General features: G+C 30.0%; 51 protein-coding genes, 1 tRNA gene and 2 riboswitches (1 of these 54 running past the window's edge). Of the genes, 27 read left to right on the forward strand and 25 right to left on the reverse strand.

What is annotated here, in order from left to right:
* Positions 1–187 precede the first annotated feature (187 nt).
* The 11 genes from xerC to HGB55_RS10285 all read left to right on the forward strand — a co-directional run bounded on the left by xerC (position 188) and on the right by HGB55_RS10285 (position 12,589).
* Positions 188–1,114: a tyrosine recombinase XerC gene (xerC, locus tag HGB55_RS10235; protein WP_168816802.1), complete on the forward strand. Its 927-nt coding sequence runs from the start codon at positions 188–190 to the stop codon at positions 1,112–1,114.
* 291 nt (positions 1,115–1,405) lie between these two features.
* Complete coding sequence (locus HGB55_RS10240) at positions 1,406–2,317, forward strand: Abi family protein (protein ID WP_168816803.1); 912 nt, start codon at positions 1,406–1,408, stop codon at positions 2,315–2,317.
* 10 nt (positions 2,318–2,327) lie between these two features.
* Positions 2,328–5,180 carry a type I restriction endonuclease subunit R gene (locus tag HGB55_RS10245; protein ID WP_168816804.1) on the forward strand — a complete coding sequence of 951 codons (2,853 nt, stop codon included), beginning with the start codon at positions 2,328–2,330 and terminating at the stop codon, positions 5,178–5,180.
* 60 nt (positions 5,181–5,240) lie between these two features.
* Entirely contained in the window at positions 5,241–6,143 is a 903-nt protein-coding gene (locus HGB55_RS10250; protein WP_168816805.1) for a DUF5655 domain-containing protein, read from the forward strand.
* Between the two features lie 129 nt (positions 6,144–6,272).
* Complete coding sequence (locus tag HGB55_RS10255; RefSeq protein WP_168816806.1) at positions 6,273–7,874, forward strand: hypothetical protein; 1,602 nt, start codon at positions 6,273–6,275, stop codon at positions 7,872–7,874.
* Between the two features lie 54 nt (positions 7,875–7,928).
* Positions 7,929–8,504 carry a hypothetical protein gene (locus tag HGB55_RS10260; protein WP_168816807.1) on the forward strand — a complete coding sequence of 192 codons (576 nt, stop codon included), beginning with the start codon at positions 7,929–7,931 and terminating at the stop codon, positions 8,502–8,504.
* Between the two features lie 150 nt (positions 8,505–8,654).
* Positions 8,655–9,203, forward strand: coding sequence for a hypothetical protein (locus tag HGB55_RS10265; protein WP_168816808.1), 549 nt, complete (start codon positions 8,655–8,657; stop codon positions 9,201–9,203).
* Positions 9,204–9,219: 16 nt separating this feature from the next.
* Positions 9,220–9,780: a helix-turn-helix transcriptional regulator gene (locus HGB55_RS10270; RefSeq protein ID WP_168816809.1), complete on the forward strand. Its 561-nt coding sequence runs from the start codon at positions 9,220–9,222 to the stop codon at positions 9,778–9,780.
* Positions 9,780–10,229 carry a hypothetical protein gene (locus tag HGB55_RS10275; protein WP_168816810.1) on the forward strand — a complete coding sequence of 150 codons (450 nt, stop codon included), beginning with the start codon at positions 9,780–9,782 and terminating at the stop codon, positions 10,227–10,229. Before HGB55_RS10270 ends, HGB55_RS10275 begins: the two co-directional genes overlap by 1 nt.
* A gap of 1,025 nt (positions 10,230–11,254) precedes the next feature.
* Positions 11,255–11,548 carry a helix-turn-helix domain-containing protein gene (locus tag HGB55_RS10280; RefSeq protein ID WP_168816811.1) on the forward strand — a complete coding sequence of 98 codons (294 nt, stop codon included), beginning with the start codon at positions 11,255–11,257 and terminating at the stop codon, positions 11,546–11,548.
* A gap of 405 nt (positions 11,549–11,953) precedes the next feature.
* Positions 11,954–12,589, forward strand: a complete 636-nt coding sequence (locus tag HGB55_RS10285) for a DUF6266 family protein (RefSeq protein WP_168816812.1) — start codon at positions 11,954–11,956, stop codon at positions 12,587–12,589.
* Between the two features lie 52 nt (positions 12,590–12,641).
* On the opposite strand, the gene HGB55_RS10290 is transcribed toward HGB55_RS10285, so the two are convergent.
* The 9 genes from HGB55_RS10290 to HGB55_RS10330 all read right to left on the reverse strand — a co-directional run bounded on the left by HGB55_RS10290 (position 12,642) and on the right by HGB55_RS10330 (position 20,753).
* Positions 12,642–12,857 (reverse strand): hypothetical protein, encoded by a 216-nt coding sequence (locus HGB55_RS10290; protein WP_168816813.1) that lies wholly within the window; start codon positions 12,855–12,857, stop codon positions 12,642–12,644.
* A 27-nt stretch (positions 12,858–12,884) separates the two neighbouring features.
* Positions 12,885–13,253, reverse strand: coding sequence for a hypothetical protein (locus HGB55_RS10295; protein ID WP_168816814.1), 369 nt, complete (start codon positions 13,251–13,253; stop codon positions 12,885–12,887).
* 145 nt (positions 13,254–13,398) lie between these two features.
* Positions 13,399–13,472: transfer RNA gene (locus HGB55_RS10300), tRNA-Asp, on the reverse strand.
* Positions 13,473–13,537: 65 nt separating this feature from the next.
* Positions 13,538–14,461, reverse strand: a complete 924-nt coding sequence (locus HGB55_RS10305) for a DUF58 domain-containing protein (RefSeq protein ID WP_168816815.1) — start codon at positions 14,459–14,461, stop codon at positions 13,538–13,540.
* Between the two features lie 90 nt (positions 14,462–14,551).
* A complete protein-coding gene (gene trxA / locus HGB55_RS10310; protein WP_168816816.1) occupies positions 14,552–14,869 on the reverse strand; it encodes a thioredoxin in 318 nt (105 codons plus the stop codon).
* 119 nt (positions 14,870–14,988) lie between these two features.
* Positions 14,989–15,942, reverse strand: coding sequence for a methylenetetrahydrofolate reductase [NAD(P)H] (gene metF, locus HGB55_RS10315; protein ID WP_168816817.1), 954 nt, complete (start codon positions 15,940–15,942; stop codon positions 14,989–14,991).
* Positions 15,943–16,213: 271 nt separating this feature from the next.
* The gene (locus tag HGB55_RS10320; protein WP_168816818.1) at positions 16,214–19,315 is read right to left on the reverse strand and encodes a vitamin B12 dependent-methionine synthase activation domain-containing protein; all 3,102 of its coding nucleotides are present in this window, start codon (positions 19,313–19,315) and stop codon (positions 16,214–16,216) included.
* Entirely contained in the window at positions 19,312–19,668 is a 357-nt protein-coding gene (locus HGB55_RS10325) for a four helix bundle protein (protein ID WP_168816819.1), read from the reverse strand. The genes HGB55_RS10320 and HGB55_RS10325 overlap by 4 nt, the downstream gene beginning before the upstream one ends.
* Before the next feature lie 71 nt (positions 19,669–19,739).
* Positions 19,740–20,753, reverse strand: coding sequence for a homocysteine S-methyltransferase family protein (locus tag HGB55_RS10330; protein WP_168816820.1), 1,014 nt, complete (start codon positions 20,751–20,753; stop codon positions 19,740–19,742).
* A gap of 66 nt (positions 20,754–20,819) precedes the next feature.
* A riboswitch (SAM riboswitch) is annotated at positions 20,820–20,923 on the reverse strand.
* 201 nt (positions 20,924–21,124) lie between these two features.
* On the opposite strand from HGB55_RS10330, the gene HGB55_RS10335 reads away from it, so the two are divergent.
* Positions 21,125–21,568, forward strand: coding sequence for an Hsp20/alpha crystallin family protein (locus HGB55_RS10335; RefSeq protein ID WP_168816821.1), 444 nt, complete (start codon positions 21,125–21,127; stop codon positions 21,566–21,568).
* Positions 21,569–21,616: 48 nt separating this feature from the next.
* On the opposite strand, the gene HGB55_RS10340 is transcribed toward HGB55_RS10335, so the two are convergent.
* The 5 genes from HGB55_RS10340 to HGB55_RS10360 all read right to left on the reverse strand — a co-directional run bounded on the left by HGB55_RS10340 (position 21,617) and on the right by HGB55_RS10360 (position 28,911).
* On the reverse strand, positions 21,617–22,234 hold the full coding sequence (locus HGB55_RS10340) for a phosphoadenosine phosphosulfate reductase family protein (protein WP_168816822.1): 618 nt from the start codon (positions 22,232–22,234) through the stop codon (positions 21,617–21,619).
* On the reverse strand, positions 22,231–22,449 hold the full coding sequence (locus tag HGB55_RS10345) for a DUF2061 domain-containing protein (protein ID WP_247649204.1): 219 nt from the start codon (positions 22,447–22,449) through the stop codon (positions 22,231–22,233). The genes HGB55_RS10340 and HGB55_RS10345 overlap by 4 nt, the downstream gene beginning before the upstream one ends.
* 166 nt (positions 22,450–22,615) lie before the next feature.
* Positions 22,616–23,785, reverse strand: a complete 1,170-nt coding sequence (locus tag HGB55_RS10350) for a PLP-dependent aspartate aminotransferase family protein (RefSeq protein ID WP_168816824.1) — start codon at positions 23,783–23,785, stop codon at positions 22,616–22,618.
* A 149-nt stretch (positions 23,786–23,934) separates the two neighbouring features.
* Positions 23,935–27,324, reverse strand: a complete 3,390-nt coding sequence (thrA, locus tag HGB55_RS10355; protein WP_168816825.1) for a bifunctional aspartate kinase/homoserine dehydrogenase I — start codon at positions 27,322–27,324, stop codon at positions 23,935–23,937.
* 121 nt (positions 27,325–27,445) lie between these two features.
* Positions 27,446–27,548: riboswitch (SAM riboswitch) on the reverse strand.
* 73 nt (positions 27,549–27,621) lie between these two features.
* Positions 27,622–28,911: an O-acetylhomoserine aminocarboxypropyltransferase/cysteine synthase family protein gene (locus HGB55_RS10360; RefSeq protein ID WP_168816826.1), complete on the reverse strand. Its 1,290-nt coding sequence runs from the start codon at positions 28,909–28,911 to the stop codon at positions 27,622–27,624.
* A gap of 585 nt (positions 28,912–29,496) precedes the next feature.
* Between HGB55_RS10360 and metK the strand changes: the two genes are divergently transcribed.
* Complete coding sequence (metK, locus tag HGB55_RS10365; RefSeq protein WP_168816827.1) at positions 29,497–30,753, forward strand: methionine adenosyltransferase; 1,257 nt, start codon at positions 29,497–29,499, stop codon at positions 30,751–30,753.
* Positions 30,754–30,990: 237 nt separating this feature from the next.
* Positions 30,991–31,287 carry an isoamylase early set domain-containing protein gene (locus HGB55_RS10370; protein WP_168816828.1) on the forward strand — a complete coding sequence of 99 codons (297 nt, stop codon included), beginning with the start codon at positions 30,991–30,993 and terminating at the stop codon, positions 31,285–31,287.
* 135 nt (positions 31,288–31,422) lie between these two features.
* On the opposite strand, the gene HGB55_RS10375 is transcribed toward HGB55_RS10370, so the two are convergent.
* The 3 genes from HGB55_RS10375 to HGB55_RS10385 form a co-directional block, all read right to left on the reverse strand.
* On the reverse strand, positions 31,423–34,092 hold the full coding sequence (locus HGB55_RS10375; RefSeq protein WP_168816829.1) for a carboxypeptidase regulatory-like domain-containing protein: 2,670 nt from the start codon (positions 34,090–34,092) through the stop codon (positions 31,423–31,425).
* A gap of 42 nt (positions 34,093–34,134) precedes the next feature.
* The gene (locus tag HGB55_RS10380) at positions 34,135–34,995 is read right to left on the reverse strand and encodes a GLPGLI family protein (protein WP_168816830.1); all 861 of its coding nucleotides are present in this window, start codon (positions 34,993–34,995) and stop codon (positions 34,135–34,137) included.
* A gap of 117 nt (positions 34,996–35,112) precedes the next feature.
* On the reverse strand, positions 35,113–35,925 hold the full coding sequence (locus HGB55_RS10385; RefSeq protein WP_168816831.1) for a GLPGLI family protein: 813 nt from the start codon (positions 35,923–35,925) through the stop codon (positions 35,113–35,115).
* Between the two features lie 121 nt (positions 35,926–36,046).
* Here HGB55_RS10385 and HGB55_RS15665 point away from each other — a divergent pair, with 121 nt between their 5' ends.
* The 3 genes from HGB55_RS15665 to HGB55_RS10400 all read left to right on the forward strand — a co-directional run bounded on the left by HGB55_RS15665 (position 36,047) and on the right by HGB55_RS10400 (position 39,028).
* A complete protein-coding gene (locus HGB55_RS15665; RefSeq protein ID WP_371807815.1) occupies positions 36,047–37,666 on the forward strand; it encodes a sensor histidine kinase in 1,620 nt (539 codons plus the stop codon).
* Positions 37,659–38,339: a response regulator transcription factor gene (locus tag HGB55_RS10395; protein ID WP_168816832.1), complete on the forward strand. Its 681-nt coding sequence runs from the start codon at positions 37,659–37,661 to the stop codon at positions 38,337–38,339. Before HGB55_RS15665 ends, HGB55_RS10395 begins: the two co-directional genes overlap by 8 nt.
* Positions 38,340–38,413: 74 nt before the next feature.
* A complete protein-coding gene (locus HGB55_RS10400; protein WP_168816833.1) occupies positions 38,414–39,028 on the forward strand; it encodes a deoxynucleoside kinase in 615 nt (204 codons plus the stop codon).
* Between the two features lie 56 nt (positions 39,029–39,084).
* Here the strand turns inward: HGB55_RS10400 and HGB55_RS10405 are convergent, their stop codons facing one another.
* The 4 genes from HGB55_RS10405 to HGB55_RS10420 all read right to left on the reverse strand — a co-directional run bounded on the left by HGB55_RS10405 (position 39,085) and on the right by HGB55_RS10420 (position 45,779).
* Positions 39,085–41,490 (reverse strand): sodium-translocating pyrophosphatase, encoded by a 2,406-nt coding sequence (locus HGB55_RS10405; RefSeq protein WP_168816834.1) that lies wholly within the window; start codon positions 41,488–41,490, stop codon positions 39,085–39,087.
* Between the two features lie 125 nt (positions 41,491–41,615).
* Positions 41,616–42,143 carry an inorganic diphosphatase gene (locus tag HGB55_RS10410; protein ID WP_168816835.1) on the reverse strand — a complete coding sequence of 176 codons (528 nt, stop codon included), beginning with the start codon at positions 42,141–42,143 and terminating at the stop codon, positions 41,616–41,618.
* Between the two features lie 71 nt (positions 42,144–42,214).
* Positions 42,215–44,716: a DUF5686 and carboxypeptidase-like regulatory domain-containing protein gene (locus HGB55_RS10415; protein WP_168816836.1), complete on the reverse strand. Its 2,502-nt coding sequence runs from the start codon at positions 44,714–44,716 to the stop codon at positions 42,215–42,217.
* A 58-nt stretch (positions 44,717–44,774) separates the two neighbouring features.
* Positions 44,775–45,779, reverse strand: coding sequence for a pyruvate dehydrogenase complex E1 component subunit beta (locus HGB55_RS10420; RefSeq protein WP_256368430.1), 1,005 nt, complete (start codon positions 45,777–45,779; stop codon positions 44,775–44,777).
* A gap of 143 nt (positions 45,780–45,922) precedes the next feature.
* On the opposite strand from HGB55_RS10420, the gene HGB55_RS10425 reads away from it, so the two are divergent.
* The 8 genes from HGB55_RS10425 (at position 45,923) to HGB55_RS10460 (ending at position 51,920) form a co-directional block, all read left to right on the forward strand.
* Positions 45,923–46,669: an electron transfer flavoprotein subunit beta/FixA family protein gene (locus tag HGB55_RS10425; RefSeq protein ID WP_168816838.1), complete on the forward strand. Its 747-nt coding sequence runs from the start codon at positions 45,923–45,925 to the stop codon at positions 46,667–46,669.
* Positions 46,670–46,747: 78 nt separating this feature from the next.
* The gene (locus tag HGB55_RS10430; RefSeq protein ID WP_168816839.1) at positions 46,748–47,710 is read left to right on the forward strand and encodes an electron transfer flavoprotein subunit alpha/FixB family protein; all 963 of its coding nucleotides are present in this window, start codon (positions 46,748–46,750) and stop codon (positions 47,708–47,710) included.
* 91 nt (positions 47,711–47,801) lie between these two features.
* On the forward strand, positions 47,802–48,410 hold the full coding sequence (locus tag HGB55_RS10435) for a bifunctional nuclease family protein (protein WP_168816840.1): 609 nt from the start codon (positions 47,802–47,804) through the stop codon (positions 48,408–48,410).
* A gap of 9 nt (positions 48,411–48,419) precedes the next feature.
* A complete protein-coding gene (locus tag HGB55_RS10440; RefSeq protein WP_168816841.1) occupies positions 48,420–49,814 on the forward strand; it encodes a NupC/NupG family nucleoside CNT transporter in 1,395 nt (464 codons plus the stop codon).
* Positions 49,815–49,892: 78 nt separating this feature from the next.
* A complete protein-coding gene (locus tag HGB55_RS10445) occupies positions 49,893–50,717 on the forward strand; it encodes a thymidylate synthase (RefSeq protein ID WP_168816842.1) in 825 nt (274 codons plus the stop codon).
* A gap of 74 nt (positions 50,718–50,791) precedes the next feature.
* A complete protein-coding gene (locus tag HGB55_RS10450) occupies positions 50,792–51,025 on the forward strand; it encodes a hypothetical protein (protein ID WP_168816843.1) in 234 nt (77 codons plus the stop codon).
* 2 nt (positions 51,026–51,027) lie between these two features.
* On the forward strand, positions 51,028–51,441 hold the full coding sequence (locus HGB55_RS10455) for a 2TM domain-containing protein (RefSeq protein ID WP_168816844.1): 414 nt from the start codon (positions 51,028–51,030) through the stop codon (positions 51,439–51,441).
* On the forward strand, positions 51,438–51,920 hold the full coding sequence (locus HGB55_RS10460; RefSeq protein ID WP_168816845.1) for a dihydrofolate reductase: 483 nt from the start codon (positions 51,438–51,440) through the stop codon (positions 51,918–51,920). The genes HGB55_RS10455 and HGB55_RS10460 overlap by 4 nt, the downstream gene beginning before the upstream one ends.
* 51 nt (positions 51,921–51,971) lie before the next feature.
* On the opposite strand, the gene HGB55_RS10465 is transcribed toward HGB55_RS10460, so the two are convergent.
* Positions 51,972–52,562: a hypothetical protein gene (locus HGB55_RS10465; RefSeq protein ID WP_168816846.1), complete on the reverse strand. Its 591-nt coding sequence runs from the start codon at positions 52,560–52,562 to the stop codon at positions 51,972–51,974.
* Positions 52,563–52,769: 207 nt separating this feature from the next.
* Between HGB55_RS10465 and HGB55_RS10470 the strand changes: the two genes are divergently transcribed.
* Entirely contained in the window at positions 52,770–53,648 is an 879-nt protein-coding gene (locus tag HGB55_RS10470) for an AraC family transcriptional regulator (RefSeq protein ID WP_168816847.1), read from the forward strand.
* Positions 53,649–53,650: 2 nt separating this feature from the next.
* Here the strand turns inward: HGB55_RS10470 and sppA are convergent, their stop codons facing one another.
* Positions 53,651–55,405 (reverse strand): signal peptide peptidase SppA, encoded by a 1,755-nt coding sequence (sppA, locus tag HGB55_RS10475; RefSeq protein WP_168816848.1) that lies wholly within the window; start codon positions 55,403–55,405, stop codon positions 53,651–53,653.
* A gap of 82 nt (positions 55,406–55,487) precedes the next feature.
* On the opposite strand from sppA, the gene folK reads away from it, so the two are divergent.
* Positions 55,488–56,612 (forward strand): 2-amino-4-hydroxy-6-hydroxymethyldihydropteridine diphosphokinase, encoded by a 1,125-nt coding sequence (folK, locus tag HGB55_RS10480; RefSeq protein WP_168816849.1) that lies wholly within the window; start codon positions 55,488–55,490, stop codon positions 56,610–56,612.
* Positions 56,613–56,648: 36 nt separating this feature from the next.
* Here the strand turns inward: folK and gldC are convergent, their stop codons facing one another.
* Positions 56,649–56,984, reverse strand: a complete 336-nt coding sequence (gldC, locus tag HGB55_RS10485; protein WP_168816850.1) for a gliding motility protein GldC — start codon at positions 56,982–56,984, stop codon at positions 56,649–56,651.
* A protein-coding gene (gene gldB / locus HGB55_RS10490; RefSeq protein WP_168816851.1) for a gliding motility lipoprotein GldB crosses the window boundary here: on the reverse strand, positions 56,984–57,671 show its 3' portion. The gene runs 269 nt beyond the window's last position; only the last 688 of its 957 coding nucleotides appear in the window; its start codon lies off the right edge, out of view — the gene reads right to left on this strand; the stop codon is at positions 56,984–56,986. The genes gldC and gldB overlap by 1 nt, the downstream gene beginning before the upstream one ends.

Below are 57,671 nucleotides of genomic sequence, written 5' to 3' on the forward strand. Positions count from 1 at the left end.
TAATTATTGGTGTTCCTTTTCCGAAAAACTCTTTTTCTTTATTTAGACCGTTCTTAAAATCAAAATAGTTTCCAATTTCACCTTCCATCCACTCCCCACTAAACTCAGGAAATCTCAAATTTGGAATGCAAGCTATTTAATTTCCCTTTGTTTATCTTTTGAGATTATAAATCTTAAAACCAAAAAAATGAGCAGCCAAAAAACAATTTCAGAAATCACCATTTTATGGAAAACAGACAAAAAACAGTATGTAAAAAAATCGAGTTATGCAGCATATGCACTTTTAATCGAAAACCATTTATTACCAGCTTTTGGTAACAAATACAGTATTGAAGAAGCAGAAGTACAAGCCTTTGTATTTCAAAAATTAGCACAAGGGCTAAGCCAAAAAACCATTAAAGACATAGTAATTGTGCTAAAAATGATTCTAAAATTTGGTGCTAAAAACAATTGGGCAACAAACACACCGTTAGATATTCAATACCCTACACAACGAGAAAAACAACAATTAGAAGTGTTAAGTCGTAACCATCAAAAACAAATTATGACCTATATAGAAACCCATTTCACCTTTCGTAGTTTAGGAATTTACTTATGTTTAAGTACAGGAATGCGTATTGGTGAAGTTTGTGCACTTACTTGGGAAGATCTAAATACCGACACTGGAATTATAAAAGTAAACAAAACCATACAGCGTATTTACACTATTGAAGACAAAATTCGCAAAACAGAACTCATTATAGATACTCCGAAAACTAAAAATTCAATTCGTGAAATCCCTATGAGTCGATATTTATTGAAAATGCTAAAACCCATCAAAAAAATTGTAAACAGTTCTTTTTTTGCACTCACAAATGATGCAAAACCAACAGAACCCAGAACCTACCGCAGTTATTACAAAAACTTTATGAAAGATTTAGGAATGCCTCACCTCAAATTTCACGGACTCCGACACAGTTTTGCAACTCGATGTATTGAAAGTAAATGCGATTATAAAACCGTAAGTGTATTATTGGGGCATTCTAACATAAGCACCACTTTAAATTTATATGTACACCCAAATTTTGAACAAAAGAAAAAAGCAATTTACCAAATGTTTAGGTCATTGAATTAATATTGGTTACTTATCGTATTGCAAAGCAATTTAAGGCAAATCTACAAATAAGCAATTGAAAAATGGTTGAAAAAAACCTTTTTAGAAAAGCAATTCTGTAATTAAATATAGAAATATTGTACTTATAAGTACAAAAATACGTACATTTGCAGTAACAGTACACACCACGCTACCCATTTGAACAGCGTCCCAGGGTGTGTCTTTTGCTTTTACACCTTTATTTTTTTCTTAACAAATTTACTTCCACACTCAGTAATTTTAAGTAAATTAGTTGCTGTTTTAAAATTACCTATGTTTAAGAAAATTGCAACCACAATCCCCCAACAAATAGAGCTTCTAAAAGAAAGAGGTTTACTAATTTCCTCGAACGATAAAGCTGAAAAATACCTATCACATATTAGCTATTACAGGTTAGGTGAATATTGGTATGTAATGCAACAAGATAAAGAAAATCATATTTTTAAACCCAATAGCAAGTTTACCGATGTAATTTCATTATACAACTTTGATGCTCAATTACGTATTTTATTATTTGATATAATCGAAAAAATTGAAATTAGCCTTAGAACTAAATTAATTTACCATTTATCACACGAAATAGACCCTTGGTGGTTTCAAAATTTTACTCATTTTTATGACAGTCTTGCATTAGTAAAAACATTAGCCAATTTAGAAGACGAACTCTCACGAACTAAAGACATTACTATCAAAAATCACAAGAAGAAACATAAAGATGATTTACGCTACCCACCAGCTTGGAAGTCATTAGAACAAACAAGTTTTGGAGCTTTATCAAAATTATATGGTAATCTAAAACACACTGTTAATTCTAAAGACACCATTGCAAAAGAGTTTGGTGCAGTAAACCATACGTATTTACCAAGTTGGCTACAATCCATAGCACAAATACGAAACTATTGTGCACACCATTCTAGGCTATGGAATAGAAATCTTCCTGGAACCGTAAAATTACTTTCAAATCCGCCTAACCCTTGGATACGTGACAAAGAAAATGTACCTAAACAACACGAATTTCAAAAATTATATGTGCATTTATGCTTAATGAAGTATTTAATTAACACCATTCAGCCTAATAACAATTTCACAGAAAGACTAAACAACCTATTTGTAACCTATCCAAATGTTGATCCAAATGCCTTAGGTATGAAACCTAATTGGCAACAAGAACCATTATGGAAATAAAAAAATAGTTATGAGTACACAACCAGAGCAAATTTTAGAAAATAAATTGGTTGCTCAATTAGAAAAACTAAGCTATGAAAAAGTCATCATTAAAGATGAAAAATCGCTTATCTCTAATTTAAAAGCACAATTAGAAAAACACAATAACATCACTTTTTCAAACAAAGAATTTGAACGTGTATTAAATATCTTAAGCAAAGGTTCTGTTTTTGAAAAAGCCAAAACACTAAGAGAAAAACAACATATTGTAAAAGATAATGGTGACGACCTTTATTTTGAGTTTTTAAATAGTGAGCATTGGTGTCAAAATCAGTATCAAGTAACACATCAAGTAACAATTGAAGGTAACTATAAAAACCGCTACGATGTTACGCTATTAATAAACGGATTACCCTTAGTTCAAATAGAATTAAAACGGAGAGGCTTAGAAATGAAAGAAGCCTTTAACCAAATAAATCGCTATCAACGGCATTCATTTGGAGCAAATGCCGCACTGTTTCAGTACGTTCAAATATTTATCATTAGCAATGGTGTAAACACCAAATACTACGCAAACAACAGGCATCAATCTTTCAAACAAACATTCTTTTGGACCGACAGAGAAAATAAGCGTTTAACTAATATTTTAAATGGGTTTACAAGTGATTTTTTAGAACCTTGCCATATCTCTAAAATGATATGTAAATACATTGTTTTAAATGAAACTCATAAAATATTAATGGTACTTCGCCCCTATCAATTTTATGCTGTGGAAGCTCTAATTGACAGAGTAAAAAACAGTAATAAAAACGGTTATATTTGGCATACTACAGGCTCAGGAAAAACATTGACATCGTTTAAAGCAAGTCAAATAATTATGAAAATGCCACAAGTTAAAAAAGTGGTATTTGTGGTAGACAGAAAAGATTTAGATTACCAAACAACAAAAGAGTTCAATAGCTTTAGTAAAGGAAGTATTGGTGGAACCGACAATACAAAAGCGTTGGTAAAACAATTTTCTGATGATACCAAATTAATAGTAACCACCATTCAAAAGTTAAATACCGCAATTAGTAAAAAGCAGTATTTAAATAAAATGGAAAAACTTAAAGAGGAACGAATTGTATTTATTTTTGACGAATGCCATAGAAGTCAGTTTGGCGATACACACAATCGTATAAAAGCATTTTTCAACAACATTCAGCTCTTTGGATTTACAGGAACGCCCATTTTTGCAGACAATGCTGTTAAAAATGAATTAGGAAAGCGAACCACTGAAGAACTTTTTGGGAAAAACTTACATAAATATGTAATTACTGATGCTATAAAAGATGAAAATGTACTCAAATTCTCGGTTGAATATGTAGGTAGATACAAACAAAAAGAAAGTGCCACCGAAATTGATATTGAAGTAGAAGATATTGACACGAAAGAGTTAATGGAATCTCCAAAACGTTTAGAGAAAATTGCAGATTATATTATAGCAAATCACAAAAGAAAAACACACAATCAAGAATTTACTGGAATGTTCTGCGTGAGCAGTGTAAATACCTTAATCAAATATTACGATATTCTACAACGTAAAAAAGAGGAAGGGAAACACAACTTTAAAATTGCAACAATTTTTAGCTATGTAGCTAATGAAGATGATGCCGATGCCAATGGTTTTATTCCGGAAGAAGTATCTGTTGTTGAAGAATCTCCTGCTTTATACGGTTTACACAAACACAGTAGAGAAAAATTAGATGAGTACATCGTACAATATAATGAAATGTTTGGAGCTAATTTTTCAACAAAAGACAGCCAATCATTTTATAATTATTACAATGATATTTCCAAGAAAGTTAAAGAACGTAAAATTGATATACTATTAGTTGTAAATATGTTTTTAACAGGTTTCGATAGTCCACCTTTAAACACCTTGTATGTTGATAAAAACCTAAAATATCACGGTTTAATTCAAGCATATTCAAGAACAAATAGAATTTTAAATGAGCAAAAATCACAAGGTAATATTGTAGTATTTAGAAACCTAAAAAAAGTAACAGACCAAGCAATTACACTTTTCAGTAATAAAGATGCTATTCCTGTAATTATTATGGAACCTTACATTGATTATGTAAAACAATTTAATGAAGCATATATTGAATTATTAAAAATAACACCAACCATTAACAGTGTAAATAATTTAGCAAGCGAAGAAGATGAATTGGCATTTATTCAAGCATTTAGAACATTAATGAGGCTTAAAAATACAATGTCAACTTTTGCTGATTTTAAATGGGAAGATTGCGCAATGAATGAGGAGTTATTCAATGATTTTAGAAGTAAATACTTAGACTTGTGGCAAAAAGTAAAATTTGACCATAATAAAGAAAAAGTATCTATTTTAGAAGATGTTGATTTTGAATTAGAATTAATTCATAGAGATGAAATAAACGTAACTTATATATTAAAACTCTTAGCTGGTTTAAAAGATTCCAAAAAAGAGGATCAAGAAAAAAAGAAAAAAGAAGTACTTGATTTATTAGCTGGGGAAGCTCATTTAAGAAGCAAACGTGAATTGATTGAGAAATTTATTTTGGAAAATCTCCCTGAAATAGAAGACCCTGATACTATTCCTCAGGAGTTCGATAAATTTTGGAGTACCGAACAGCAAAAAGCATTTAATGATTTAGTGAAAGAGGAAAAATTATCTTCAACCAAAACTCAAAAATTAATTGAAGATTATCTATTTGCAGAACGGGAACCATTGAGAGATGAAGTTTTAAATTTAATAGAGGGAGATAAACCTTCGGTTTTAAAAAGAAAAAAAATTGGAGATACCATTCTTAAAAAAGTACTGAATTTTGTTGAAACTTTTGTAAATGGGTTTGATAGTTAGAAAACTTTATTATTGAAGTGTTTCAAACTTAATTTTATTAGTCATAAAAATAAAAATAATATGAATTTATATCTATATAGTAAGAATAAGGTAAAAAGTGTTAAAGAAAACCCTTTTAAATTAGAAAAAGAGATACAATCTATTTTTGAAAACAACTTAAATGACATCACTGGTTTACAAATAGTTAAATCCGAATTTACAATAAAAAACAAACGTGTAGATACATTAGCTTATGACAAAGTATCAAATGCTTTCATTATTATCGAATACAAACGAAGTAAAAACATCAGTGTCGTAGATCAAGGGTTCACCTACTTAAGTTTAATGTTAGAAAATAAAGCTGATTTTATTGTAGAATATAATGAAACATTAAAAAGTTCCATAAAACGTACAGATGTTGATTGGAGTCAAACACGTGTAATTTTTGTTTCAACAGGTTTTACTGAAAATCAAAAAACCGCAACTAACTTTAAAGATATTGCTATTGAGTTATGGGAAATAAAGCGTTATGAAAACAATTTAATTAGTATTAATCAAATTAAGAAAAGTAAATCCGCTGAAAGCATTAAACCCATTACTGCGACAAATGCGATGTTAAATGCTGTAACCAGTGAGATAAAAGTTTATACTGAAGAAGACCATACAGCTAATAAATCTGATGAAATCATTGAATTATATGAAACTTACAGAAATGCAATTACAAACTTAACCGATGATATTGAAATAGAACCTAAAAAGCTATACATAGCCTTTAAAAAGAACAAAAACATTGCGGATATTGTAATCCTTAAAAAAGGATTAAAATTATTTATAAACCTCTCAAAAGGAAATTTAAACGATCCAAAAAAATTAATGAGAGATGTCTCTAACACAGGTCATTGGGGGAATGGTGATTATGAGTTAGTAATAAAAAACACAGATGATTTAGAATATATAATGAGTTTGATTAAACAAGCTATTTAAATAACACCCCATAAAAGGAAAAAGGGAATTGCACCACAAGCACCACGCTATACTTCCTTTTCTAAACTCATAAAAGCTAAAAAATTAACTGAAGTATTTTAAAATTAATAATCTAAAAATTGCTTTGCTATGGCATTTGAAGAAAAAGAACATAAAAAAAATCAATACCAAAATGATTGGGCTAAAGATTTAAAAGGTGAACCTATCCACATTAATAATGCAAAAAGTGGTGCTAATGGGTATTATTGTTTAGGTTGTGACAAAGAAATGCAAGCTGTAAAATTTAAAAACCCAAAATATCAATCATATTATAGACATCACGCTCAAAACATTGATAAAGAAAATACAAAATGCGTTGTTGCAAGTAGGAAATACAGAGTGCGTTTAGCTGCTTTTATATTAAATCGTATTAAGTTTATCAATGCTCCTCCAGTTTATAAATATCCACCTATTAACGAAGATGGTTTACCTATGTTCTTGAAAGGTAGAGAAACAATAAATGCACACTCAGTTGTTTCTGAACTCACATTTTATGAAGATGAACAAGGTAATATTCTGCACGGAAAAAACCCAACAATTGAAGACAGGTATTTATTAGTAAGACCAGATGTTACTTTTTTTGATGCAAAAAATGAACCAATATTATTTATTGAGTTTGTAATTACCCATAAACTTACAACTGAAAAAAAAGTAAAATTAAACCGATTAGGTATTAATACTGTTCAAATAATTATTCCAAAAGTACCCGAAGAAGAAATAGAAAAAGCATTAAAATCATCAAGAAAATATAAATGGATATATAATGAACTCGAAGCAAACACCACATACATATCAGTTTCCGAAGGAAATTCAGAAGGAATATCACCAATTGATGAAATCCAAAGAAAACTTTTTGAAGAATCTTTCAAATGCCGAACAGCTCAAATTAACCAACTCGTACGCAATATTAACAAGTGCCTACGTTCAGAATCGTACAGACGAACTGAACGACTCTTTGAATCAGAGCTATCAAGACTTTCGAATAATCGAAAAGCAGCTCAACAAAGATTGGGAGAGTTGGAAAAACAACATAGAGAAAATGCACTTGATAGAAATAGAGAAACTCACTCAAAAATTAAAAACGAATACTCAAATCTGGAAGAAAGATATAACAACAAAAATCAAGAACTTCAACAAGCTACCGAAGAATACTACTCCGACCAGCGAGTTAGAGAATCAATTGAATATCATATTGAACAAGAAGAATCAGCTATCAAGCGAATTGAACAAGAAACAGATGAATTTGGAGCAAGAGCTCAACTTGCTGAAAACAGAATGGGTGAAGAAATTTGGGAACAATTTAGAACAGATACAGAGCAAATTGAAACAAGAATTGAAGATGTCAGAACAGATAGAGCAAAACTTGAAGAAAAAGTACAATCCTCAATTAATGAAGATATTAAATCAGCAGAACGAAAACATCAAGAATCTAAAAGAGATTTTGAAGGAAAAATCAATCTTGAAGAAAACGAAATTACAAGAATTGAAGGAGAACAAAACAGCCTTGAATCAACAACTCTCAATGAACTTAGAAAAGGACTTGATGAAAATTCCCCAGAATTGTCCACAAGAATTAAAACTCTATTGGAAGTACGAAGAGTGGCAAGCGATTTTGAGGTTGCAAAATGCGAAGAAGAATTTTATAAAAGAGTTGAAAAGTTCTTTAACAAAAAAACTTGGTCACGAGGGTAAAACTCTTGAATGGTTTATAGATACTTATAACAATGAAATTAAACAAATAAAACTATGAAAATTAACATTTTAACAATTAAAAAAACGAATCTTACAGAATTTATCCATCATTGGTCAAAACTATATTCATACTCCAACGAAACATCATATTACAATGCTATAACAAAAGAAGTATTTGAATTAAATGATATTCAAAACTTGTACGTTTGGAAAAATGGAATGAAATTAAGTACATTAAAGCAAATATCATTAGATAACAAAATTAAAGCTAAACTCACGATAATTAATAATTTTAAATCAAAAAATGAAATAGATTTAGCAGCTTTTAAAAAGGAGTTTAAAAACCTTTCAGCCGTTTGGAAAATATTTTTATTACATACTATTAAACCAAATAAATATCCAATTTACGACCAACACATTCATAGGGTTTTTTTATTTATTCATAATGAAGATTGGAGTAATATTTCAAATGATACTGTAACAAATAAAGAAAAAGAATTATTTTATTTTGATAGATATTTACCATTCGTTAAATCAATTAATTATTCCAATTTAAAGAATTTAGACGAAGCCTTTTTTGCATTCGGTCAGTTTCTAAATACACGTAATTATGCAAAGTTACTTGAGTAGTGTTAATAAAATTGCCATTTATTAAATCGAATCTAAAAAAAAATACTTGTTAAAAGAACTATATTTGTGTATTGAAAAACCAATATTCCGATTCCAAAACAATCGAAATAGTTAATAAATTGCTAAAAAATAAACCCACAGGTTGATTTAATGAAAATAATTGATACATTTGCAATAGTAGAAGACAGTTTGTATTCAGTTCAATATGAATCTGAAGCAATACACGAATTTGCAAAATGTTTTGAATTATGGAACGATCCAATTTATTTAAGAGAATTTTTTGAACTTCACATAGAAGATTTAAACAACGACTTTTGGAATGGCATAACTATTGAAGATGCCATTCAAAAAACAAGAGAAGATGCTAAACTTTTAGAAAAGGAATTATTGTACATTGCAGAAATAGGAAAAACAAAAAGACTTGAAACATTATCTACCTTATTTGAACCCTTATCAAAGGGCGTTATCGAAGATTATGAGAAAGACAAAGCCAAAGGATTAAAAAAACCCAGTTGGCTTCGTATATACGCAATCAGAATTGAAGCTAACTTTTATGTTATTAGTGGTGGAGCAATAAAACTTACACCCAAAATGAATGAAACAAACCATTTAATATTAGAATTAGAAAAACTTGAATGTACACGTAAATACCTTCTTGATGATGATAATGATGATTTAAATTTTGCAGAATTAAAATAACAAACAAACCGTAAAAATGAGCATTTCGAATATAAAAAATAAACTAAAGAAAAATTCAAAAAAAGATACATCTTGGATTGATAAGGCTAAATGGCGTAAAGAAAATGAAGCTTGGCTTGATATTTCTTTTGATATTGCTGTGAGTGTTATGTCTGCTTTAAAGGCAAACAAATCAAATAATATAACTCCTGGTAATCAAAGAGAATTAGCAATTGAAATGGGTTGCTCAGCTCAGTACGTAAATAAATTATTAAAAGGAACTGAAAATTTACAATTAGAAACTATTACTAAAATTGAAAGAATTTTAAATATTAAACTTATTGAAGTACCTAAAACTTCAGTTGTAAATTCATTTGATTTCCCTAATTTAACATTTGATTCTTTTAGTGAATCCTTTAATGAATTTATAAGTAATTCATTGTCAAATAATGATATTATAATCAGTTCATTATTTGACAATAATAAAGAGCCAATGACTGTCGGTAAAGTACAATTAAATTATAATACGCCTCTTATTGAAGAGCAAAAGGTCACTTATAAATGTACAAGTGTTGAACACCTTAAATTAGTAGCATAATGTCTAAAGAGAAAAATGGTGTAGGATTTTCATTGGCAAAGATAAACACAATGCAATTTGCCATTATTAAGGATTCATTTAAAGAAGGTCTACCTGTTAACTTAGATTTAAATATTAAGTTTGGTTTAAATGTTGAGCATAAAGTTTTATCAGTCTTTTTTACTTTTAAACTTTTACAAGAAAAAAATCCTTTTTTAATAATTGAGGTTGGTAATTATTTTAATATCGATGGTGATTCTTGGTCTAAATTTATTGATGAAAATAATAATACCATCACTTTCCCAAAAGGTTTTGCAAGCCATTTAGTATTACTTACTATTGGCACTACAAGAGGTGTTTTACATAGTAAAACAGAAAACACACCATTTAATAAATTTGTGCTCCCAACGATTAATGTAAATGAATTAATAAAAAGTGATGTTACCCTTAAAACTATTATTGAAGATTAATTAAAATACCATTTACAGCAGTATTTCTCTTTCTAATCGTCATTGCGAACGCAGTGAAGCAATCACATCATTAATAACTATTCAGCTAAAATTAAACTAAAAATACAGCTTCCAATTCCCCACAGTAAGAGCTTGAAAAAAGCACTTACTTTTTGCCTTTGCGCTTTCTGAAATTCGTTTCCATAAGAAACAGTAGTACAAGTCAGAAACATTCGTGCAGGTAATAAGGTGTTCGTCAGTTGCTCCATTTTGTTCCATAAAATACAATTAAAAATGCTCCGTTGTCACATTTGTACTTGACGTTCGTTGCACTACAATTTGTGTTCCAGTAGGTACTCATTGCAGTGCACTCACTTATTTTATTACACACATTTCACGCTTTCCTCACCCACAGCTATCTTTTGTACCCAAACCCTTTAATGTTTTGCTACGCAAGATTTTTTATTGGGTACAACCGCTGCTTCATAATTTTGGCTCGCCTGCTGCTCACTTCGGGCTGATTAGGTTGTCACAGTTTTTGATTGCAGCCATTTTGCATATAAAATAAACCGTTGCAAGTATTTATACTATCCGATGAATATAGATTAATTCAAAACTCAAATAACATTCATTTTCAATTTACACAACGGATTTATTACATATTGCAAACGCTCACAAGAGCAATGTATTCCGTTCATCATTACTCGTTTTTGGTACTTTGCCAATTTGAGTTTAAACACTAATTATCTTCCAAACAAGCCAACAACAAAAAACCAACTACTACCAACCAAAGCAAAGTACACAACACGTTCCATTCTTCACTTCATAAATTGCCCTTGCCTTTACCACCGCATCAAAAACACCGCCAACCTTGCGTGTACCACGTAGTTGTTGCACGTACTTATGCCGATGGCAACGTACTTTTGCCCCAACACCCTACGTTCAACTCGCCAGGCGGCACGCCTTAATGCTATCGCATTATTGCTCTCGAATACCTGCAAACAGAAACATTTTGTATTTTAGTTTTAAACATTAAAATAGATATTATGATTTCAAAAACAATTCAAATTCAAGAAATTACAGTTGATGAATTAGCAAATAAAGTTGCTGAAAAATTACTCTGCAAAATTGAATTATATCTTAAAGAATATGCAACTAAAGACGATGAAATCTTTTTGTCCAGAACAGAAACTGCCAAATTTTTAAAAGTAGATTTATCTACAATTCACAATTGGACAAAAAGAGGAAAATTAATAGCCTATGGTTTTGGAGCCAAAGTTTATTATAAGAAGATTGAATTATTAGATACTTTAGAAAACAACAGGCTTCATCCAAGATAAAAATAAAAAAAGTCAGCAAAATTTGATTGTTCCCTACGCCAGCCACACTACAGCTATCAAGGTCAAGCCCTACGGGTTTTGAAAAAAATCTCCACCTCACAAATATTTGTTTTCAATTATTTATAAAAACATAGGTAGTATTTTTCTCAAAAACCTTGACAGCCTATCCCCCACAACCAATAAGCTTGCTTTCTTTTTTCTTTTTCTTTTAAAATTGAAGTAATTAAAAAAATAAAAGTTGCATTTATACAACGTAATTTTTCAAATACAAGTAAATCACAACAAAAGAGGGCAATACAGACCAATAAGATGTAAAAAGTATAACAAATCCCTAAATTTGATATATTAAAAGCAAAGCCGAGTAAAGTCCGTATCAAGTTCGAATGTAATTTAAATTTTAGTAAAATGGGTAAAATAAATCAAGGAATCCTGGGCGGATTATCAGGTAAAGTAGGAAATGTAATTGGAGGATCGTGGAAAGGTATCGACTACCTTAGAATTAAACCTTCAAGTGTAGCAAATCCAAAAACAGAAGGACAAGTAAATCAAAGAAATAAATTTACTGCAACATTAGAATTTTTACAACCTAATATTGAATTTATTCGAGTAGGCTATAAAGGTTATGCTGTGAAGCAAACAGCATTTAATGCAGCAATGAGCGAAGTACTAAACAATGCTATTGAAGGAACTGCTCCAAATTTCACAGTGAATTACGCTGAAGCATTATTAAGCAAAGGCTCATTAAAAGGAATGCTAAATGGTGTTTTTGATGTATCTACAGGTACTCAAATTGAATTTACGTGGGACAATAATTCAAATGACATAAATGCCAATGCTGAAGACAAAATGATTTTCTCTGTATATAACCCTACAAAAAAAGAATCATTGGTTGAATATGGATCTACAAGAGTTAATGGAGCAGTCATAAAAGTACTTCCAAATAATTTTTCAGGTGATTTGGTACACGTATTTACAGCCTTTGAATCAATAGATGGAAAAGTATCAAACAGCACATATTTAGGTTCTGGTACGGTAGCTTAGTTTTTAGACCTAATATTGTAAAATGCCGCTACATTAAATTGTAGCGGTTTTTTTATCTATACCTACCAATTTCTAATTCTTTTCTTAATTCATAGTCTGACATTGTATGATAATCTTTTCTACCAATATCTCTTTCTTCAATTGCCTTTTGCCTTCTGTAATACAAATATGAATTAAAATAACCAGCTCGTAGGGTAATATAAATTCTCTGAGTATCACCTTCAAATGTATGCTCAACACTATCAACATAAAACATCCCTGTACCCACTTTTGAATGAACAAAAGTAAAATCAATTTAATCTCCAATTCTTGGCAGATAGTTTAACTTCTTACATTTTTTTTGTGCATAATTATCAAAATAACGGACAAAGAAAATAAGCTCAACTTTTCCAAACTCAAATATAAAGTCAAGACTTTCATCATCAAATAATTTATAATACATCTCTTTAATCAACTTACTAAGTTGTGAATACTTAATATTTAAAGTTTCCGAAATTTCTTTAATCGTTGGAAGCTTTAAGTCATTATCATTTAAATAATCCTTTGCAAAAATTAAATCAAGAAATAATTTATATTTCGGTTCATCTTTAAATGCTCTGATTACCTGCTCCTTAATAATCAAAATATCGATTATTGCACGTTTTGTAGAATAAAATGTTAACATTTTTCTATTAAAATTATAAAAAAACGCTTGAAATATAAGTAATTATTACAGAAATATTGTGGGGATAATGTGGGAATATTCTAAAAAGTAAAAACCTTAACTCTCTAATAATAAGATTGTTAAGGTTTTAATTTGCTTTTTTAAGCGGTCTGGACGGGACTCGAACCCGCGACCCCATGCGTGACAGGCATGTATTCTAACCAGCTGAACTACCAAACCGTTGCTCTTAGCGGATGCAAATATAATAGCGTTTTTTGTATTTGCAAAGGTTTTTTATAAAAATATTATAAAAATCTTTTTCTGCTTATCAGATATGAAATTAACACCTGATGAAACCCTTTATGAATATCAACAGGTACATAATCAATTTTATATTGCATACACTTCAATTTCAGACTATTAAAATAATTTTCAACAGTATTCTTATATTGATTTTTAACTGATGAAGCATATAAATTTATCTCTTCGCCTGTTTCTACATCAACAAATTTTTTCGGCGAATTTTCAAAATCAAAGTCTAATTCCAGCTTTCCATCAAATGTATGGAATAGTACAACCTCGTGCTTATTGTACTTTAAATGTCGTAAAGCTTCAAAAAGTTCGTTCTCACTTTTTGTAGTTTGAAACATATCAGTAAACAAAAAAATCAAAGACCGTCTATGTATTTTTTCAGAGATCTCATGTAAAATCTTATAAGTATCAGTTAACGTAGTTGATGTATTATTAATTAAACTCTCTAACTGAGTTAACAACATTCTTCTATGTCTTTCACTACCTTTTGCAGGTGCGTAATAATCATTTTTATCACTATAAATACTTAAGCCAACAGCATCTCTTTGTCTTTTTAATATTTCCATTAGCGATGCAGAAGCCAATGCTGAAAATGATATTTTTGATAAGTTCTCTAAAGAAGGATTTTTAATAATTGGAAAATGCATAGATGCCGAATTGTCAATAATTAAATGGCAACGCAAATTAGTTTCTTCCTCATATTTTTTTATAAATAGCTTTTTAGTTTTAGCATATAATTTCCAATCTATATGTCGGGTGCTTTCTCCATTGTTATACAATCTGTGTTCAGCAAATTCAACAGAAAACCCATGAAACGGACTTTTATGCATTCCTGTTATAAAACCTTCAACCACCTGATTTGCAAGCAATTCAAGATTATTTAATTCTGATATCTGATTTACCGATAAAGCACTCATTTGTTAAATAGCTATTTGTAAATATACTATTTAAAAAAAAAAGCTCAACAAATAATGTTGAGCCTTTTTTAAATTATTACAATTCACATTTTATAAATGTGACTCTATTTTTTGTATATATGTTGCTTTTGGTGCTACACCAACTTGTTTTTCAACAACTTCTCCATTTTTAAATACCAATACAGTTGGAATATTTCTAACACCGTATTTAGCTGCGTACTCTTGATTTTCGTCAACATCTACTTTAGTAATTACCGCTTTTCCTTGGTATTCTGTAGTTAGTTCATCCATAATTGGAGCAACCATTCTACATGGACCACACCAAGCTGCCCAAAAATCAACCACTACAGGTTTGTCAGAGTTTAATACTACTTCGCTAAAAGTAGCGTCTGTTACTTCTAATGCCATATTATATTTTTTTAGTTATTTATTTCTATTTAAATTATTTTACAAAAGTAAACAAATATTTTACCAACACAATTCAACTTATATTACTTTTATTTATAAAACTATTAACAAAACCAATTTTAAAAAATCTCTTTTGCTATTGCTTTAATATTATCAGATTTTCCCATAGAGTAAAAATGAACCACAGGCACACCTCTAGTAATTAACTCTTTAGACTGTTTAATAGCCCATTCAACACCAACAGCTCTAACTTGGCTATTATTTTTACACTTTTCAATTTCAAGTATTAATTCTTCAGGTAAATCTAATTTAAAAACTTGTGGTAATATTTGTAAATGACGTTTTACAGCAATAGGTTTTATACCCGGAATAATAGGAACCGTAATTCCAATAGCTCGTGCTTTTTCAACAAAATCAAAATACTTTTTATTGTCAAAAAACATTTGAGTAACCACATAATCTGAGCCGGCATCCACTTTTTCCTTTAAATAACGTAAATCCGTATCTAAACTAGGCGACTCCATATGTTTTTCCGGATAACCGGCAACGCCAATACAAAAATTCGCATTATAAGGAGTTTCAATAATTTCATGCAAATATTTCCCTTTATTCAAATTTTTAATTTGTTTTACAAGCTCAACAGCATAATTATTTCCATCTTTCGTGGGTGTAAAATATTTTTCATGCTTCATTGCATCACCACGTAGAGCCATCACATTATCCAACCCTAAATAATGACAATCAACCAATACATATTCTGTTTCTTCCTTAGTAAAACCTCCACACAATACATGTGGTATAGCATCAACATTGTATTTATACTTTAACGAAGCACAAATACCCACAGTACCGGGTCTCATCCGTGTAATTTTTCTATCAAAAAGCCCGTCTTTATCAATATACACATACTCCTCTCTCGAAGTTGTAACATCAATAAACGGAGGATTAAACTCCATTAACGGATCAATATTATTATACAATTCCTGAATATTTTGCCCTTTTTGCGGGGGCACAATTTCAAAAGAAAACAATGTGTTGCCTTTTGCCTGTTTTATATGTTCTGTAACTTTCATTGTATTAGTTGTTGATTGTTAGTTATTGGTTTTTTGTAAAATCACCTAATAAAAAACAACACATTTTTTTATTTCTTTTTAATATGGGCGTTCCCTTTCAGGTCGCGCTTTCCGTTATATCTTTTTAAAAAATTAAAAAGGATGCCACTACAATCGCTAACGCAAAACAGAGTACTTTTTAGTAGCAAATGTACGTTTTTAGCTAATTTATTTTATAACTTTTTCACTTCTCACTTCTCACTTATAATCCCCCCTTCGGGGGCTAGGGGGCTCACGCTAAATTTGGGTTTAACCATTTTTTAGCTTTTTCAACACTTATGTCTTTCCGTTTTGCAAAATCCTGCACTTGATCTTCAGTTATTTTACCCAAACCAAAATATTTTGCATTTTCATTTGCAAAATAATAACCTGACACTGCCGATGCTGGCCACATTGCCAAACTTTCCGTTAACGTAACACCAATTATTTTTTCTACACTTAACAACTCCCAAATAGTTTCCTTTTCTAAATGATCCGGACACGCAGGATAACCAGGAGCTGGTCTAATCCCTTTATATCCTTCTTTTATCAAGTCATCATTCGATAAATTTTCATCTGTGGAATATCCCCAATGTTTTGTACGTATTTGCTTGTGTAAATATTCCGCAAAAGCTTCTGCAAATCTATCTCCAATAGCTTGTACTAAAATGGCATTGTAATCATCATCTGCTTCTTTATATTTTTTAGCCAACTCATCTACACCAAAAATTGCCACACAAAAAGCACCTATATAATCTATTTTCCCTGTTTCTTTTGGTGCAATAAAATCTGCTAAAGCAATATTTGGAGCTCCTTCACGTTTTTCTAACTGCTGACGTAACGTTCTAAAAACAGCTATTTCTTTTCCTTTTTTCTGAACAGAAATATCATCATCATTAATAGTATTGGCTTCAAACAATCCAAAAACACCTTTTGGTTTTAGTAATTGTTTTGCAATAATTTTTTCAATCATTGCTTGGGCATCGTTGTATAAATGCGTAGCCTGTTCTCCCACAACTTCATCTGTTAAAATCTCAGGAAATTTACCGTGCAAATCCCACGATAAAAAAAACGGACGCCAATCTACAAATGGTAACAACTCTTTTAAACTTAATTGTTTTAACATTTGTACACCCATTTCTTTAGGTTTTACAACAGGTGTTGTTTCCCAATCAATTTCAAATTTATTAGCACGCGCTTTGTCTAATGAAACATACGATTTTGTTTTCCCTCGTTTTAAAAACTTTTCACGAAATTCATCATAATCCTTTTTTAACTTTGCAACATATTCATTTGCTGTTTTTTTATTTAATAAATCACCTACAACAGTAACCGCTCTTGAGGCATCATTTACATATACCACCGCATTTTTATATTCAGGATTTATTTTCACAGCTGTATGTGCTTTGGATGTTGTTGCACCTCCAATCATTAATGGAATGGTGAAATTTTGACGTTCCATTTCTTTTGCCATATATACCATTTCATCTAAAGAAGGTGTTATAAGTCCTGATAAACCAATAACATCTACATTTTCTTCTTTGGCTCTTTGAATAATTTTTTCAGGAGGTACCATCACTCCTAAATCTACAATTTCGTAGTTATTACAGCCTAAAACTACACTCACAATATTTTTACCAATATCATGAACATCTCCTTTTACTGTTGCCATTAATACTTTTCCAGCCCCTCTCATCCCCGAAGGGGAAGCCTCCAAAGCTTCCTTTATTTTTTTTAATACCAAATCAAGATTTGACAATACTTCATCATTAGCGAATCTAATTACACGATACCCTTCTCCTTCTAACCAAATGGTTCGTTCTTCATCACTCGATTTATTTTCAGGCAATTGATGAATTGACCCATCTATTTCTATTATTAAATTGACTTTTAAACAAATAAAATCAACTATATAATTCCCAATAATATGTTGCCTTCTAAATTTATATCCTTCTAATTTTTTCCCACTTATTACATTCCATAATAACGCCTCTGCCTGAGTTGGCTGATTTCGCATTTTTTTTGCGTATTCTTTAAGCGCACCATAAATAACAGGATTTGCAGTTTCCCAATAATAAGTTCCCTTGGGGGATTTAGGTTTTTTTTTCGCTGCTTCAATAAAAGGTTGTAGATAGGCAACAGCTTTTTTCATTACACGTGCAGACTTTACTACTTGTGGTAAAAACATTTTTCCGGCACCAAATAAATCTCCTACCACATTCATTCCTATCATTAGATTTCCTTCAATAACTTCAATAGGTTGCGTAGCCGCTAATCTGGCTTCTTCTACATCATCAATAATATAAGCGTCAATTCCTTTTACCAACGAATACGTAATACGATCTTGTAAAGAACCTTCTCTCCAAGATAAATCTATTTTATGCTCTTTTGCTTCTCCTTTAACAGTTTCTGCAAACGCTAACAATCTTTCAGTAGCATCATCTCTTCTATTTAAAATAACGTCTTCTACATATTCTAACAAATCTTCCGGAATATCATCATACACCTCTAACATTGAAGGATTTACAATTCCTATATTCATACCGGCTTGTATTGCGTGATATAAAAACACTGAATGCATTGCTTCCCTAACTACATTATTCCCCCTAAAAGAAAACGAAACATTACTTACACCTCCACTAACACTTACATTTGGTAAATTTTTACGTACCCAACGTGTAGCTTCAATAAAATCGATAGCATTTCTCTTATGCTCATCCATTCCTGTTGCAACAGGAAAAATATTTAAGTCAAAAATGATATCTTCTGAAGGAAAGTGAACCGTATTAACTAAAATATCATACGAGCGTTTGGCAATTTCAATTCTTCTTTCATAATTATCGGCTTGCCCAACCTCATCAAAAGCCATAACTATAACTGCTGCTCCGTAACGTTTTATTTTTTTAGCTTCCCAAATAAATTTTTCTTCACCTTCTTTTAATGAAATTGAATTTACCACACATTTTCCCTGCACAACTTGCAATCCTGCTTCTATAATTTCCCATTTAGAACTGTCAATCATCATAGGAACACGACAAATATCTGGCTCTGCAGCAATCAAGTTTAAAAAACGAACCATAGATTCTTTTCCGTCAATCAAACCATCATCCATATTAATATCAATAATTTGTGCGCCACCATCTACTTGTTCTCGTGCTATTTCCAAAGCTTCGTCAAACTTTTCTTCTTTTATCAAACGTAAAAACTTACGAGATCCCGCTACATTTGTACGTTCACCAACATTAATAAAGTTACTTTCAGGTGTAATTATTAAAGGCTCTAATCCTGATAGCTTTAGCATCTTTTTATGGTTATTGGCTATTGGTTGTTGGTTGTTGGTAACTAAATCTATCATAATTTTTTATAATAATTAATAAAACCATTTAACAATTTTTTACAACAAACAATTTGCTCTAATATTAAATTTAACTCTTCCAATGATATATATTTTAAATCGTTAGATAAATACATTTGTGTTTCCAACTCAAATAAAGATCCACGAGAAATATGAAGAAAATGTATTGTGTCTTTTGAAGTATTTCTACCACATCCTTCAGCTATATTTGAAGGAATTGACACAGCACTTCTCCTCATTTGATTCGTAATTCCATAAACTTCTTCCTGCGGAAATTTTTTACTATATAAATATACTAAACTAACTAATTTTCTTGCTTCACTCCAAACCTCTAAATCTGTATATGCTTGCATTTTTAAATTTTGATTAATCCTATACGTATTCTTAAACCTCTAACAACCAAAAACTATCAACTACCAACCTTTTAAACTCCATCTTCGGGAGTAAGGGGACTTTTTCTTGGTTTATAATTCTTCACCAAATCAGCAATTGCTTTGATATGCGCCGGAGTAGTTCCACAACAACCTCCTATTATATTTACCAAATTCTTTTTTAAATATTCTTCAATTTGAGCTGCCATATATTCCGGCGTTTCGTCATATTCTCCAAAAGCATTTGGTAACCCTGCATTTGGATGTGCTGATATTGCAAACTCCGTTTTTGATGCAATTGCTTCCAAATGCGGTTGTAATAAATTTGCGCCTAAAGCACAATTAAAACCTACTGTAAGTAAAGGAATATGCGAAACTGAGATTAAAAATGCCTCTGCTGTTTGACCAGACAACGTACGCCCACTAGCATCCGTAATGGTACCACTAAGCATAATTGGAATATCAATCTTACGTTCCTCTTTAACTTCTTCAATTGCAAATAAGGTTGCTTTGGCATTTAAAGTATCAAACACTGTTTCAACCAACAATAAATCTACACCACCATCAATTAACGCTTCTATTTGTTGTTTATAGGCTATTCGCAATTCATCAAAAGTTACAGCCCTAAATCCCGGATCATTTACATCCGGAGACATACTTGCCGTTCTATTTGTTGGGCCTATTGAACCTGCTACAAAACGTGGTTTTAACGGATTTTTAGCCGTAAACTCCTGTGCAACTTCTTTTGCTATTTTGGCAGACTGAAAGTTTAGCTCGTACACATATTTTTCCATTTCATAATCGGCCATAGCAATGGTTGTGCTTGAAAACGTATTGGTTTCAATAATATCTGCTCCTGCTTCTAAGTATTTTTTATGAATTTCTTTAATAATTTGAGGTTGTGTTATAGAAAGCATATCATTATTTCCTTTTACCGAAATATGAAAATTTTTAAACTGCTCGCCTCTATAATCTTCTTCCGTTAAATTATAACGCTGAATCATAGTTCCCATAGCACCATCAAGCACTAAAATTCGTTCTTTTAATAATTGTTGAATTTCTTCCATATTTATTATATTACATAAACTTTTGAATTATTAATAAGGAAGAGTTTACTAGGGTGAAGTTTTCTAGTGTTATCTGCCCACATTATGCGGTAGAATGTAGCACCTTCTTTAAAAATAAAGGGTTGCTAAGGCTTCAACAGGTCTATTCCCTCTGCCTTTCTTAATAACAATTATCAATTAGTTTATGAACCTGACTGCAAATAAACAGCATATTCTGTTTATTTACAAACAATGTGTATTTATTTCACCTATTTACATATAAAAAGAATTAATTAATACTCACTAAATGTCAGGTTGTCAGTTTTATAGCTTTGGCATATAACTTGAAATTAAATGTATAAACTGAATTATTAATTTTAAAATTTTGAGTTATGTTACCAGTAAAAAGAAATCTGTTACCAACCATCTCGAGATTTTTTGATGATGATTGGGATTCGTTATTCGATTTTTCTAATCGCAATTTTTCTACAACACAAACCACACTACCTTCTGTAAATATAAAAGAAACTTCTAATGAATTTGTGGTTGAAATGGCTGCGCCAGGTATGAAAAAAGACGATTTTCAAATTGAATTGAACAATAATGTACTTACTATAAAAAGTGAGACAAAAAATGAAAAAGAAGAAAAAGATAGTGAAAACTATACCCGAAGAGAGTTTAGTTATCAATCTTTTCAACGTTCATTTAACCTCAATAATCGTGTAATTGACGATTCTAAAATTGAGGCAAAATACTACAATGGTATTCTTAACATCCTTCTACCTAAAAAAGAAGAGGTTAAAGCAAAACCTACTCGTCAAATTGAAATTGTATAATACAAATAAAAAAGGGTGGAAATATTTCCACCCTTTTTTATATATTTTTTAAGAATGTAAACCACACTCTCTGTTTTCTAAAACTTTAGTTGGATCAAAATACACAAACTCATTTGGTAAATTATGCTGATTTAAATATTCATCTAATTCTACATCTGACCAATAATAAAACGGACTTACTTTTAAAAGACCTTCTTTTCCTACTGAAACAATATCAATACTATCTCTAAAAGCAGTTTGTCCTTTTCTTAAATTAGTGAACCAAACATCCGGCTTATGCTCTTTCATGGCTCTGTTAAAAGGTTCTAATTTAACTTGGTTGGTAAAAACTTTATGCATTGGATCGTCAATATCAGGAATACCCATTATAGCATCTCTATATGCAGCAGTTTGTTTAGGCACATATAAAAATACATTTAAATTTAAACCTTCAATCAGTTCATTTGCATGAGCATACGTGTTAACTGTATTATAACCTGTATCGCACCAAATTACTTTTATGTCTTTTTTAACTTGTTTACAAGCATATAAAATTGCAACCTCATAAGGTCTGAAATTTGTAGTAACTAAAGGATTTTTTGCAATTTCTATTGCCCAAGCTATTATTTGCTCAGGAGATTTATAACGTAACTCTTTATTAATTTGTTTAAGGTTTAAATTTTTCATTGTTTTCCCCATTTAATAATATTCCAAATTCTTTCGTGAAAAAAATATAAAAGCATTTTAGTAATTAATTCTATTGAACCTATAGCTAACGCAAGTGTAACTTTACCTGTAATAATCCAAGAAATTATTATTGTATCTATAGTTCCAACAATTCTCCAACTTATAGATTTTACAATACTTCGTATTGGTTTCTCACAATTACTTGAGTTATTCAAGTTATTTTTTGTTTTCTTTAAAAAAAAATCGATCAAATATCATTTCCTTTACCAATATGCTTTATTCCAAGTACAAACATACAAAAAAAAATAATACCCTATTAATTCGATAGACTTTTAGATTGAAATGTTTGTTTATTATAATGTGTTTTAAACTTCAATTAAATCATACATTCAAAGCTTGATCTAAATCTTGAATAATATCAGAAATACTCTCCAAACCTATTGAAATTCTCACCAAACCCGGAGTAATACCCACAGCTAATTGATCTTCTACAGCTAATTTACTATGCGTTGTAGACGCCGGATGTGTAACAATAGTTTTAGTATCACCTAAATTAGCTGATAACGAACACATTTTAATGGCATTTAAAAATTTCTTACCTGCTTCAATACCTCCTTTTATTTCAACAGCAATAATATTACCGCCTAATTTCATCTGTTTTTTAGCTGTTATATATTGTGGATGAGAAGGTAAAAAAGGATATTTAACATTTGATATTTTAGAATGATTTTCTAAAAACTCAGCAACTTTTAAAGCGTTTTCGCAATGTTTTTCAACACGAACTGCCAATGTTTCTAAACTTTTAGACAATACCCAAGCATTGAATGGTGATAATGACGGGCCCGTATTACGTGAAAACAAATATATTTCACGTACCAACTCAGCTTTTCCAACAACAATACCTCCTAAAACTCTTCCTTGTCCATCCATTAATTTTGTAGCTGAATGCACCACCAAATCGGCTCCAAATTTTATAGGCTGTTGTATGTATGGCGTTGCAAAACAATTATCTATAATCAACAATAAATTGTGCTTTTTTGCAATATTGCCTAACAATTCTAAATCTATAATATCAACTCCAGGATTTGTTGGAGATTCTGCATATAGAATTTTTGTTGAAGGTTTAATTAAGCTTTCTATCTCTTTAGGATTATTAATATCAAAATAGGAAGTTTCAATATTCCACTTTGGAAAGTATTTTGTAAACAATGTGTGTGTTGAACCAAAAACTGAACGAGCCGAAACAATATGATCCCCGCTGTTTAATAAAGCTGCGAAGGTTGAAAATATAGCAGCCATTCCTGTAGCAAATGCATAACCGTCTTCGGCACTTTCCATTTTTACCACTTTTTCAACAAACTCTGTAATATTTGGATTGCTAAAACGAGAATAAATATTTCTACTTTTTTCTTCCGTAAATGAAGCTCTCATATCTTCAGCATCTTCAAACACAAAACCTGAAGTAACGTACAATGGTGTTGAATGCTCTTGAAATTGTGAGCGCTCTAATTGCGTTCTTATTGCATCGGTTTCAAAATTTTTTTTATCCATTATTCTAATAATTTAATCTCATCTTAATCTTTCCTAAATGGGGTATAGAAACTTTAATTTTTTGTTTAACTGTTGTATCGTTTAAACTTTTTGTCTTTGGGCTTCGACTCCGCTCAGCCACCAAAATACAAATTACCTAATTAAGACTTTTAATTTTTATCTGCTAATCGTAAAATATCGCCAAAAACACCTCTTGCTGTTACCGCAGCTCCTGCTCCTGCTCCTTGAATAACTATTGGTTTTTCTCCATAAGATTCTGTAAATATTTCAAAAATTGCATCAGCTCCTTTTATTTGTCCTAAAGGACTATTGCTTGGTACTGATATTAATTTTACTTCTAAATTTCCTTTATCTTTTTGTAGATCACCCGACAAATCTCCAATATACCTTAAAACGTAATTATCTTTTTGATCTTTTTTAAGTTTTTGGTAATATACATCCATCTCATTTAAGTTAGTTAAAAACTCCTGCGGAGTTCCTTCTCTTAAATTTTCAGGAATTAGATTTTCAATTTTAACATCTTCAAATTCATTTTGTAAATCCAACTCACGAGCTAAAATTAATAGTTTTCTGCCAACATCATTTCCGCATAAATCTTCTCTAGGGTCAGGTTCCGTATAACCGTTTGCAATTGCTTCTTTTAAAATTGCACTAAAAGGTACGTTCTTTTCAGAATAATTATTAAATAAATAACTTAAAGATCCTGAAAAAACACCTCTTATCCGAGTAATATTTTCTCCTGATTCGTGTAAAACTTTAATAGTTTCAATTAATGGTAAACCCGCTCCAACATTTGTTTCGTACAAATAGGTTTTTTTATTTTCTTTAATTTTTTTACGTAATTCTTTATAGGAAGAATAGTTTACAGTATTTGCAATTTTATTGGAAGAAATCAAATCAAATCCATTTTCTACCAATTCAATATAATTTTTAATAAAATGTTGGCTGGCTGTATTATCTATGGCAATTAAATTCTCTAAATGATTAGTTTCAGCATAATCGATTACTGTATTAATTGTATAATTTTCAAAAGCTTTGGTTTCCAATTCATTTTTCCAATTAGCAGTAATTCCATTTTTATTCAATAAAACTTTGGTAGAATTTGCTACTGCAAATATGTTTAAATTGATGTTTTTTCGTTTTAATATATTGTTTTTGCTTTCTAAAATTTGATTAATTAAAGTACCACCAACCAAACCTTTCCCAAAAATTGCAATATTCACATTTTTGGATACTCCAAAAATTTCACCGTGAATAACATTTACCGCTTTTTTTAAATCGTCTTTTTTAACTACCAAACACACATTTTCACCGGTAACCGTATTGTTTATTAAAACCGGCGTAATATGATTTTTTATTAAGGCGCTATACGGTTGATGAAATGATTCCAATGTTTGACCAACTATAGAAATAACCGATACATTATCAGTAACATAAATTTGGCTTATATCTTTGGTTTTAAAATCGTCTTTAAATTCGCTCTCCAAAACCTTTTTTGCTTTAAAACCGTTATGTGCATCAACTACAAATCCAATACCTCTTTCTGAAGATCCTTGCGAAATAATACTTATACTTATATTTTCTTTGCCCAATGCAGTAAAAATTCTTCCGTCTACACCAACTTTTCCTAACAAACCTCTACCAATTAAATTTACAAGTGCAACATCTTCTTGTACTGACAGTGATTTTATACCACCTTCAGCTTCTAAACTAATTAGCGTCCCTTCACTTTTAGTGTCAAATGTGTTTAAAATACGTAAAGGAATATTTTTTTCAATTAAAGGAATGATGGTTTTAGCATGTAAAATGTTTGCCCCAAAATTTGCCATTTCATTAGCTTCCTGATACGAAAGTTTTTTAATTGGTTGTGAATTTTCAACCAAATTAGGATCTGCCGTATAAATTCCATTTACATGCGTATAATTTTGCAACTCTTTGACATTTAAAAAATTAGCAATTAATGCAGCGGTATAATTACTGCCATTTCTACCTAAAGTTGTTGTTTCTCCTTGTAAATTTGAAGCTATAAAACCGGTTAAAATTTGTGTTTCATTTTTATCACAATTGGCAAAATATTGAATTATATTTTCTTCTGAAATACTTTCTATTGGTACAGCTTGACCAAATTGGTCATCGGTTTTAATCAATGTTCTTGAATCTACAAAATTTGCTTTTATTCCTCTTTTATTTAAAAGATTAGCTATTATTTTTGCTGATAAAATTTCGCCTTGAGACAATACTTGATCTTTTACTTTTTTACTGTAATCTCCCAACAATTTTACACCTCTAAAAATCTCATCCAACAGTTGAAATTCACTTTTAAAATCTACCGTTTTATCAACTTCAATTTGATACTTTTTAAATTGTTCAAATTCTTCTAAATAGGGTAAATTATTTTTTGCTTTTTCTAAAATAGCCTCTAACAAATCTGTAGCATTACCTCTTGCCGAAACTACTACAACTACTTTTTCACCTTCTTTTAATTTTGAAGAAATAATAGTTAACGCTCTTTCTAAACCATCACCATTAGCTAATGATTTTCCTCCAAATTTTAGAACTATCCTTTTATTTTTTTTTGAAGTTTTATTAAAAATTGGCTCTATAATTTTTTCTAACTGTTTGTATTCTATTAAAAAGGCATCGTGTCCGTGAACAGAATTAATTTCATTATAGGTAACATTTGGGTGTGTTAATGCCAATTGTTTATGTGTTTCTTTGTTTTCTTCGGCAGTAAAAAACAAATCGGAATCTACTCCAATAATATGAATATTTGCTTTTATGGTGTCTAAAACATTTTCATTTCTCCCTTTGGTAACATCAATAGTTTTTAACAATTGATTCATTAATTTATAGGCTGATAATTGAAAACGTTCTTGTAATTTATTACCGTGATGCAACAACCAGCTTTCTACATTAAATATCTGCAATTCTTCATTTTTTGAACGATGAAATCGCTCTTTAAAAGATTCAGGAGTTCTGTAACACAACATGGCATGCATACGAGCATCATGCACAGGATTGCTGGAATTGATTAAAAATTGTTCTTGAATTTGACAGTTTGCAATTAGCCAATCGGTAGATTTCCAATCTGTTGCAATAGGTATTAAGTGCTTTGTAATTATAGGATTCAGCACTGCCATTTCCCAAGCTATACCACCTCCTAAAGAACCACCTATAATTGCATATAATTCTTTAACAGTTAATTTATCCAGTCCTTTTAAAAATATATTGGCAATATCTCTTGCCACAAAATCTTTATAATTATCAATTACAAAACCATCGTAACCATTACCGGGAATATTAAAAGCTAATACTGTATATACTTTTGTATTAATTACTTTGTTTTCACCTATTAAATCTTTCCACCAACCATTTTCTCTTGCAACATTAGAGTTTCCGGTAAGTGCATGGTTTACCAAAACAAGAGGTGCAGTATGCAATTTTTTTCCAAATAGTTGATAGGAAAGCTGTATTTCTTTCACTTCTTTTCCCGATTCGGTTATAAAACCAGACAACTTTATATATTTTAATTGACTCATTTTCAATTATATTTTCAATTATATTTTAAAAGATTATAGCAGTTAACTTTTTAACCTTCGTTAAAACCATATAAAGTTGTTATCAAAAAAAACGTGGAAAATTACGTTAAGTAATTTAGCTTGGTTATCTATCCATAAAATGGTAGAATTTAGCACCTTCTTTACAAAGTAAAGGGTTGCTAAGGCTTCTCCGGGTCTATTCCCTCGGCCTTTCTTGATAACAACATTCAATAAGTTTATGAACTAAGTGGCAAATTAACGGATTAAAAATTTCTTAAACAATACTTTTTAGAAAGATTAACTTACCAATAATGAAACTTCTTTAAAAGCAGCTTCTAAATCATTTTTTAAATCATCAATATCTTCAATTCCAACTGAAAGTCTTATTAAATCTTTCGTAACTCCTGATGATACTTGTTGCTCATCCGAAAGTTGTTGATGTGTGGTACTTGCAGGATGAATAATTAAAGATTTGGTATCTCCAATATTTGCCAATAATGAAAATACTTTTACTGTATCAACTATAGTTTTGGCAGCTTCAAAACCTCCTTTTACACCAAATGATAAAACTCCGCTTTGCCCTTTAGGTAAATATTTTTGTGCATTATTATAAGATTCATGAGACTCTAATCCCGGATAACTCACCCATTCAACTTCTTTTTGTTGCTCTAGCCAGTTAGCCAATTCTAAAGCATTTTTACTATGCTTTTCTAATCGTATTGGTAAAGTTTCCAATCCTTGAATTATTTGAAACGCATTGAATGGGCTTAAAGCTCCTCCAAAATCACGCAAACCTTCCAATCTAACTTTTGCAATATATGCCGCTTCTCCTAAAGCTTCACTGTAAACCAATCCGTGATACCCTTTTGAAGGTTCTGTAAATTCAGGAAACTTTCCATTAGTCCAATCAAAATTCCCTCCATCAACAATTGCTCCTCCTAAAGAATTTCCCTGTCCACCAATAAATTTTGTTAAAGAATAAACAACAATATTTGCTCCGTGCTTAATTGGATTTAGTAAATATGGCGTTGCAACTGTATTATCTACAATAAATGGAATTTTACTTTCAGTTGAAATCTGTGAAATTGCTTCAATATCCAATACATCTAATTTTGGATTTCCGATGGATTCAACAAAAACTGCTCGTGTATTTTCTTGAACTGCTTCTTTAAAATTTTGAGGATTTGAAGCATCAACAAATGTTGTTGTTATTCCAAGCCTTGGTAACGTAACATTTAATAAATTGTATGTACCACCATACAATGTACTTGATGCAACAATATGGTCTCCTGCTTTTAATAAAGTTAACAATGCTGTTGAAATTGCCGATGTGCCTGATGCAAAAACTGCGGCTCCAATTCCTCCATCTAAAGCCGCTAAACGCTGTTCTAAAATATCGTTTGTTGGGTTGTTTAAACGTGTATAAATAAACCCTGGTTCAGCTAGTGAAAATAAATTAGCTGCGTGTTCGGTATTATTAAACACATACGATGATGTTTGATAAATAGGTACCGCTCTGGTTCCTGCCGTTTTTGAGGTATCATGACCTGCGTGTAATGCTTGTGTTGAAAATTTTTGTGTACTCATAATTTAATTTTTTAAAGTTTTAATTTATTTAATAAAAAAGTCCCTTTGGTTTAGGTATTACCAAAGGGACTTAAATCATTTTTGATTTTTTATTCCATTCAATTCAGGTAATACCATAACATTATGCTACACATCATTTGCATAGGCATACAACAGTTGTTACACATACTATTTTGGAATATTGACTTCATTTTTTGTTTTATAGAATAAAAAAGCCTCTGAAAAATTCAGAGGCCTCTATTAATTTATATTTTTTAAATTTTAAACAATAGTGTCCTCTGCGTAAATTTTACACATCATAAAACACATTTTGTTTAAAATAGCATTCATTTTTCTTCGTTTTATTGCAACAAATGTAATTACATTTTTTTATTAAACAAATTTTTAAAAATAAAAATCTAGTTTTTTTATGATAATTGTATGTAAGTTTTTATAAATTTGTACCCAATAAATTATTAGAGGAAGGATTTGACTGATTGCAACCTCATTAAAAAATGCTAAAGCAGTAATAATTTACTTCTTTTAGCGACCAACGCAATCAAATCAAAATCATTTTTCAATTTAAATTAAACATAAATTAGAATTATGCCATATTTATTTACATCCGAATCTGTTTCGGAAGGACATCCTGATAAAGTTTCTGATCAAATTTCTGATGCTTTGGTTGACAATTTTTTAGCGTTTGACGAAAACTCTAAAGTAGCTTGTGAAACTTTGGTAACAACAGGACAAGTAGTTTTAGCCGGAGAAGTAAAATCTAACACCTATTTAGATGTTCAAAAAATAGCAAGAGATATAATCAATAAAATTGGTTACACTAAAAGCGAATATATGTTTGACGGTAACTCTTGCGGAGTTTTTTCGGCAATACATGAGCAATCTCAAGACATAAATCAAGGTGTAGACAGAGGTTCTAAAGAAGAGCAAGGTGCAGGTGACCAAGGAATGATGTTTGGTTATGCTACTAATGAAACTGAAAACTTTATGCCTTTAGCTTTGGATTTAAGCCATAAAATTTTACAAGAATTAGCCGAATTACGTAGAGAAAATAATGAAATCTCATACCTAAGACCAGATGCTAAAAGTCAAGTTACCATAGAATATACCGATGATAATGTGCCGTTAAGAATTAAAGATATTGTAGTATCTACTCAACATGATGAATTTAACTCAAATGATGAGTTAATGTTAATAAAAATTAAAAATGATATTATTACAATATTAATTCCAAGGTTAATAAAAAAATTACCGGACAGCATTAAAGCTTTATTTAATGATAGCATAACTTACCATATTAACCCTACCGGTAAATTTGTGATTGGAGGACCACATGGAGATACCGGCTTAACCGGTAGAAAAATTATTGTTGATACTTATGGCGGTAAAGGAGCTCATGGTGGTGGTGCATTCTCAGGAAAAGACCCAAGTAAAGTTGACCGTAGTGCAGCTTATGCCACCCGACACATAGCTAAAAATTTAGTTGCAGCCGGAGTTGCCGATGAAATTTTAATTCAGGTTTCGTATGCAATTGGAGTTGTAAAGCCTATGGGTATTTATGTGAATACTTATGGTACTTCTAAAGTTAATTTGTCTGACGGTGAAATAGCTGAAATTGTTGAAGAATTATTTGATATGAGACCTGCAGCTATTGAAGAACGTTTAAAATTACGCCAACCTATGTATTTGGAAACTGCTGCTTACGGACATATGGGACGTAAAAATGAAATTGTTACCAAAACTTTTGAAAATGTTGACGGAACCAAGAAAACACTTGATATTGAACTATTTACTTGGGAGAAATTAGATTATATTGATGCCATTAAAAAAGCATTTAACTTATAATCAAATAAGTAACGAATTTGAAAGCCAATAAAAAAACTTAGTTTTTATTGGCTTTTTTTATAGTTTATTTTTTTAGTTAAAAAAATGAATATTTTTATTAAAAACAACTTCTTTTTTTTACACATTAAAGTTTATTTGAGTAATTTTTAAGAAATTGTTAATATTTTGATTTTCATAACTTTTACACACTTTCTGTGTAAAATAATTGCTACTTTAGCACTTAAAATTACTATAATCATGGCTATAAAAAAACAATTTTTAAAAAGTAAACCTGTTTGTAAAGTAACTTTTACAGTTACAGCTCCGGAAGCTACAAATGTTTCAGTTGTTGGTGATTTTAATGAATGGGATATTAAAGCTGCTCCTTTAACTAAATTAAAAAACGGAACTTTTAAAGGTACTTTAGATTTAAAGAAAGATGTTTCTTATGAATTTAGATATGTAATTGATGGCGTTTATGTTAATGATGATGAGGCTGATGATTACATTTGGAATGCACATGCTGCCGATGAAAACGGTATTTTAGATTTGTAAAAATCTGCTTTAAACGTTATTAACTTAATGTTTGCTGTTTGCGTTAGGGATTGCGCTATTGTTTAAGCTCTTTTTACAGTTGAAATTCAACTGTAAAAAAGCGAGTAGCAAAAGCCCGACCCGAAGGGTAACGCCCTATAAATTATACTTTACCGAGAACATCCATAAACGTGGTTGGATATAGTACAGTGATGTTGAATTACTATCGGAAATTTCGTTATAACTATCAGTATTCATTGAGGTGTTATTGGTTAAATTATCTACCGAAACTTTAAACTCCCATTTGCTGTCTTTTTGTTGATAGTACAAATTGGCATTTAAAAATGAATACTCATTTTTAACTGTTTTTTCGTCGTTTTTATAATTGTAATAACTGTAGTCGGCAGTTAAAATAAAGTTTTTTAAGAAGCCTATTTCCATGTTTGCAAAAGGCCTGTCGGTTGTACTGCCTGTTTTTGAATATTCGGAAAATGATTTTTGATAACCTACCTCAAAATTTGGTGCATCTTTAAATTTGGTAGCAACACTGCCTTGGTAACTGTGTGAAATTGTTTTAGATTTTATTCGTTCATTATTCACAATATTGTTAAAAATTGAGTTTGAAAAATTTGCACTGAAATTGGTTTTTAATTTACTGTAGGTTTTTCCGTACCTAACATTTGCAGAGAAAGTTTCGTCTGCAAATTTTGAGTTAACAGGATACGAAATTCTATCAACTCCAATTAATTCTGTGTTATTTTTAACTCCATCTAACTTTTTTGTATAATTAACTGACGCCATTAAATTAGTAAAAGAAAACATACTAAAACTAAAGTAACTTAGCGAATAATTATGGTAAAGTGAGTTGTCTAAATCTCTGTTTCCGCTTGTTAATGATGAATAATTTGAAATTAAATATCCTTCGGCAATATTATCAATATCAGAAAATTGAGTGGTAATTGAGTAATTGAAACGTAAACTTTCTGATGATTTGAACTGTAAACGAGCATATACATCTGGCAATAATTTGGTGCTATTCTGTTTATTTACACTATGTAACTGTGTATCTTTAGTTGTATAATGATGCAATGTTAATCCCGGATTAAATGTAAAAATTCCCGAAATCATTTTATAATGTAAGCCTACAAATACATCAGAAAAATTAAAATCTACATCGTTGTTTAAAACTTCATCATTAAAATTTAACGTAGTGCCGTTATCTAAATTTTGTGAGATATGAGAGTTTAACTGTTGCTTACTTAACGTTGTTCCTACCGAAAGATTTATGTTGCTTTTTTGAGTTAAGAGGTAATAATAATCAATTTTTGCATCGAATTTATTTGTGGTTGTTTTTTTCTTTTGAAGAATATCATACAAACTTTCTTCATCGGATGAAGGAATAATTTCAAAAGGTTGTGTAAATGCTAATGAATTGTATAATGGTTTATCTTTTTGATAGATGTGTTGTACTTCGGCCGAAAGAATATTTTTCTCATTTAATGTATAATACACATTAAAGTTTTGATTTAATGAAAAAGGTTTTTCTTCTTTATTGGTATCTACTGATCCTCGATTGGTTGATGTAACATCATTTATTTCAGTTTGTTCAGATATTTTTCCGAAAATATCGTAGTCTATATGCAAATTAGTGCCAGGCTCGTAAGTTGTACTGAATTTTACCATCCCCAATTTACTGCCTTGTGTTGCCGATGTTGTACTTTCTTCAGTTAAGCCTGTTTTATTATAAACCGTATTTGACTCGGTAAACATATCGGTTTCAGAATCATTTGCAATGGCAAAACCATTAAAATCTAACGATTTTTTGGGCACTAAACTAAAGTTTACAGCCCCAAATTTTGAAGTAATTTCCTGAGCTCTGTTATTTTGTGTGGTCATAAATCCTAAACCACCTGATGAAACATTAAAACTTGTTCCGCTCCCACTCATTGCTCCTCGTAAACCGCCGGTAAATCTAAAATAATCGCGCATTGTAAATGGCGCGTCACCTATATTGTTAAAATCGGCTAAAACATTGATACTTTTTTCCGGACTGTAATAAAACAGTTTAGGTTTTGCCAAATATTTTTCGTTTTCTCCTCCGCCTGCATTTATTTCTCCAAACCAAAATCGTTTTTTACCTTGTTTCAATTTTATGTTTATGGCAATATTATCTTCGTTATTGGTAACAGCTCGCATACTTGAAACTTCGTTGTAATTTTTAAGCACTTGTACCTTATCTATAGCGCTTGCAGGAATATTTTTGGTTGCCAATTTGGAATCGCCATCAAAAAATTCTTTTCCTTCAACCAATACTTTTTGTACTTTTTTTCCTTCAACTTCAACTTCCCCATTATCGTCCACATCAATACCCGGTAGTTTTTTTAGTACATCTTCTAATTTTTTTTCTTTGCCTGAGGTGAACGAATCGGAATTATAAACAATAGTATCACCTATAACTTTTACAGGCATTTCATAAGTTATTTCAACTTCTTTTAAAGATTCGTTAGATTCTTTTAAGGTAATATCCTTCTTCAAATCTTCTGATGAATTTTCTACAGTTATGTCGATAGTTGTAGTATCAAAACCTAAATAACTTATTTTTAAAGTATATTGTTCATTTTGCTCTAAACTTAATTTATAATTTCCTTTAGAGTCTGAAATGGAATACGATTGTAAAAATTGTGTTCCTTTTTTAAAGGCTATTACATTTGCCATTTCCAGTGGTTCACCTTTTTCGTTTGTAACAACTCCTTCAAGTTTTATACTTTGAGATAAAGCAACTAAAGGCATTATTGCAAAAAACAGTACAATTGCTATTTTTTCCATTTATTCGTTATAATTTTTAATAAGATATAATTGACACTTACTTTATCCTCTTATTCTAAAATGTTGACCTCCATCATTTTTCTGACGCTCATTTCTAAATCTTTCTCTCATTTCGATCATTTTTTCTTTCATTATTTCATCAAATTCAGCTTGAGTAACCTCTTTTCCTTTTTTAGGTTCCGATATTTCTACTTTTTCTTTAGGATTCATCACAATTTTAGTACACAATATTTGAGTATTTCCTGCACTTACTTCAAGTATTAATCCGGGTAAACCCCAATAATTAGCCGGTCCGTTACTTACCGGAATATCTAATGTATACCAGGCAGTAATAATAACATCAACCATTTCTTTAGGTTTATCTTCTTTATTTTCCTCTTCATCATTTGAAGGAGGTCCAAACTTAAGAGCTTCTTTCTTTTCTTCTTTTATAACTGCTGTAGCTTTAAAACACATATTATTACCAATCATTTTGGTTTCTTGCTCCATCTTCCACGCGTAAGGTGTTAATTCATCAACAATTAAAAAGTTTTTCCCACTAAACTCTTGTTCTTTTACTAACCTTTTTTCAAGTATATTTTTATACTGTTTTCCTGAAGAAGCACCTCCCATCATCATAAAACGCATACCTCCTCTTCCTCCATTAGATTGATCTAATTTTTCTTCTTCTTTATAAATAGATGCAGTTTTATCAAAAGTTAATACATAGGTTTTTTCAAGTTGATTTTTCATCATTTCTTGAATGCGTTTAACTCTGTCAGCCGGAATTCTTGAATCATCAAAATTAACATCCAACTTTGTTTTGGTTTGGTAAACTGCCATTCCTTGAAAATCTTGCGCAATAACGGATGTTGATATAAATAATACGGCCACAACTATGTTTTTAAAAAATACACTCTTCATTTTTACAATTGTTTTTAAATCTATTTAAACAAATATATTTGCTGCCTTTTAATTTTACAGCCAAAAATATGTTAAACTACTATAGAGATTAGACTCAAAATAATTGTAAGGTTTAATTTAACCACCTATTTTAATTTCAATAGTATTCCCATTCCCTTTTTTTCTTCCACTTGAAAATTTCTCTATCATTTCCTTTTGCTTTTTTTCGCTTATTTTATCAAATTCAATCTGAGTTACTTTTTTTCCTTTTTTTGGTATTTCAAATTCTATCTTTTTCTCCGGATTTAAAATTAATTTATTGCATAAATACATTTTTTTGCCCACAATCATTTCCATTATTAATCCCGGTAACCCATAATATTTATCGGGTCCGTGTGTTACCGGTATTTCCGGTGTATACCAAGCAATTATATTTTTAGTTTTCACCTCCTTTTTACCTGTTTTAAATTCAACATCCTCATACGTTTCAACAGCGGTTGCTTTATAACAAGTATAATTCCCTATTATTTTACTTTCATTTTCTAATTTCCAATCTGTTTTTTCCATTCTATCCGAAATTAAAAATTGCTTTCCCATTAAATCACGAGAATTCACAAATGTTTCAGTTTGTGTATTTTTATATAATTTACTTCTGTCACCTGCAATTGTAATTGTTAAGCCACCTGAAGAAACTTCAGGCTTATCTAATTGCTCTTCTTCTTTATAAAACGATTCTGTTTTATTAAACTTAAGCTCATAAACTTTTTCAAATTGTTTTTGTAACATTTCTTGAATAGCCTGTTGTTGACTAAAATCTGTTTTTGTGCTATCCATTGTTAAATTGACAACTTGTTTTGTTTGGTATATTGCTATTCCTTGAAAATCTTGCGAAAAAAGAGTACCAATAAACAAAAAGAAAATTCCTATAAAAAGATATGCTTGTTTTTTCATTGTTTAGAATTATTTATAATTACTTCACAAATCTAAACGCTATTGTTCTAACTTAATGTTAATGAGTGTTAACGAGTGTTAACACCAATAATTTATTATTTTTAAATAGTACATTTGAAATGTGAAGACAAAAAAATACAACTGGATTTTATATTTAATTACAGTAACAATTTTTACCACTATTGCTGTACAAGTGTATTGGAATTATAAAAATTACCAATTAAATAAAAATAGAATTGTCAACGAGATTCAAATTAGTTTTGATAATTCAATCGAAGAATATTATGCGGAATTGGCTAAAGCAAATTACATCACGATAATTGACAACGACAGTTTATCTACTGCCAATCATTTTTTTGAAGATGTTGCTTTTGATTCTATTTTTAACGAATCAAGAATAAAGAAAACAAATTCAAAAAAACAAAAGTTTTCTAAAAATAAAAGATCTGAAAATACTGAAATAAAAATTAATACTGAAGAGTCAAAAAATAACCTAAAATTTGATTCTCTTTTTATAAATATTACAGAAGAAACAAACAAACGCACACAAAGTACTTTCCCTATAAATAACGATACTATTACTAAATTTACGAATTTAAATGATGATGAAACTACCGGTTATACATTTGATAAAAAAAATAAAACTGTTAGTAAAGTAACCGTAATTAGAGGGAAAAAAGCTGCTGACAGTATTAAATTATTAAAGGGATTGAAAACCTTATTTGTATCAATTAACAAAGATACTATTGAGTACGAAAAACTAGATTCTTTATTACAAAAGCAGCTTCAGCAAAAAAATATAAATCTTGAGTTTGCTATTCATCATTTAAAAAAAGATACGCTTTTTTACTATTCAAATAACTCAATTACAACTAAAAACCTCGTTGTAAATTCAAAATCTACCTATATTAAGCCTAACAATAAATTACAACTTTACTTTAAAAATCCCTCAACAGAAATTTTAAAAAGAAGTGTTTCTGGAATACTAATTTCGTTACTACTTTCATTAGCAATAATTTCATCTTTGTTTTATCTTTTATATATCATAAAAAATCAAAAACAACTAGCAGAAATTAAAAATGATTTAATAAGTAATATAACTCACGAACTAAAAACCCCCATTACCACTATTTCAACTGCTTTAGAAGCTCTTAAAAATTTTAATGCATTAGAAGATAAAACTAAAACAGAAAATTACATTTCTATTGCAAACGCTCAAGTAACTAAACTAAATGTAATGGTTGAAAAAATATTGGAAACAGCTACTTTAAATCAAGAAGAATTATCTTTAAATAAAGAACCTATTGATATTCATAAACTCCTGAAAAATTGTATAAATAAATACCAAGTTATAAATCCTGAAAAAAAAATTATTTATAAAAATATGATTGATTCCACGCTACTTAATTTAGATAAATTTCACTTTGAAAATGCTATTTCAAATATTATAGATAATGCACTAAAGTATGGTGGAAATAAGATATGTATTGAATTATCCAAAACAAAAAACAGTATGATAATACTCTTTAAAGATAATGGAAATGGAATTCCAAAAAATCAAAAAGAGAAAATTTTTGAACAATTTTATAGAATTCCAACAGGAGATACACATAACGTAAAAGGATTTGGAATTGGATTGTATTACACAAAAAATATTATTGAAAAACACAATGGAAATATTACCGTTATTTATGATAAAAAAAATAAAACCGTATTTAAAATTGAGTTGTTAAATGAATAATCTTGTAAAAATTTTACTAGCTGAAGATGAGCCTTCTTTAGGTAGAATAATTAAAGAAAGTTTAGAATCCCGAAACTTTGAAGTTTTACTTTGTTTAGATGGTGAAGAAGCATATAAAACATACAAAAAAGAAAAACCTCTTTTACTAGTTTTAGATGTTATGATGCCAAAAAAAGATGGTTTCACATTGGCTAAGGAAATTAGACAAGAAAACGCCTCTATTCCTATTATTTTTTTAACATCTAAATCACAAACGCGAGATATTGTTGAAGGGTTTACTATTGGTGGTAATGATTATTTAAAAAAACCCTTTAGTATGGAGGAGCTTATTGTTAGAATTAATGCCCTTTTAAAAAGAACTAAACTTGAGTATAAAGATGAACAAATCCAATTGGGTAATTTTATTTTCAATTTAAAAAATCAAACAATTCAATTCAATTCAAAAACAGAAACTTTAACTCATAGAGAAGCTCATTTACTCTATTATTTATTAAAAAATAAGAATCAAATATTAGATCGATCTTTCATTTTAAAAAAATTATGGGGCGATGATGATTTTTTTAACGCACGAAGTATGGATGTTTTTATAACAAAGCTTCGTAAAAAACTAAAAAAAGATCCTAAAATTCAAATAATTAACGTTCGTGGTTATGGATATAAACTAATTTTTTAAAGTGTTGTATTTGTTTAAATAAATCATGAAAAATTTATTTATCTTAGCATTTTAACTTTCATCGAAAATTGATTATGCACGTAGCTATTGCCGGAAATATTGGAGCAGGAAAAACCACGTTAACAAAACTTTTAGCCAAACATTACAAATGGGATCCTCATTTTGAGTCTGTTGATGAAAATCCTTACTTAGATGATTTTTACAGTGAAATGGAACGTTGGTCGTTTAACTTACAAGTTTACTTTTTAAATAGTAGATTTCGACAAATACTCGAAATTAGAGAAAGTGGGAAAAATATCATTCAGGATAGGACTATTTATGAAGATGCTCGAATTTTTGCACCAAATTTACACGCTATGGGTTTAATGCCTAATAGAGATTTTAACAATTATGAATCTCTTTTTGAATTAATGGAACGTTTGGTTACTCCACCCGATTTACTTATTTATTTAAGAGCTTCTATACCTACATTGGTTGGACAAATTCATAAAAGAGGAAGAGATTATGAAAATTCTATAAGCATTGATTATTTAAGTAGATTGAATGAACGCTATGAAGCATGGATATCTAAATATCAAAAAGGGAAATTATTAATTATTGATGTAGATAATTTAGACTTTGTTGAAAACCCAGAAGATTTAGGTTCTATTATTGATAAAATTGATGCACAAATACACGGATTATTTTAAAAATTACTTATAAAAAAGCTCGCCAATGGCGAGCTTTTTTATTAACCTTTATTTTATTATTGGGCCTTCTTAATTATTTCTTCTTTAACCTCAATTTTGTTAGTTTCAACTTTAACATTTTTAAGACTATCTAGTTTCGCTTTTACTTCTTCTTCAGTCCCTTCAAAAACTTTTTCATCAATAGTCGTTTGTCCATTCTCAGTAGTAATAGTTGAAACTACTGCTTTTACTTTTCCGTCTTCAACATTAATCATTTCAATTTTAACTTCTTTTGTAATCTCATTAGAAACAACTTCTGTAACAGATTTATTATTCATATATTCTGAGACTTCTTCAGAAGATAAAGTTATACTTGGAGCAATTACCAATGCTACTACCGACATTAATTTGATTAAAATATTTAATGATGGACCTGATGTATCTTTAAACGGATCACCAACCGTATCACCTACTACAGCTGCTTTATGAGCATCGGAACCTTTACGCCCTTCACTTTCAATCATTTTTTTTGCATTGTCCCAAGCACCTCCAGCATTAGCTTGAAAAATAGCCATTAAAACCCCAGTTGTTGTTACTCCGGCTAATAAACCTCCCAACATTTGAGCTCCACCAACAAAACCTACAGCAACAGGAACTACTAACGCTAACAAACCCGGTAATATCATTTCTCTTAACGAAGCATTTGTAGAAATCGCCACACATTTTTCGTATTCTGCAACACCATGTGCCGCATCAAATATTGCTCTATCTTCTTTAGTTGCTTTTGAAATATCAGAATCATATTTACGCATAACTTCTAAAGCAGCTTTTAAGGCCGGAATATCTCTAAATTGACGACGAACTTCTTCTATCATTGCCATCGCTGCTCGTCCAACAGCATTCATAGATAAAGCCGAAAATACAAATGGCAACATACCACCAACTAACAAACCTGCCATAATTTTAGGTTGTGAAACATCTATTGTAGGTACATTGGCAGTTTTCATAAATGCTGCGAATAATGCTAAAGCTGTTAATGCAGCAGAAGCAATAGCAAAACCTTTACCTATAGCTGCTGTTGTATTACCTACAGCATCAAGTTTATCAGTACGTTCACGAACTTCTTTAGGCAATTCTGCCATTTCAGCAATACCTCCGGCATTATCAGATATTGGACCATAAGCATCTATCGCTAATTGCATACCTGTATTTGCCAACATACCAACCGCTGCTATTGCAATACCATATAACCCTGCAAAATAATGAGAAACTATAATTGCTGTTGCAATTAATAGAATTGGAATTGCAGTTGACATCATACCAACTCCTAAACCTGCAATTATATTTGTTGCCGAACCTGTTTCAGATTGCCTTACAATTGATGTAACTGGTTTTGTTCCTGTTCCTGTATAATATTCAGTAATTTTACCAACTAAAAAACCGGCTATCAAACCTGCCAAAGTTGCTCCAAAAACGCCCATAGAGCCAAAAGGCAATCCTTCTAAAGAATTAGGAATCATAGCGTTTATTATAAAATAAGAAGCTATAATCATTAAAGTACCAGATCCAAATTCACCTAAATTTAAAGCTTTTTGAGGTGATCCCCCTTCTCTAACTTTTACAAATAAAGTTCCTAAAATTGACATTACAATACCTACTGCTGCTAAAACCAATGGTAAATAAACAGCACCTAATCCGTTAAAATCAGGGGTAATTATCAAAGCACCCAATACCATTGTACCAATAATTGAACCAACATACGATTCAAATAAATCGGCTCCCATACCTGCTACATCACCTACATTATCACCTACATTATCAGCAATAGTTGCCGGATTCAAAGGGTGATCTTCAGGAATACCTGCTTCAACTTTACCAACAAGATCTGCACCAACATCAGCCGCTTTAGTATAAATACCTCCACCTACACGAGCAAATAACGCAATTGATGAAGCTCCTAATGAGAACCCTGAAAGTACATTTAAAACCATTGGAATATTATCTGCTCCGGGCCAAATATTTTGATAAATCATAAACAAACTGCTTAATCCTAAAACACCTAAACCAACAACACCTAATCCCATTACTGAACCACCTGCAAAAGCTACTTCTAGCGCTTTCCCTAATGATGTTCTTGCTGCATTTGTTGTACGTACATTCGCTTTAGTTGCAACTTTCATTCCAATAAAACCTGCTAAAGCTGAACAAAATGCACCAACTATAAATGATAGTGCAACCATTCCATTAGAACCTACCTCATGTTGGCCTTTAAAATATAATAAGATTGCAACAGCTACTACAAAAACAAATAAAATTTTGTACTCTGCTTTTAGAAAAGACATTGCTCCATCAGCAATATTTTTTGCTATTCTTGACATCGTTTCATTACCTTTATCTTGTTTTGAAACCCATGCATTTTTTATAACAACAAATACAAGAGCTAAAACACCAAATAATGGTAAATAGTTTACTAAAATTTCCATATTTTAATTGTTAGGTTTAATTTTTTTAGAATATATAAAATTACGAAAATATAATAGATAAAAAAAACCATCCTTATTTTTAAAGATGGTTTATTTTTTATAGGTTTATTTTATAAATATTACAATTATATTGTAAACGTCCTCTTTTTCTTATGCTCACTAGTTTCATAACGATCTATTGCTGTTTTAACTAATTCACACGCTTCTTCTACATTACCCCAACCTCCAACATCTACTTTTTTATCTTCTAAATCTTTATAAACTTGAAAGAAATGTTCTATTTCTTTTACTTGATGCGGATTCATATCTTCGATATCATTTAATTGATTCCATACAGGATCTGAAACCGGCACACAAATAATTTTTTCGTCTGGTCCTTTTTCATCTGTCATGTGGAAAACTCCTATTGGTTTTACCTCTACAACACACATTGGGAAAGTAGGTTCACTTCCTAATACTAAAACATCTAACGGATCTTTATCTAATGCTAATGTTTCCGGAATAAAACCGTAATCACCAGGATACATCATTGATGAAAACAGCATTCTATCAAATCTGATTTTATGTAAAACAAAATCGTATTCATATTTATTTCTACTTCCTTTCGGAATTTCTATTAAAACATCAAATGTTTTGCTATTTTTAACACTCATTTTCTTTTATTTTTACTTTTTTACAATAATACAAAAATTCATTAAAGTTTAAAGGTTTAAGTTTTATATTTTTAAAAATGAAAACCAAATGCACCTTTAATAGCAAAATTATCTGAGCCGGGTGTATCTTTATAATTACCTCTCCAACTAAAGTCTAATCTAAAAACTTTAAATATATTACCTATTCCAACACTATATTCATAATATCCTTTTGTTGGTGCAACGTAGTTAACAATTGTAGTTGAAGCATTTAATTCTCTATTTTTATCAGAAATATCTCCCCACACACTTTTAACACCTATAATTTCTCGTAAATTTAGCTTTCTAAGTAAAGGTACTCTTGAAAGTAATCGCCCATTAAAATTATGTTCAAAATGTATGGATGCATATGAATCAGTTATAAATTCGTAATAATCTAACAAAGCATATGTATTTTCAATAGTGAAATATGACTGATTCCCAGGCACAACGTTTAATAAACTGATGGGTACTTCTCCAAACGTTTTACCTGCTTCAAAAGTAGCAAACGTTCTTCCAAAACCACCAATTAAAATTGGTTGACGATAGAAAAATTGTAACTTTTGATAATCAAAATCACTATCTAACAAACCTTTTATCCCTTTTGAATAATTTAAAAGTATTGTTGAATAATTATCAGATACTTCATTTCTTTCAACGCCATATCCTATTGTTTTTCTGTTAGGAGTATATCGTATTGAAAAATCGATTTCAGATTGAATAACATCAGATTTTTTAATATTATTTTCTTTATCTACCCAATAGTCTATATTAAATGTTTCCGGTGATGCTGTTTTTAAAGTTCTATAGGAAGCTCCTAAACGAAAATATAGATTTTTTTTAGGCTCTATTGATACAAATGCATTTGATAAATTAATTGAAGTAAGCTTACTATTATCTCCACTGGCAAAAAATGCTGATGAAGCAAAACTTCTTCCTAAAACATCGTTAGTTGTTGTTAAACTTACACCTATTTGTTCAACATCTCGCCTATTACCTAAGCCAACTATAACTCTATTTTTTGGATTTAACATCCATTTCCCTGAAACACCATATTTAATTTGATGATCGTCAAAACCATAAGCAGTGTATCCTTGCAAACGCCAAAGGTCATTACTTCCAAAATAAGTTCTACCTCCTACACGTATTCGCAACCCTTCAACATCATTTTTCCCAAAAGTTGAATAAATTGGGCCATAATCAAAATTATTAAATTCAATATATCCTGAACCTAAAATTTCAACTAAATTGTATATTTTTTTAAATTTAGGAACTGTTACTAAGGTATCTAACAAAGTGTAAATACCTTGCTCATTTTCATTTAATTTTTCATGTCTGTTTTCTTCCCAATAAGCATCTTCTTTATTATAAATTTTAGTATCGTAAGGATTTACTTCTTTTGCATAAAAATCGTCATCTTTCTCTTCATTGAACTTGTATTTTTTATACATCGTTGTTCTTCTTCCATACACTCCTTTTGATTTGTTTTTTTTATTCAAACTAAAATCTGACAACATATGATCTCTTTTTAATAAAAAAACAGAATCATTTAACACATCAAACTCCTGCTCAATATAAATATCTTTAACCCAGTTTATATTAGCACTTTTGTTCGCTTGCATATTAATTTCTTTAATTGCAAAAGTGGTGTCGTTTACCCAAAAATCTCCTTTAAAAGTTAATTCTCCTTTTCTTCGAGGATAGTACAAAATATTATAGCACCATTTATTATCAATAAATGCACTATCTGTAAGCACGTAATTATAGGTAGAAATACCTGCTGCTTTTGAAATTGGGCTTACAAAACTTTTATCAAAAATTTTAATATAACTGTCATAAACGTTATAATCTACATACAAATCTTTAATAAATGCTATTACATTTTGGTTATTACCAAAACCTGAGTTTTTGTTGGCTACTATATCTTCTCTAAATTTTCTTCCCCCTTTATTTTTACCATAAGAATTATAAACAGACTCATTAATAAAAATTGGTAAAAAAGTTTTCCCTGTGATATTTGAGGTATCAACTCCTTTAAAAATAAATTCCATTCCATTAAATATCTTACTATTTATCATTGCACTGTCAATATTGTTCATATCAAATTCAAGCTTTTCGTACTTTTCATATTGATATTGATCAAATAAATAGATACCGTTTTTACGTTCTCTTGCCCAAATCTTCTTTAAAATAGCAATGGCAGGATTTCCTTTTTTCTTAACTTTTCCACTATAAATAAAAACTTCTTTTAACATTGAAGCCTCTTCTTTTAATGTAATTGTTATATTGTAATCTCTGCTTTTTACAGGAATTATTTTATTTTCAAAACCTAAAAAAGATACTTCTATTTGGTTGTATGTTTTATCAGATTCTAAATAAAATTCACCATTTTCATCAGAGACTGTTCCTATAGTTGAACCAACAAAAAGTATGTTTGCAAATGGTATGGGTTGATTCTGTTCATCTACAACAGAGCCGCTTATTTTTACCTGTGCAAAACCTACAGAAAAAACAAATAAAAAAAGGAAACTAAGGGATTTAATTTTTCTTATCATAATAAAAAAACCTTTCAAGATTACCTTGAAAGGAATTTATAACGCAAATTTTTTGCTTTTATTTTATATACATTACTTCTTTTACCGCTTTTACAACATCATTTGCATTTGGCAACCATTCTTCTAATAATACAGGAGAATATGGAGCCGGAGTATCAGCAGTAGTAATTCTTTTAATTGGTGCATCTAAATAATCAAATACATTTTCTTGTACTTGATAAGTAATTTCTGAAGACACACTGGCAAATGGCCAAGCTTCTTCTAAAATTACCAATCTGTTTGTTTTTTTAACAGAAGTAAAAATTGCTTCAAAATCCATTGGTCTTATAGTACGCATGTCTAAAATTTCACAAGAAATTCCTTCTTTTTCTAAAATATCAGCCGCCTTATAAGCTTCTTTAATAATTTTACCAAAAGAAACTATAGTAACATCTTTTCCTTCTCTTTTTATATCGGCCACACCTATTGGTAAAATATATTCACCTTCAGGAACTTCACCTTTATCACCATACATTTGCTCAGATTCCATAAAAATAACAGGATCATCATCTCTAATTGCAGCTTTAAGCAATCCTTTTGCATCGTAAGGATTAGACGGTACAATTACTTTTAATCCCGGAGTATTTGCAAACCAATTTTCAAATGATTGTGAATGTGTAGCACCTAATTGTCCGGCAGAACCTGTTGGTCCTCTAAAAACAATTGGACAATTTAACTGTCCGCCAGACATTTGTCTGATTTTAGCAGCGTTATTTATAATTTGATCTATACCTACTAAAGAAAAGTTAAATGTCATAAATTCAACAATTGGTCGGTTTCCATTCATTGCTGACCCAACAGAAATACCTGCAAAACCAAGCTCGGCAATTGGAGAGTCAATTACTCTTTTTGGACCAAATTCATCTAACATCCCTTTAGAAGCTTTATATGCACCATTATATTCAGCAACCTCTTCTCCAATTAAGAAGATAGACTCATCTCTACGCATTTCTTCACTCATTGCTTCACAAATAGCTTCTCTAAATTGTATTGTCTTCATTTTATCTGTTTTTTGGAAGTGCAAAATTAAGTATTCTTAATTTAGTTTCAAATAAAAATCTACACAATAAATTTTACTATGCGCGCATAGTATTTTAAAAAAAATTGTTACATTCGTAAAAAAGTATATAAAAGCTTGTAATTTTATAAAAACCAAATAATAATAAAATGAAAATATTAGTTTGTATTAGTCACGTTCCAGATACTACATCAAAAATCAATTTTACTGAAAATGATTCAAAATTTGATAGTACTGGCGTGCAATATGTTATTAATCCATATGACGAGTTTGTTTTAACAAGAGCAATGTGGTTTAAAGAAAAACAAGGTGCTACAGTTACAGTTGTTAATGTTGGAAATGTAGGTACTGAACCTACTTTGCGCAAAGCTTTGGCAATTGGTGCCGACGATGCTATACGAGTTAACACTGAAGCTACTGATGGTTTTGCTGTTGCAAAAGAATTGGCTGAAGTTGTTAAAAATGGTGGTTACGATTTAATACTTGCCGGTAAAGAATCTATTGATTATAATGGTGGAATGGTACCGGGAATGTTAGCTGCTATATTAGATTATAACTTTGTAAATGCTTGTATAGGTCTTGAAGTTGAAGGCGATAAAGCTATAATTTCACGTGAAATTGACGGCGGAAAAGAAGTTTTATCTTCTAATCTGCCATTAATAATTGCAGGGCAAAAAGGCATAGTTGAAGAAAAAGATTTACGTATACCAAATATGCGCGGTATAATGATGGCTAGAAAAAAACCTTTAACTGTTTTAGAACCAACAACTGGAGAAGTTACAACTTCAATAGTTTCATTTGAGAAACCGGCAGCAAAATCTGCTTGTAAAATGATTGATGCCGAAAATGTTGATGAGCTTATTAACTTATTGCATAATGAAGCTAAAGTAATTTAATAAATTTCTGTTGAATTATTTATCTGTTAAACTGTAAAAAAACATTTTAACAACTTAACAATTAAAAAATAAAAATATATGTCAGTTTTAGTATATGCCGAAACATCGGAAGGAAAATTTAAAAAATCAGCTTTTGAAGTAACATCATACGGAAAAAAAGTTGCTGAGCAATTAGGAACTAATGTAGTTGTGTTAGCTATAAATTCAAGTGATAATTCATTATTATATAAATATGGTGCAGAAAAAATATTAAATGTAGCTAACGATACACTTAAAACTTTTAATGCCAAAATTTATGCTAATGTAATTAAACAAGCTGCTGAAAGAGAAAAATCAGAAATCATAATAATTGATTCAAATTCAAACGGTTTATATTTAGCTCCTTTAGTTGCTGTAAATTTAAATGCCGGTTATACAAGTAATGTTATTGCATTACCAACTTCAACTTCACCATTTACCGTAAAAAGAAAATCATTTTCAAGTAAAGCATTTAGCAATACACAAATAACTACAGAAGTTAAAGTACTCAGCTTGTCAAAAAACTCTTTTGGATTGGTTGAAAACGAAGTATCGGGTAGTATTGAAAATTTTGAACCTGTTGTAGTTGAAAGTAATTTAAAATCAGATTCAATTCAGCAAACATCAGGAAAAGTTACTATTGCAGATGCCGATATTGTAGTATCTGGAGGAAGAGGACTAAAAGGCCCTGAAAATTGGGGAATGATTGAAGAATTAGCTGATGTTTTAGGCGCTGCCACAGCTTGTTCAAAGCCGGTATCTGACTTAGGTTGGAGACCTCATAGCGAACATGTTGGACAAACAGGTAAGCCGGTAGCATCAAATTTATACATTGCGGTTGGAATTTCAGGAGCAATACAACATTTAGCAGGAATCAATTCTTCTAAAGTTAAAGTTGTAATAAATACTGACCCTGAAGCTCCTTTCTTTAAGGCTGCAGACTATGGTATTGTTGGTGATGCTTTTAATGTTGTTCCTAAATTAATTGAAAAGTTAAAAGAATTTAAGTCAAATAACGCATAATTTTGTTAAATTGTGCCTCTTAAAAAAGGCTGTCTAATTATTGGACACGTAAGTCCTTTGATTAGACAGCCTTTTTTTCTAATTTTAACTTATGAGTTTAGTTCGTCTAAATATTAAAGGGATATCATACAGCCAAACACAAAGTGGCGCTTATGCGTTAGTTTTAAGTGAAGTTAATGGAAACAGAACATTACCTATTGTTATTGGAGCTTTTGAAGCACAATCAATAGCTATTGCTCTAGAAAAAGAAATTAAACCACCTCGACCATTAACACACGATTTGTTTAAAAGTTTTGCAGACAGATTTCATATTATTATAAAACAAGTGATAATTCACAAATTGGTTGACGGTGTGTTTTATTCAAGTTTAATTTGTGAACGTGATAATATCGAAGAAATAATAGACACCAGAACATCTGACGCAATTGCATTGGCAACACGTTTTAATGCTCCTATATTTACTTATGAAAATATTTTAGATAAAGCAGGTATTTATTTAAAAATTAAAGATGAATTATCTACAGAAAAAGAAAATATAGGAATTGAAAGCTTGATTGAAGAAACTCCCATACAAGAATCCTCTTTTTCAAAAGACACACTTAAACAATTAAATGAAAAATTAGAGAAAGCTGTTCAAGATGAAGATTATGAATTAGCTGCAAAAATTCGTGACGAAATAACTAAACGCTCCTCAAAATAACTTAAACACATGATAAAAAAACTAAGTTTGTTTGCTCTTTTCTTTTTTAGTTTAACTTCAATTAATGCACAAGAAACCGTCCAAAATACAATAATAGATAATCAGGGCTTTTCAGTAAACTCTTTATGGAGAGGTTTATTAGGAATGATTTCTCTAATCCTTTTGGCTTATATATTAAGTTCTAACAGAAAAGGTATAAATTGGAAAACTGTGGGAGCTGGTTTATCTGCCCAATTATTAATTGCAATAGGTGTTTTAAAAGTTCCATTTATACAGAAGGCTTTTGAATTTGTTGGTGGTATTTTTACCAATATTTTAGATTATACCGCTGCCGGTAGTGAATTTTTATTTGGTGGGCTAATGAATATAAATTCTTATGGATTTATTTTTGTTTTTCAAATATTACCTACAATAATATTCTTCTCTGCTTTAACATCATTATTATTTTATCTTGGTGTTATTCAGGTAATAGTAAAAGGAATGGCCTGGTTACTTACTAAACTTTTGAAAATATCCGGTGCTGAAAGTCTATCAGTAGCAGGAAATATATTTTTAGGACAAACCGAAGCTCCTTTAATGATTAAAGCATACTTAGAACGTATGAATCGTTCAGAAATATTATTAGTAATGATTGGAGGTATGGCTACTGTTGCTGGAGGTGTATTAGCAGCCTACATTGGCTTTTTAGGTGGAAATGATCCTGCTTTACGCTTGCATTTTGCCAAACACTTATTAGCTGCATCTGTAATGGCAGCTCCGGGAGCAATTGTAATTTCAAAAATGCTGTATCCACAAACTGAAGAAATTAATACTGATGTTGAAGTTTCTCAAGATAAAATTGGCGCAAATATTTTAGATGCTATTGCTAATGGTACAACAGAGGGCTTAAAACTTGCAGTTAACGTTGGTGCTATGCTTTTGGTTTTTGTTGCAATTATAGCAATGTTAAACGGAATTATAGGATGGGTTGGAGAAATAACTACTTTAAATAGTTGGGTAGCTGTAAACACTCCTTATCAACAACTTTCACTAGAATTGATATTAGGAACCATATTTTCACCACTCATGTGGTTAATTGGTGTTGCTAAAGAAGATATGATGCTAATGGGGCAATTATTAGGTATTAAACTGGCTTCAAGTGAATTTGTTGGTTATGTTCAGCTTGCTGAATTGAAAAATATTGCAAGTGCTACACATTTTACTTATAATAAATCAATAATAATGGCAACGTATATGCTTTGTGGCTTTGCTAACTTTGCATCAATAGGTATTCAAATTGGTGGTATTGGATCTTTAGCTCCGGGGCAAAGAAAAACATTGTCTGAATTTGGAATAAAAGCTCTAATTGGTGGATCTTTAGCATCATTACTTTCAGCAACTATCGCCGGAATGATTATAGGTTAATTTTTTATTTCATCATTTTTTTAATATTTTAACTCAATTACCGTTATAAATAATATAGTTATAAAAGGGGATTTATAAATGAAACAATATTTAGATTTAATAAAACACGTTAAAGATAACGGCACATTAAAAGAAGATAGAACAGGTACAGGAACAAAAAGTGTTTTTGGCTATCAAATGCGTTTTGATTTAAGTGAAGGTTTCCCTATGTTAACAACAAAAAAATTACACTTAAAATCAATAATTCATGAACTTTTATGGTTTTTAAAAGGAGAAACCAATATTGAATATTTAAAAAATAACAATGTTAAAATTTGGGATGCATGGGCTGATGAAAACGGAAATTTAGGTCCGGTATATGGGCATCAATGGCGTAACTGGAATAGTGAAGGAATAGATCAAATTAGTGAAGTAATTGAAACTATAAAAATAAATCCCGACAGCAGAAGACTATTAGTTTCTGCATGGAATCCAAGCGTTTTACCTGACACATCAGTTACATTTTCTGAAAACGTTGCTAATAATAAGGCTGCTTTACCTCCTTGTCATGCATTTTTTCAGTTTTATGTTGCTGACGGAAAATTATCTTGTCAACTATACCAACGTAGTGCCGATATATTTTTAGGAGTTCCGTTTAATATTGCCTCTTATGCTTTATTAACTATGATGGTAGCTCAGGTTTGCAATCTAAAACCTGGTGATTTTATTCATACCTTTGGCGATGCACATATTTACAGCAACCACAAAGAACAAATAGATTTACAATTATCAAGAGAACCCAGAAAACTTCCAAAAATGGAATTAAATCCTGCTGTTAAAAATATCTTTGATTTTACATTTGAAGATTTTAAACTAGTAGATTATAATCCTCATCCGCATATAAAAGGGAAAGTTTCTGTTTAAAATAAAAAAATTAAATAAATTACTAAAGTTAAATTGCTTTTTAATAATTTTATAATTGAAAAAAATCAAAAACTATGGACACCGTATTACAACTAAAAAATAAAATAATTCAAAGAGTTCTTCAAATAGATGACATTAATCTATTAAAGTCAATTGAGTATTTATTTAGTACTTCTAATGCAAATCTTTCTAAATTTTTATCATTTGCAAACGATAGATTACAAAACGAAAACTCAAACGAAAGTGAAAACTCAGATGATATAGATAATTATAATGACTACATTAAAGAATGGGTTAAAAACATGTAATTATGAATCCATCTAATGAACAGTATGAATTATTTGAAAATGCCAGAAATCGTGTAAAACAAAAGAAACGATTATACTTTCATTTTGTGGTATTTCTTATTGGATCTGTATTTCTTATAGTAATTAATAAAGTTTTAAAAATAGGTGAAACTGTAGCCGAAGATTGGTTTGTTTGGGCAATTATCTTATGGTTATTTTTTTGGATATTACATTTTGTAAACGTTTTTATAACCAATAAGTTTATGGGTAAAGAATGGGAACGTAAACAAACAGAAAAATTAGTAAAAAAACAAGAGTTAAAAATTGCTAAATTAGAAGACAAAATAACTAAAGAAATTAAATTTACTGCAGAAAACACGAATAGTGAAGAATTAAAAAAAAAGGAGAACACCCAAAGCAATTTAAATCAAGAATGATTACTATAATAGCTGCAGTTGCTAAAAACAATGCATTAGGAAAAGACAATAAACTTATTTGGTATTTACCTGCCGATTTGCAACGATTTAAAAAAGTTACCTCAAATCACCATGTAATAATGGGCCGAAAAACTTATGAATCGTTAGGCAAACCTCTTCCTAACAGAACAAATATTATTATCACACGCAATACAAACTATAAAGCTAAGGGTTGTATTGTGGTTAATTCGTTACAAGAGGCTATTACAGCTGCAAAAAATGATGAAAATCCTTATATTTTAGGAGGAGCAGAAATATATAAGCAAGCCATAAAAATTGCCGATAAACTTGATTTAACTTTCATTCATCATACATTTGAAGCTGATGCTTTTTTCCCTGAAATAGATACTAGTATATGGAAAGTAACTAGTAGAGAAGACTTTAAGGCTGACGAGAAAAACAAATACGATTACAGTTTTGTTACCTATATAAAAAAATAAAGGGTGCAATAAAATTACACCCCTTATCACCCTTGAATAATCAAATTTAATTTATTTTCTTATATCTTTTATAACTGATTTTCCTTCACTTGTTAAAAGCAATTTGTACTCTCCTTTTTCAAGTCGTGAAATATCCAGTTTACGCTCTAAATTTATTGACCCTGATAATTCTTCACTAAATATTAGATTAAAATTTGAATCGTACATTACTATTTTAAGAGGAGCTTCATTTAAAGCCAATTTTGAAATATAAACTTTATCATTATTAACTCTTACCACAGGTTTAAAGTAAACGCTCTCGTTTTCATTATTTAAAACAACTTTAGTAGCATCAACATAAACAGGTATTGTTTTTACTTTAGTGTAAGTATCAATTTCAAAATAATAATTTCCACTAGGCAATGTTTTTAAATCATACTTTCTAGAAAAAACATTTTTTTCTACTGTTTCTTTATATAAAATAACACCTTGGCTATCTTTAATATATACATCAATCGCTTTGTCAAAATTGTTTAATGTTAAATTAACCTGCTTAGCACTCGTTGTGTTAATTTTAACACTTGGATCATCATTCTTAGCTATACCAACTACTGTAGTCAGTAATATTGCTACCAATACGCATTTTTTAATTAAACTTTTCATAATTATTATATTTTTTAATTAGTATGGGACAAATGTATAGGTGTTTTATACGTTGAACTACTACAATTTTTTCTTATTTATATGCTATATTGATACTTATTTCTATATTAACTTAACGTTAAGTTAATATAGAATATAAAAATGTGAAATTAATATAGTTTTAGATATTTTTTATATTTATTTTTGTAGTATTAGAAGAAAACTCAAATGAAAAAAAACAAGCCTGCATTTGAAAAAATTAGTCCGGAATTTGGAAGTTCACTACTTGTAAAACAACACAATGAAAATATTGTGAACAATTTACCTTTTTGGCATTTTCATCCTGAACTTGAATTGGTTTATGTAAACAAAGGTAAAGGTAAAAGACATATAGGAAGCCATTTATCTTACTTCAACAATAGTCAGTTAATTTTGATAGGAGCTAATTTGCCACATAGTGGTTTTACCGATAGATTTACAACTAACGGATCGGAAACTATAATTCAATTTAAAGAAGGTTTTTTAGGTGAACATTTTTTTGATATTCCTGAAATGCAACAAGTTAAAAACCTTTTTGAAAGGGCTAAAAAAGGTATTTTGTTTGGAATTGAAACTAAAAAATTATTAGGTGAAAAAATTGAGATGCTTATAAAATACCAAGGAATTGAAAGAATTATTAGAATTTTAGAGATTTTAAAAGATTTAGCACTCTCAAAAGAATATACGTTACTGAATGTTGATGGTTTTGCTTTTGAAGTTGAACCACAAGACAATAAAAAAATTGATATTATTTTTGGCCACGTAAGTAAAAACTTTAAACAACAAATTACTTTAGATGAAATTTCTGAAAAAGTTAGTATGACTGTTCCTGCTTTTTGCCGATATTTTAAAAAAGTAACAGGTAAAACATTTACACAATTTGTAAATGAATTTAGAATAGTACATGCCACAAAATTACTTGCTGAAAACCCTACAAGTATTACAGATATTTGCTTTGAAAGTGGCTTTAATAACTTTTCTCATTTCAATAAATTATTTAAACAATTTACCGGTAAAAGTCCTTTAAAATACAGAAATGAGATGAAACAATTAGTAACTCAAAAATAGCATCAATTAATTTCAATAATATAAGGTAAGCGTGCTTGTATGCCTTTTATAGTTGATATTCTTTTTATAGATTGATATATCTTATAATTCTCTTCACCTAATTCTTCAATCAATATTTTTTCTTTAGATTTTACAAATGGAAGATTGCTGAATTTTTCATCTAAATCAACTTTATAACTTGGATAATTACGCACTTTATAATTGGTAACTTCTGCTAAATCAGCAGCATACGATACAGCATCTTCTAAATTACCCAATTCATCAACCAGCCCAACATTTAAAGCTTCAACACCAGACCAAACTCTACCTTGCGCAACGCTGTCAACCTTCTGAATATCCATATTTCTACCTAAAGAAACTCTTTCTAAAAATGTAGTATAAACTTCTTCAACACTTTCTTCAGTTACAATTCTAAACTCATCAGTCATAGGTTCAAAAATACTATAATCTGCACCTTTATTAGTACTAACTTGTTCTGCATTTATTCCAATATTGGACGCCAATTTACTAATGTTGGGAATGGTTCCAAAAACACCTATAGAGCCTGTAATTGTAGTTGGTTCAGCAAATATTCTATCTGCATTACAAGATAAATAATAACCTCCTGAAGCGGCAACATTTCCCATTGAAACCACAATTGGTAATTCTTTTTTTGTAAGTTCTAACTCTCTCCAAATTAATTCTGATGCTAAAGCGCTTCCTCCAGGTGAATTCACTCTTAGTACAACTGCTTTTACATCTCTTGAACTTCTTACTTTTTGTAAAGACCTGATTATTAGTTCTTGTCCTATAAAATTTTCATCACCTTTACCATAAATAATTTCACCTTGAGCATAAATTACTGCAATTTTATCGGCAGCTGTAGAAGCTATTCGTCCTTTTCCTGTAGAAATATAATCATCAATTGAAATAATATTTAAATTATCATCAGTTGTTTTTCCGGAAGCTAATTTTAATTTATCGTTATACTGATCTAAATAAATAGTTTCATCAACTATATTATTTTCAATGGCTAATTTAGAATTCCGAGCCAGTAAATTATCGGCTATATTGTTTAACTCTTCAGGTGTTTTATTTCTATTTTTAGAGATGTCGCTTACAATTTCATTCCAAATTGAAGTGAGATATGAAGAAATTTGATTTCTATTTTCTTCACTCATGGTATTGGTTAAAAATGGTTCTACAGCACTTTTATATTTACCATGCCTTATAACTTCCATTTTAACACCTGTTTTTTCTTGAAAATCGCTATAAAAAAGAACTTCTGATGATAATCCTTTAAAATCAACAGCTCCAACAGGATTGATAAAAACCGAATCGGCTACAGAACTCAAATAATATGCTTTTTGATTGTAAGAATCAGCATAAGCAAAAATAAATTTACCTGTTTCTCTAAATTCATTTAATTTGTTTCTAATAGCTTGTGTTTGAGCAATTCCGGCATTAACATTTTCAAGAAAAATACTTATACCTTTAATATTATCATCCGTTTTAGCATTTTCAATAGCGTTAATAATAGCTTCTAATCCAATTTTATCTTTATTCAAACCTAAAATTTCATCAAAAGGATCTTCACTTTTTGGTGCATAATCTTTAACTGTTTTATCTAATTTAATTTCTAATACAGTATTATTTGTAACCGAAACTTTATCTACTTCACTAAAAGCTGATACCACTACGGCAAACAACATAAAAATTATTCCTAAAGCTATTAAAGTTCCAATAATTGATGCTAGTAAGTTTCTTAAAAATTTCATATCAATATTTTACAAATGTTTATAAATTGAATTACAAAGATATGTTTTTATATAATACTTTTCTTTTCTTTGTATCCACTTTATGCAAATATTGAGAACAACATATTTATCATTAGGAAGTAACCAAGGAAACAAGCTTGAAAACTTACAGCAAGCAGTTGATTTAATTGGTGAAATGATAGGTTCTGTTACTAAAATTTCTTCGGTTTTTAAAACCGCTTCGTGGGGTTTTGAAAGTGATGATTTTTTAAATTTATGTATTAAAGTTTCTACAGGTTTAAATCCGGAAAACTTACTAAAATCAATTCATGAAATTGAACATATATTAGGACGCAAAAGAACTTTAGAAAAAAATTACAAAGCACGCACTATTGATATTGACGTGTTGCTTTTTGATAATGAGATTATTTTTTCGAAAGAATTGATAGTTCCTCATAAAGATATGCTAAATCGTAGGTTTGTAATGGTTCCTTTAGCTGAAATTGCTCCAAATTTAATACATCCTATTACAAAAGAACGCTTACAATTATGTCTTGAAAATTGTACTGACGAAAGTTTTGTTGAAAAAACAGATCTTAAATTAATTAGGCCAATTTCGATTTCTGAAAAATACAATTACATTGCTATTGAAGGAAATATTGGAGCAGGAAAAACATCATTAACAAAAATGATTGCTGAAGATTTTAATGCTAAAACGGTCTTAGAACGTTTTGCCGATAATCCGTTTTTACCAAAGTTTTATGAAGACAATGAGCGTTATGCTTTTCCTTTAGAAATGAGTTTTTTGGCAGACAGATATCAGCAACTTTCTGATGACTTAGCTCAGTTTGATTTGTTCAAAAATTTTATTGTTTCTGATTATTACATTTTTAAATCACTCATTTTTGCGCAAGTTACTTTACAAAATGATGAATACTTTTTATACAGAAAAATGTTTGATATAATGTATAAAGAAATTTCGAAACCCGATTTATATATTTATTTATACCAAAACACTCCTCGATTGATAGAAAACATAAAAAAACGAGGAAGAGATTACGAACAAAATATTGCTCCGGAATATTTAGATAAAATACATCAGGGTTATTCTAATTTTATTAAAACTGAAGAGAATTTGAAAACCTTGATTATTGATGTTTCAGACAAAGATTTTGTAAATAATACAGAAGATTATAAAGAAATTATCAATAAAATCAAAAATGCTTAAATAAGTGGCTTCGACTCCGATCAGCCACCCAAAAAATTACTTTTTTAACTCTAGCTTTTCAGCAAAATAATCACAAAAATCACGCATAGTTGCACTCATTTTATCATCACCGGTAGCTCGTTCAAAAGTATTTGCCATTGAAACCAATGTTTGATGAAAAAACTGCTTCATTTCGTCCATAGGCATATCTTTGGTCCACAAATCCATTCTAAGCGTATCTTTTGTTTTTGTATCCCAAACCGAAACCATTAAAGCTTTAGCTTCTTCATTTGCTATATTTCCATCATCAGCAGTCCAATTAATTGCTTCAGGTATTTTATTTTCATCTAATCCAACCGTAAATTCAATTTTTGATGTTTGTTTTATTGCCATTATTTTTTTGGTTTATATTTTGAATTTTTAAAAATTTCTTCAGTATTTGTTTGTAAAAGTTGTTGCAAATTTACGTTATTATTTTTCATATAAGCTCTTACAATTTGCCAACCAATCCAAACACCAACTCTACCCGGTGAATCTTTATCAATATCAATATAAAATTTAGAAAAAGGAGCATCTGTAATAAAACGTGTTTGCAAATCTAAATCTGTACTATACAACATTTCATTTTCAATAAAATACTTCCATATTTGTTCTTCGTTGGCATTTACCCATTCCATTTTTTCGGTACTATAACCCATTTTTTGAGCATCAGAAATATCGGGTAAATAACTGTCAATCAAATACATTTTTTTTCCTTCAGCAATAATAGAATTTAAAAACTGTCGCTGATTATTGGGTTTATAATAATTCTCACTAATAGCATTAGCCATATCTACAACTAACTGAGATTTATCATAATTTTGAGCTAAATACATTGGAAAATCTTGATAAACTTCACTGTTTTTACCTAAATACATATCTAACGATACCAGCAACAAACTATCGGCATAAATAACTTTATTTTGATAATCTAAATTGTTTATTAATGTTATTATTTTGGGTGATTTAAAATTTGGATGATAATATTTCACATGCTTAAATAAGTCTATAATCTGAAGTTTTTCATTATCAAAGTTTTCA

It is taken from the genome of Lutibacter sp. B1 (genome assembly GCF_012524075.1).
Classification (GTDB): Bacteria; Bacteroidota; Bacteroidia; order Flavobacteriales; family Flavobacteriaceae; genus Lutibacter.

Coding starts and splice junctions, on each gene's coding strand:
- HGB55_RS10350 (WP_168816824.1), bottom strand. CDS start 23,785: ATGGATAAAAAAAATTTTGAAACCGATGCAATAAGAACGCAATTAGAG.
- HGB55_RS10445 (WP_168816842.1), top strand. CDS start 49,893: ATGAAACAATATTTAGATTTAATAAAACACGTTAAAGATAACGGCACA.
- metF (WP_168816817.1), bottom strand. CDS start 15,942: ATGAAAGTTACAGAACATATAAAACAGGCAAAAGGCAACACATTGTTT.
- HGB55_RS10285 (WP_168816812.1), top strand. CDS start 11,954: ATGGGTAAAATAAATCAAGGAATCCTGGGCGGATTATCAGGTAAAGTA.
- HGB55_RS10360 (WP_168816826.1), bottom strand. CDS start 28,911: ATGAGTACACAAAAATTTTCAACACAAGCATTACACGCAGGTCATGAT.
- HGB55_RS10335 (WP_168816821.1), top strand. CDS start 21,125: ATGTTACCAGTAAAAAGAAATCTGTTACCAACCATCTCGAGATTTTTT.
- HGB55_RS10320 (WP_168816818.1), bottom strand. CDS start 19,315: ATGATAGATTTAGTTACCAACAACCAACAACCAATAGCCAATAACCAT.
- HGB55_RS10400 (WP_168816833.1), top strand. CDS start 38,414: ATGCACGTAGCTATTGCCGGAAATATTGGAGCAGGAAAAACCACGTTA.
- trxA (WP_168816816.1), bottom strand. CDS start 14,869: ATGGCATTAGAAGTAACAGACGCTACTTTTAGCGAAGTAGTATTAAAC.
- HGB55_RS10460 (WP_168816845.1), top strand. CDS start 51,438: ATGATTACTATAATAGCTGCAGTTGCTAAAAACAATGCATTAGGAAAA.
- HGB55_RS10330 (WP_168816820.1), bottom strand. CDS start 20,753: ATGGAAGAAATTCAACAATTATTAAAAGAACGAATTTTAGTGCTTGAT.
- HGB55_RS10265 (WP_168816808.1), top strand. CDS start 8,655: ATGAAAATAATTGATACATTTGCAATAGTAGAAGACAGTTTGTATTCA.
- HGB55_RS10240 (WP_168816803.1), top strand. CDS start 1,406: ATGTTTAAGAAAATTGCAACCACAATCCCCCAACAAATAGAGCTTCTA.
- xerC (WP_168816802.1), top strand. CDS start 188: ATGAGCAGCCAAAAAACAATTTCAGAAATCACCATTTTATGGAAAACA.
- sppA (WP_168816848.1), bottom strand. CDS start 55,405: ATGAAATTTTTAAGAAACTTACTAGCATCAATTATTGGAACTTTAATA.
- HGB55_RS10385 (WP_168816831.1), bottom strand. CDS start 35,925: ATGAAAAAACAAGCATATCTTTTTATAGGAATTTTCTTTTTGTTTATT.
- HGB55_RS10455 (WP_168816844.1), top strand. CDS start 51,028: ATGAATCCATCTAATGAACAGTATGAATTATTTGAAAATGCCAGAAAT.
- HGB55_RS10410 (WP_168816835.1), bottom strand. CDS start 42,143: ATGAGTGTTAAAAATAGCAAAACATTTGATGTTTTAATAGAAATTCCG.
- HGB55_RS10450 (WP_168816843.1), top strand. CDS start 50,792: ATGGACACCGTATTACAACTAAAAAATAAAATAATTCAAAGAGTTCTT.
- metK (WP_168816827.1), top strand. CDS start 29,497: ATGCCATATTTATTTACATCCGAATCTGTTTCGGAAGGACATCCTGAT.
- HGB55_RS10430 (WP_168816839.1), top strand. CDS start 46,748: ATGTCAGTTTTAGTATATGCCGAAACATCGGAAGGAAAATTTAAAAAA.
- thrA (WP_168816825.1), bottom strand. CDS start 27,324: ATGAGTCAATTAAAATATATAAAGTTGTCTGGTTTTATAACCGAATCG.
- HGB55_RS10375 (WP_168816829.1), bottom strand. CDS start 34,092: ATGGAAAAAATAGCAATTGTACTGTTTTTTGCAATAATGCCTTTAGTT.
- HGB55_RS10250 (WP_168816805.1), top strand. CDS start 5,241: ATGAATTTATATCTATATAGTAAGAATAAGGTAAAAAGTGTTAAAGAA.
- HGB55_RS10325 (WP_168816819.1), bottom strand. CDS start 19,668: ATGCAAGCATATACAGATTTAGAGGTTTGGAGTGAAGCAAGAAAATTA.
- HGB55_RS10425 (WP_168816838.1), top strand. CDS start 45,923: ATGAAAATATTAGTTTGTATTAGTCACGTTCCAGATACTACATCAAAA.
- HGB55_RS10465 (WP_168816846.1), bottom strand. CDS start 52,562: ATGAAAAGTTTAATTAAAAAATGCGTATTGGTAGCAATATTACTGACT.
- HGB55_RS10245 (WP_168816804.1), top strand. CDS start 2,328: ATGAGTACACAACCAGAGCAAATTTTAGAAAATAAATTGGTTGCTCAA.
- HGB55_RS10370 (WP_168816828.1), top strand. CDS start 30,991: ATGGCTATAAAAAAACAATTTTTAAAAAGTAAACCTGTTTGTAAAGTA.
- HGB55_RS10470 (WP_168816847.1), top strand. CDS start 52,770: ATGAAAAAAAACAAGCCTGCATTTGAAAAAATTAGTCCGGAATTTGGA.
- HGB55_RS10440 (WP_168816841.1), top strand. CDS start 48,420: ATGATAAAAAAACTAAGTTTGTTTGCTCTTTTCTTTTTTAGTTTAACT.
- HGB55_RS10255 (WP_168816806.1), top strand. CDS start 6,273: ATGGCATTTGAAGAAAAAGAACATAAAAAAAATCAATACCAAAATGAT.
- HGB55_RS10380 (WP_168816830.1), bottom strand. CDS start 34,995: ATGAAGAGTGTATTTTTTAAAAACATAGTTGTGGCCGTATTATTTATA.
- HGB55_RS10305 (WP_168816815.1), bottom strand. CDS start 14,461: ATGAGTGCTTTATCGGTAAATCAGATATCAGAATTAAATAATCTTGAA.
- HGB55_RS10415 (WP_168816836.1), bottom strand. CDS start 44,716: ATGATAAGAAAAATTAAATCCCTTAGTTTCCTTTTTTTATTTGTTTTT.
- HGB55_RS10395 (WP_168816832.1), top strand. CDS start 37,659: ATGAATAATCTTGTAAAAATTTTACTAGCTGAAGATGAGCCTTCTTTA.
- gldC (WP_168816850.1), bottom strand. CDS start 56,984: ATGGCAATAAAACAAACATCAAAAATTGAATTTACGGTTGGATTAGAT.
- HGB55_RS10405 (WP_168816834.1), bottom strand. CDS start 41,490: ATGGAAATTTTAGTAAACTATTTACCATTATTTGGTGTTTTAGCTCTT.
- folK (WP_168816849.1), top strand. CDS start 55,488: ATGCAAATATTGAGAACAACATATTTATCATTAGGAAGTAACCAAGGA.
- HGB55_RS10280 (WP_168816811.1), top strand. CDS start 11,255: ATGATTTCAAAAACAATTCAAATTCAAGAAATTACAGTTGATGAATTA.
- HGB55_RS10340 (WP_168816822.1), bottom strand. CDS start 22,234: ATGAAAAATTTAAACCTTAAACAAATTAATAAAGAGTTACGTTATAAA.
- HGB55_RS10295 (WP_168816814.1), bottom strand. CDS start 13,253: ATGTTAACATTTTATTCTACAAAACGTGCAATAATCGATATTTTGATT.
- HGB55_RS10275 (WP_168816810.1), top strand. CDS start 9,780: ATGTCTAAAGAGAAAAATGGTGTAGGATTTTCATTGGCAAAGATAAAC.
- HGB55_RS10260 (WP_168816807.1), top strand. CDS start 7,929: ATGAAAATTAACATTTTAACAATTAAAAAAACGAATCTTACAGAATTT.
- HGB55_RS10270 (WP_168816809.1), top strand. CDS start 9,220: ATGAGCATTTCGAATATAAAAAATAAACTAAAGAAAAATTCAAAAAAA.
- HGB55_RS10435 (WP_168816840.1), top strand. CDS start 47,802: ATGAGTTTAGTTCGTCTAAATATTAAAGGGATATCATACAGCCAAACA.